The organism is Aeribacillus sp. FSL K6-1305 (assembly GCF_038050115.1).
In the GTDB taxonomy this organism is placed as follows: Bacteria; Bacillota; Bacilli; order Bacillales; family Aeribacillaceae; genus Aeribacillus; species Aeribacillus composti.
Map to the genome: position 1 here is coordinate 685,001 of NZ_JBBOQV010000002.1, position 57,671 is coordinate 742,671.

Sequence of the window (57,671 nt, forward strand, 5' to 3'; positions counted from 1 at the left end):
CGAAAGCCTAAGGTTTCCTGAGGAAGGCTCGTCCGCTCAGGGTTAGTCGGGACCTAAGCCGAGGCCGAAAGGCGTAGGTGATGGACAACAGGTTGATATTCCTGTACCACCTCCTCACCGTTTGAGCAATGGGGGGACGCAGGAGGATAGGGCAAGCGCGCGGCTGGATGTGCGCGTCCAAGCAGTTAGGGCTGGCAAGCAGGCAAATCCGCTTGCCGTGTGCTTGAGCTGTGATGGCGAGGGAAAGGAAGTACCGAAGTTCCCGATTCCACACTGCCAAGAAAAGCCTCTAGCGAGGTGAGAGGTGCCCGTACCGCAAACCGACACAGGTAGGCGAGGAGAGAATCCTAAGGTGAGCGAGAGAACTCTCGTTAAGGAACTCGGCAAAATGACCCCGTAACTTCGGGAGAAGGGGTGCTCATCAAGGTGATAAGCCATGATGAGCCGCAGTGAAAAGGCCCAGGCGACTGTTTAGCAAAAACACAGGTCTCTGCGAAACCGTAAGGTGAAGTATAGGGGCTGACGCCTGCCCGGTGCTGGAAGGTTAAGGGGAGCGCTTAAGCTGTAGCTGAAGGTGCGAACCGAAGCCCCAGTAAACGGCGGCCGTAACTATAACGGTCCTAAGGTAGCGAAATTCCTTGTCGGGTAAGTTCCGACCCGCACGAAAGGCGTAACGATCTGGGCACTGTCTCAACGAGAGACTCGGTGAAATTATAGTACCTGTGAAGATGCAGGTTACCCGCGACAGGACGGAAAGACCCCGTGGAGCTTTACTGCAGCCTGATATTGAATGTGGGTACAGCTTGTACAGGATAGGTAGGAGCCAGAGACGCGTGAGCGCCAGCTTGCGCTGAGGCGACGGTGGGATACTACCCTGGCTGTACTGACATTCTAACCCGCGCCCCTGATCGGGGCGGGAGACAGTGTCAGGTGGGCAGTTTGACTGGGGCGGTCGCCTCCTAAAAGGTAACGGAGGCGCCCAAAGGTTCCCTCAGAATGGTTGGAAATCATTCGGAGAGTGCAAAGGCAGAAGGGAGCTTGACTGCGAGACCTACAAGTCGAGCAGGGACGAAAGTCGGGCTTAGTGATCCGGTGGTTCCGCATGGAAGGGCCATCGCTCAACGGATAAAAGCTACCCCGGGGATAACAGGCTGATCTCCCCCAAGAGTCCACATCGACGGGGAGGTTTGGCACCTCGATGTCGGCTCATCGCATCCTGGGGCTGTAGTCGGTCCCAAGGGTTGGGCTGTTCGCCCATTAAAGCGGTACGCGAGCTGGGTTCAGAACGTCGTGAGACAGTTCGGTCCCTATCCGTCGCGGGCGCAGGAAATTTGAGAGGAGCTGTCCTTAGTACGAGAGGACCGGGATGGACGCACCGCTGGTGTACCAGTTGTCCCGCCAGGGGCACCGCTGGGTAGCTATGTGCGGAAGGGATAAGCGCTGAAAGCATCTAAGCGTGAAGCCCCCCTCAAGATGAGATTTCCCATCGCGAAAAGCGAGTAAGATCCCTTGAAGATGACGAGGTAGATAGGTCCGAGGTGGAAGCGTGGTGACACGTGGAGCTGACGGATACTAATCGATCGAGGACTTAACCAAGTAGGAGCATCTATTCGTGAAGGAACCGTTATCTAGTTTTGAAAGAATGATATTCAAAAAAGTGTTGACAACTGTGATCAAAAAGTTATAATAATAGTTGTCCATCGAACTGAATGGAACAAATGAATACAATAATTTGCTTGGTGGCAATGGCGAAGAGGTCACACCCGTTTCCATCCCGAACACGGAAGTTAAGCTCTTCAGCGCCGATGGTAGTGAGGGTTTGTCCCTTGCGAGAGTAGGACGCTGCCAGGCAAAAAGAAAAAGAGCGGCGATCGATGCTGCTCTTTTTTTATATGAAAATAAATAAAAAATTCCAAAAATTGCATAGATTATATTTATTTTGGACATAATGAAGGTGGAGGTGGAGAAGGAATGACTTACAGTCAACAGAGTGAAATAATTGGGGAAACGTGTGTGATCTGTGATAAGCAAAAAGAGAAAGGCATTCATTTATATTCAAGTTTTATTTGCACAGATTGTGAAAAGGACATGGTGCAGACTGATACGAGTGACCGGAAATATCAATATTTTGTTGAACAATTAAAAAAAGCGGCAGCTTCCAAAATTTATTCTTAACTTGGCTATAAACAGATGGTCAAGTTTTTCTTTGTGCGCCCGGCATGGGTGTAATCTATAGGGTGAAAGTCCCGAGCTGCGAAGGCAGAAGTAGCAGTTAGCTTAACGCAAGGGTGTCCGTGGTGACGCGGAATCTGAAGGAAGCGAGCGGCAAACTTTGGGTCTCTCGGAACACGAACTTCATATGAGGCTAGGTATCACTGGGTGAGTTTGCAAGACAAAACAAAGCCCTTTCTGCCGAAGGTGATACAGAGTAAATGAAGCAGATGGATGGAAGGAAAGATTACACTCTTACCCGGGGAGGTCTGGCTGGCACGCCAAGTAACCTTGGTAACCTATCTAGTGATAGATAGCTGAACAGTCAGAAGTCAGCAGAGGTCATAGTATTAGTTGGTCTAGAACAACTAAGAAGGACCGAACAATTAAGAGAGAATAGCCCTTGGCATTCAGTGAGTCATGATGAACACAGAAAACGTAGTACCTCACTTGAGGGAGGAAGCGGTGAATCCCGTGGGAGATCTCTTGGAGGGTGGAGTGACCACTGGCATAAAGAGAACAGCTATTCACGGAAGTTATAAAGACTTGCGTCAATTATCTTAATTGAACCGCCGTATACGGAACCGTACGTACGGTGGTGTGAGAGGACGCAGCCCTGAAGAGTAAAAATTCTTCGAGATAATTCCACCCAAACTTTGCCAAATATGTGATAATAAGGGTATATAAAAAACCTAATATATTGGCATTTGGGGGGATTTTTTTATGGTAACGAGGAAAGAAAAGCGTGAAATGGAAAAAGAGGTAAATTATTTATTCGAGTTGCTAAAAACGCAAAATCACTTTTTTAAAAATTTGAACAAATTACTTAAAGATGTTGATGATCCAAGGCACCAAAGCTATATCACCTATGACACGGAAGTCCTTTTGATGATGGTTATTTTGAAAAATGCATGCAACTTAAAAAGTATGCGCGAAATGACAAACGAATTTAATAAGGAAGAGTGCATTAAAAATTTGGGGAAATTGTTGGGGAATGAAGATTTGGAAGAACTGCCCCATTATGACACAATCAATGATTTTTTGGCACGAGTGAACCCGGCAGAACTTGAAAGGATCCGAATCGATATGATCAAGAAATTATTCAAAAAGAGGTGTTTTGAATCCTATCGTATCAACGGGAAATACTGGGGTATTGCCATAGATGGGACCGGTATTTTTACTTTTGACAAAAAACATTGTGAACACTGCCTGAAACGGGAGCGCAAATACATAGACAAGGAAACGGGTGAAGAAAAAATAAAGACCATCTACATGCATCATGTCTTGGAAGCCAAGTTAATTGTGGGAAATATGGTACTAAGTGTGGCCTCCGAGTTTATTGAAAATGAATCAGAGGACGTGGAAAAGCAAGATTGTGAGTTGAATGCTTTTTATCGACTGACTGCTAGACTGAAAGACACCTTTAAAAAACTGCCTATCTGTCTGATTGCCGATAGTCTTTATGCCTGCGAAAATGTATTTAAACAATGCAAGGCGAATAATTGGAACTACTTATTCCGTTTTAAGGAAGATCGTATTAAAAGCATCACCGATGAGTTTCAAGCGTTAAAAAATATGGAAGAGGAGGAAGGCAAGAAAGCCAATGTGGTAAAGATACGTGAAAGCGAACAGCGAGGGGAAATCACCTGGGTGAACGATATTGATTACAGAGGCTTTGGGGTGAATGTTTTCGAATGCGAATTAGAAGATGAAAAAAGAAAACAAAAATTTACCTTTATCACAGATATAAAAATCACAAAAAACAATGCAAAGAAACTGATGAACGCTGGCAGAAGCCGCTGGAGAATAGAGAATGAGGGGTTTAACAGACAAAAAAACCTGCGCTACCACATTGAACACGCAAGCAGCCAAGATTACAATGCCATGAAAAATCACTACCTATTAACCCAAATTACAGAGATTATCATGGTGTTACATGAGCATGGGTCAAAAATATTGAGAAGCATGAAGAAAACGATAAAAGAAATATCCTCGCGATTGTTAGAAGCCTTCCGTGGGCAAACACTAACAGACGAGGATATCGCACAACTGGGAAAACCTATGCAAATTAGGTTTACCTAGCGAATTAATTGTACCAAAGGATGTGATGTTTGGCAAAGAAAAAAAGTTATCCACAACAAACAAAAATAAGTTATCCACATTTTTTAAAAAAATAAGCAAAATTGGTTCTTTTTGACCCTTTTTGTAAATAAATTTAACTGGAAAATTTTACCAATTGTGAATAAGTCGTATTTCCACAATACTACCAGAAATTGATAAATTTACTCTTCATAGCTGGAGAGGACGGGAGTTAATCGCTCCCTCCTACTCGATTTGTTATAATGAAATTATGCAGCAAATAGAAAAGGGCGATGAAAGCAGATGGGAAAAATTCGTACTCCGTTGTATAATGCTTTAATTCAACATTGTCAGTTAAATCCTCTTTCGTTTCATGTACCTGGTCATAAAAACGGGATTCTTTATGATCCAAATCAGTTTCCGCATTTTCGCCAAACGCTTCAGCTGGATTTGACTGAGATTGCTAATTTAGATGATTTATATGCGCCAGAAGGGATCATTAAAGAGGCGCAGCAGCTTGCAGCAGAATTATATGGAGTATCGTCAACATATTTTTTAGTGAATGGTTCAACGGTCGGAAACTTGGCAATGATTCTTGCTAATTGCCAAAAGGGGGATGTCGTATTCGTTCAACGAAATAGTCATAAATCAGTGATGCATGGATTAGAGCTGGCCGGTGCAAAGCCTGTTTTTTTATCTCCCAAGTTCGATGAAGGTTTTCAAGTGCCTTCTTATGTACCAGTTGAAACGGTAAAGAAAGCTTTTCAAAAATATCCTCAAGTAAAAGCGATCATTTTGACAAGCCCTACCTATTACGGTTTAACATATACAAAATTAAATGAACTTATTCAATTTGCTCATTCCCGCCGTGTTCCGGTATTAGTCGATGAAGCTCATGGGGCTCATTTGATCGCAAGTTCTTCGTTTCCGAAATCAGCTGTTTCGGTTGGTGCAGATGTTGTCGTACAATCTGCCCATAAAACATTGCCTGCTATGACAATGGGAGCATTTTTGCATGTAAACAGCAAATTGGTGAATGAGGAAAAAATTAGCCATTATATACATATGCTGCAAACAAGCAGTCCGTCTTATTTGATTATGGCCTCACTTGATTTAGCAAGAGCGTATGTCGAGGATATGTTAACGAAGGAAGAGGAATTGAATCAAACTTTGCATAAATATGTGGAGATCTTTCAACAGCTTGACTATATCGATATAGTGTCTTCGAAGGATCCTTTTGTGGCTGTTGATCCTTTAAAGCTGACAATTCGTTCACAAAATGCCATGTCAGGTTATGATTTAATGGAGCTTTTTGAAAAAGCACGTATTTATCCTGAGCTTGCCGATCCTCTAAATGTTTTGTTTGTGCTTCCGTTTGCTAAAGAGTTTCAAGATACTGGACACTTTTCGAAAGTCAATGACATATTAAAAAATACCCAAACAAGCAAGATGGAATGGGGTCTTCAGAAGGAAGTACAAATAGACGAAATCAGCCAGCTATCTATTTCTTACGAGGCAATGGAAAACAGTACAAAAACATTTGTATCATTAGAAGAAGCGATAGGAGAGATCTCTGCTGAAATGATTATTCCTTATCCGCCGGGAATACCGCTTTTGATGAGAGGAGAAAAAATTACAAAAAATCAAATTGAAGCGTTGAAAAGGTTAATGGAGCTGCGTGCTAATTTTCAAGGAGGAAAGAAATTAGCAGAAGGCCTTATTTCTATTTTCAGGAAAAGGTGATCTTAATGAAAGGAATTTTTATTACGTTTGAAGGACCTGAAGGAGCGGGGAAAACGACAATTATTAAAAAGCTTGAAAAAAAGTTAGAAAAAGAAGGAAAAGACGTTGTCGTGACGCGCGAGCCAGGCGGTATTGTCATCAGCGAGAAAATTCGGGAAATTATTCTTCATAAAGAACATACAGAGATGGATGCAAGGACCGAGGCGCTTCTTTATGCTGCCGCGAGAAGACAGCATTTAGTCGAAAAAGTAATTCCCGCTCTTCATAAAGGAAAAATTGTACTTTGCGATCGATTCGTTGACAGTTCTTTAGCCTATCAAGGGTATGCAAGAGGTCTCGGGATTCAAGAGGTGCTTGAAATAAATCAATTTGCAATAACCGGCATGATGCCCAATCTTACGCTGTTTTTTGATATTTTGCCGGAAAAAGGATTAGCAAGAATAACTAGCAATCAAAATCGAGAAATCAATCGACTTGACTTGGAAAAATTGGATTTCCATCAAAAGGTTTATGAAGGATACAAGAAAATCATTGAAATGTTTCCGAATAGAATAAAAGTGATCAATGCAGATCAGCCTTTAGAAAAAGTTTTTTTTGAAGCGGAGAGTGCATTGGACTTATTTTGGAAGGAAACATTGTAGTCATATCGTTCTCAAGCTTGATATAATGAAGAAAAATTGATATTCGCTGCAAAATGTCCTGGCAAGATGTCCTGCTTTTCCGTTTTTATCAATAAGGAGGCTTTTCCGTATGAAATTGATTATGGCTGTTGTCCAGGATCAAGATAGCAACCGCTTATTAAAAGCCCTGACGGAACATAACTTTCGTGTGACAAAGCTTGCAAGCACCGGGGGATTTTTAAAGTCCGGCAACACTACTTTTATTATTGGGACAGAAGACATTCGTGTGCAAAAAGCGCTCGATATCATTAAAACGAACTGCCAGTCTCGCCAACAGCTTGTTGCTCCAGTTTCACCGATAGGCGGGAATACCGACTCTTACGTTCCCTATCCGCTTGAAATTGAGGTTGGCGGTGCAACTGTTTTTGTCCTTCCAGTTGAACAATTTCATCAATTTTAAAGGTGAGAGCAAATGAAAGTAAATGAAGATTTAAGAACAATACTGCCTAAACAAACAATTGAACAGAACGGAACACAAAACAGATCTAAAATATTTTCTCAAATGGTTGAAAAGCATGAATCCAAGCTCCATGAAGAACAATGGAAACAGCTTTTAAATGAACTGGAGGAAGCCGGAGAACGTCTAAGTAAATCGAGAAATATGCATGATTTGTCTAAGTTTAAAAGATTAGTAAAGCGGCTTATTCGTGAAACGATTGAATTCGGAATGGGTGTCAAAGAATCAAAGAGCTGGGATTTTTATGGGAACAGACGGAATTTAAAAATCGTTTCCCAAATTGACCAAAAGCTGGTGGAATTGACCGAAGAAATTTTAAATAAAGAAAAAGATGCCGTAAACATTTTAGGGAAAATAGGGGAAATAAAAGGGCTGATCGTGAATTTATATACGTAAGTGAGTGGTACAATAAATGAAAACATGGGAAGAACTCGAAAAACTTCAGCCAAAAGTATTGAAAATAATACAAAATTCTTTTAAGAAAAATAGATTGGCCCACGCCTATTTATTTCAAGGGAAAAAGGGCACAGGAAAAAAGGATGCTGCTTTTTTAACTGCAAAAAGTTATTTTTGCGAGCATTTGGAGAAAAATTATAAACCGTGCGGACAATGTTCAAACTGCAAGAGAGTTGAGAGCGGAAATCATCCTGATCTTCACTTTATAGAGCCTGATGGCTTATCAATCAAAAAAGAACAAATAGAAGCATTGCAGAAGGAATTTGCAAAAACGGGCGTTGAATCGAACCGGAAGCTTTATATCATATCTGGATGCGACCAGATGACTGTCAATGCGGCCAACAGTTTATTGAAATTTTTGGAGGAACCGACGGAAGGAACAATGGCAATATTAATAACAAATCAAGTTCATCGAGTGTTGCCGACAATTCTTTCTAGATGCCAAATATTAACCTTCCAACCCATTCCCCCAAAAATGATTCAGCAGGAACTTGAGAAAAAAGGAACTCCAAGTCATATAGCTGCCCTCGTCAGTCAAGTTACCAATAATATTGAAGAAGCATTTTCACTTAGCCGTGACGATTGGTTTGCGGAAGCAAGAACCAAAGTGATAAAATTATATGAAGTATTGGACTCCCGTCCCGACCATGCATTGCTTTTTATTCATAATCATTGGGTGCCTTTTTTTGCAGATAAAGAGCAAATGGAAATGGGACTGGATTTTCTCCTATTTTTATATAAAGATTTATTATCAATTCAAATCGGAAATGAAGATGACGTTGTTTATTTAGATATATTGCCAATGTTAAAACAGCAAGGGCTAAAGCTTGGCCAACGAACTGTTTTACACCAAATCGTCTCCATTTTGAATGCAAAAAAACGGTTAAATTTCAATGTTAATCCGCAGCTTCTTATGGAAGATTTGGTTTTAACATTGCAGGAGGGATAAGCTTGTATGATGTTGTAGGAGTTCGCTTTAAAAAGGCGGGAAAAATTTATTATTTTGATCCAAATGGTTTTGATATACAGCTTGATGATTATGTCATTGTTGAAACAATCAGAGGGATTGAATATGGAAAAGTAGTAGTCAGCAAAAAACAAGTGGAAGAGCATGATATTGTGCTTCCATTAAAGAAAGTCATTCGGAAAGCTGATGAAAAGGATCGGATGATTGTCCAAGAAAACAACAGGGCAGCAAAAGAAGCGATGGATATTTGTTTAAAAAAAGTAGAAGAACACGGTTTAGAGATGAAGCTTGTCGATGTAGAGTATACATTTGACCGCAACAAAGTCATTTTTTACTTTACTGCTGACGGGCGTATTGATTTTCGCGAGCTTGTAAAAGATTTGGCCTCTATTTTTAAAACGAGAATTGAACTTCGACAAATCGGGGTGCGAGACGAAGCGAAAATGCTTGGCGGAATCGGCCCCTGTGGAAGAATGCTATGCTGCTCCACATTTTTAGGGGATTTTGAGCCTGTTTCGATTAAGATGGCGAAAGATCAAAATTTGTCTTTGAATCCTACAAAGATTTCGGGGTTATGCGGAAGATTAATGTGCTGCTTAAAATATGAGAATGATGAATATGAAACAGCAAAAGAGCAACTTCCGGATATTGGAGATACTATAGAAACTCCGAATGGAACAGGAAAGGTTGTCGGACTAAATATTTTAGAACGTGTGCTGCAAGTCGAACTGATCAATCGCGATCGCGTCGTTGAATACACATGGGAAGAATTAATACAAGACGATGCTGTTTCTATGGAGTTCACAGATTAGAGGTGGAAAACCAGTGAACAAAAAAGAAATTTTTGATGCTGTGACATTGCTGGAGGAACAAATTGGTTATTTGTACCGCCAATTAGGAGAATTAAAGCAGCATATAGGAGAATTAATTGAAGAAAACCAACATTTAAAATTGGAAAACGACCACTTGCGCAAACGAATGTCTTCTTTTGATCAAATGAATTTGAAACAAGAAGAATTGAAAAGCGCTAAGAAGAAGGAAAAAAAGCTTGGACATATAGATATTGGCGAAGGGTATGATAACCTGGCAAGACTTTATCAGGAAGGATTTCATATTTGTAATCTGCATTATGGCAGTGTAAGGAAAGATGGAGATTGCCTGTTCTGCCTCTCATTTTTAAATAAAAAGTAAGTGCAGCTTCCTTTTCAGGAGGCTTTTCTTATGACTAGGACGAGTAAGTAATCTCAAGAAAGGGAAATTTACATGGTATATTTGCACGATGATGAAAGGCTGGATTATTTGTTAGCGGAAGATTTGCGCATCATTCAAAGTCCTTCAGTTTTTGCATTTTCTCTCGATGCAGTTCTTCTCGCAAAATTTGTGTATGTCCCGATCCAAAAAGGGAATTTGATTGACCTTTGTACAGGAAACGGGGTGATTCCACTTTTATTAAGCACAAGAACAAAAGGAACGATCACAGGAGTGGAAATACAAAAGCGGCTGTTTGATATGGCTGTCAGATCTGTCCAATATAATCACCTTGAACATCAAATAAAGATCATTCACGGCGACATTTTGGACATGCCGAAACAGCTTGGGTATGGGAAGTTCGATGTTGTAACATGCAATCCCCCTTATTTCAAAACGCCGGGACAAGAAGAGTTAAATAAAAACGAATATTTTGCGATTGCAAGGCATGAAATATTATGCACTCTTGAAGATGCTATACGTGTAAGCAGCCAATTGGTAAGGCCGGGGGGAAAAGTTGCCTTTGTCCATCGTCCAGGACGATTTTTAGAAATGATCGAACTCATGAAAAAATATCGAGTGGAACCGAAAAGAATTCGCTTTGTATATCCAAAGCTTGGAAAGGAAGCAAATACTTTATTAGTAGAAGGAATAAAAGATGGGAATCCTGATTTAAAAATTCTACCCCCATTGATCGTTTACGATGATCAAAACAATTATACGGATGAAGTTCAAAAAATATTGTACGGGTAAATAAAATGTGACTAAAGCGGAATGTATAAATTATGGTGGTGAATAGGGATGTGGCAGCAAAAAAGCTATGCGGAAGATGTAGAGAAGGGCGCACTATATTTAGTGCCGACGCCGATCGGAAATTTAGAAGATATGACGTTCCGTTCAATCCGTGTGTTAAAAGAGTGTGACGTTATTGCAGCGGAGGACACGAGACAAACGAAAAAATTATGTCATTATTATCATATTGATACAAACATCATCAGCTATCATGAACATAATAAAAATTCGAGTGGAAGACAGATCATGAAAATGATTGAAGAGGGGAAAAAAGTTGCACTTGTCAGCGATGCCGGCATGCCAACCATTTCTGATCCAGGAAGTGAGCTTGTTCAGCTAGTTTTAGACCATCATTATCCGGTTATACCGCTTCCGGGGGCTAATGCTGCATTAACGGCATTGATCGCTTCAGGAATTGCGCCTCAGCCTTTTTATTTTTTTGGATTTTTACATCACAAGAAAAAAGAAAAGAAAAAACAATTGGAGCAATTAAAAAATAAGAAAGAAACCATTATCCTTTATGAATCTCCTCATCGACTCGTTGAAACGTTAAAGGATATTCATGAATTTTTTGGCAATAGGAAAATAGCTGTTGCTCGAGAGTTAACAAAAATGTATGAGGAGTTTGTGAGGGGGACAGTTGATGAACTATTAGATTGGGCGGAAAATCATGAAATCAAAGGGGAGTTTTGTTTAATCATTGAAGGCAGTCAAGAAAATACTCCCGATGATAACAAAGAAACATGGTGGAGTAAATGGACGATTAAAGAACATGTTGAACATTATATAGAAAAAGGCTATCCATCAAAAGAAGCGATCAAATTGGCCGCATTGGATCGAAATTTGCCAAAACGGGAAGTGTATCAGGAGTATCATTTGAAATAAAAGTCCCTGAATAGTAGGGACTTTTAACTTTTTATTTAGAAGATTCCAAAATGGTTTGGATTTCTTTTAAAATTTGCTCTGCACCTTCGCGGCTAAGAACAATTTTTCCGCCTGCAAGCTGGAAGTTATCATCAGAAACTTCTCCAGTTACTTGACAAGTCATGCTAGGCTTATATTTTTTCAAAATGATGCGGTCGTCATCCACATAAATTTCTAAAGCATCTTTTTCAGCAATTCCTAATGTTCTGCGCAATTCAATCGGAATAACTACGCGTCCCAACTCATCAACTTTACGAACAATTCCAGTAGATTTCATAAAATTTGTCTCCTCCCATTTGTAAAATAAAGATTTATCGCCTATATACTCCCTTTTTCGCCATTATTCGACATTTGCGATTGTCAATTAATAGAATAACAGTTTTTCCAATAAACGTCAATCCTTTTGATTCGAAATACTGTTCAATTTAAATAACTGTGTAAATCTTATAAGATGATGAAAGATTATGTATATTTTCTTGATAAAACAGGCTATGATGGTATCATAGAATATGTAATCAATGCTTGGTTTTGTCGCTCTCGTCCAACTGACGAGAGCTTTTCTGTAATGTAGTGGCAAAGGAGGATTAATATTGTGGAAAACAGAAAAAAAACATTTTATTTAACGACGCCCATTTACTATCCGAGCGATAAATTACATATCGGTCATGCGTATACAACGGTAGCCGGCGATGCCATGTCGAGATATAAACGCCTTCGCGGTTATGATGTCATGTATTTAACGGGAACTGACGAGCATGGGCAAAAAATCCAGCGAAAAGCGGAGGAAAAAGGAGTATCTCCTAAAAAGTATGTTGATGATATTGTTTCAGGGATTAAAGAATTATGGAAAAAATTAGATATTTCCTATGATGATTTTATAAGAACGACTGAAGAGCGACATAAGAAGGTAGTAGAAAAAATTTTCGACCGTCTAGTAAAGCAGGGAGATATTTATTTAGATGAGTATGAAGGATGGTACTGTACGCCTTGTGAATCGTTTTTTACAGAAAGACAGCTAGTGGACGGAAATTGCCCTGATTGCGGCCGCCCTGTTGAGAAGGTAAAAGAAGAGTCTTATTTCTTTAAAATGAGCAAATATGTCGACAGGCTTCTGCAATTTTATGAAGAAAATCCAGAGTTTATTCAGCCGGAATCAAGAAAAAACGAAATGATCAATAACTTTATAAAGCCTGGGCTGGAAGATTTGGCGGTATCCCGGACGACTTTTGACTGGGGCATTAAAGTTCCTGGTAATCCAAAACATGTTATTTATGTTTGGATTGACGCATTGACAAACTATATTACGGCGCTCGGCTACGGAACCGAGAATGAAGAAAAATTTAAAAAATATTGGCCTGCAGATGTTCATTTAGTAGGGAAAGAGATTGTCCGCTTTCACACGATATACTGGCCGATTATGCTCATGGCGCTTGATCTGCCTCTTCCTAAAAAAGTGTTTGGACATGGATGGCTGTTAATGAAGGACGGAAAAATGTCTAAATCAAAAGGAAATGTTGTGGATCCAGTTACATTGATTGACCGTTATGGGCTTGATGCTTTGCGCTATTATTTGCTGCGTGAAGTTCCGTTTGGAGCGGACGGAGTATTTACTCCTGAAGGCTTTGTGGAGCGCATTAACTATGATTTAGCTAATGACTTAGGAAACTTACTAAACCGAACGGTGGCCATGATCGATAAATATTTTGACGGCATTGTAAAAAAAGAACAAGCGGATGAAACCCCTTACGATGAGGCTCTTCGCTCATTCAGAACCGAAACAGTTAAAAAGTACGAAGAAGCCATGGATAAAATGGAGTTTTCCGTTGCGCTGACAGCCCTATGGCAATTTATTGGCCGGACAAATAAATACATTGATGAGACGGAGCCTTGGGTACTGGCAAAAGACGAGTCAAAAAGAAATCAGCTTGCATCCGTCATGTATCATTTGGCTGAGTCGCTTCGACATATAGCCGTTTTATTAAAACCATTTTTAACAAAAACACCGGATAAAATTTTTGCGCAAATAGGTGTAGAGGACGATCATTTGAAAAATTGGGAATCCATTCATAAGTTTGGACAGCTGGAAGAGGTTCGGGTACAAAAAGGAGAGCCGCTGTTTCCGCGTTTAGATATCGAACAGGAAGTGAACTATATAAAAGAGCAGATGAAAGGATCGGCACCTGAGGCTAAAAAAGAAACAGCAGATGATGAGAATGAAATTACAATTGATGATTTTATGAAAGTGGATTTACGCGTGGCGGAGGTTATTCAAGCGGAGAGAGTAGAAAAAGCAGACAAGCTGTTAAAACTTCAGTTGGATTTAGGATCTGAAAAACGCCAAGTTGTTTCTGGAATTGCTAAATATTATCAGCCTGAACAATTAATCGGCAAAAAAGTTATTTGTGCAATAAATTTAAAACCGGTAAAATTGCGTGGAGAATTGTCGCAAGGAATGATTTTGGCAGGGGAAGAAAACGGAACCTTGTCGCTTGCTACCGTCGATTCAGATTTACCGAATGGAACGAAAATCAAATAAATTTGTCGAAGATTGTTTTTTTGGGGTGTTTCACGTGGAACACCTCTTTCCCTTTTATCGAAAAAGGGAAAAAATGATTGGAAAGGATGTCAAAATATGCTGTTTGATACTCATGCACATTTAAATGCGGTGCAATTTGAGGAGGATTTAAACGAAGTAATTGACCGGGCACTTCAAGAAAAAGTGGAAACTATCGTTGTTGTCGGCTTTGACCGCGAAACAATTCCAAAGGCTATAGAGCTTTCTGAAAGGTATGACTTTATATATGCAGCTGTCGGCTGGCATCCGGTTGATGCCATTGATATGACGGATCACGATTTAGATTGGTTAAGAGAGCTTTCCAGCCATCCGAAAGTTGTCGCACTAGGTGAAATGGGCCTGGATTATCATTGGGATAAATCACCTAAGGATGTGCAAAAAGAAGTGTTTCGCAAGCAAATTGCATTAGCAAAGGAAGTACAGCTGCCGATCATTATTCATAACAGAGAAGCAACTGCAGACATTGTTCAAATATTAAAAGAGGAAAATGCGAAGGAAGTAGGCGGAGTCATGCATTGCTTTTCCGGAAGCTTAGAGGTTGCCAAGCAATGTATGGACATGAATTTCTATATTTCGTTCGGCGGTCCTGTTACATTTAAAAATGCAAAAAAACCAAAAGAAGTAGCTGCGGAAATTCCATTGGACCGATTATTAATTGAAACCGATTGTCCTTATTTAACCCCTCATCCATTCCGTGGCAAACGGAATGAACCAAGCTATGTCAAATATATCGCAGAAAAAATTGCAGAGCTGAAAGGACTCACCTTTGAAGAAATAGCAAAAATTACAACCAGAAATGGAAAAAAATTATTCGGCATTTCATGATAAAGATTTCTGTCGAAGCTTGTTCAAGCTTGTCTGAAAAAAGAATGATTCAAAAAAGTTCTACACGTCTTCTTTTCCTCATAGGATAAACGTGTCGAGAAGTCTTTCTTCACTTTTTGTTCAAACTTCAAGATAATAGTTACAAAAAACGAGAAAAGTGCAGGAGGGTTGACAGGTTTAAAAATACTCTATATAATCTCACGGAGGAGAAGGAGGCGTTTTCGTGATTGAAAACATGAAAAATATGGTATCCAACCTTTCCAAGAGAAAAAAGTATGTCCTTTCTGCAGTCGGTGTATGTTTAATTGGCACAGGAGCAACGTATGGGGGCTATGAAGGAACAAAAGATACTGTTAGAGTCACTATTGATGGGAAAACAGAGGAAGTAAGGACCCATGCAGACCAAGTCAGTGATCTTTTGAAAGAATTAGATATAAAATTACAAGCTAATGATTATATTTCTCATGCGAAACATCGGGACATTCAAGACAACATGAATATAGTGATAAAATATGCCAAACCTGTCCAGCTGATTGTAGACAATGAGCGAAGGAAGATTTTCACAACTGCTGATACGGTAGAAGATGTTTTAAGGCAGCAAAAAATTTCCATTACCGAAAAAGATGAAGTTCTACCAGCATTAGATGCAAAAATTGAAAAAAACATGGAACTAAAGGTGAATAAAGCGCATCTTATCACTTTAAATATTGGTGGGAAAAACCAACAGATTTGGTCTACTTCGACTACTGTCGCTGACTTTTTAAAGGAACATAACGTAAAATTGAATCCAATGGATAAAGTAAAGCCTGGGCTAACAACAGTGTTAAATAAAAACACAAATGTAGAAATTACCAGAGTAGAAAAAGTCACCGATGTAGTGGAAGAACCAATTGTATTTAAAATCGTTCAACGTACAGATAAAAATTTAGCTGAAGGAACGAAAAAAGTGATTCAAGAAGGCGAAAAAGGAACACGCCAAAAACAGTTTGAAGTCATTTTGGAAAATGGAAAAGAAATTTCCCGTAAGCTTATAAAAACTGTAACAACGAAGGAAAGCAAAGATAAAATTGTTGTTGTCGGGACAAAAGCTTCTTCGCAGCCTGCACTAGCTTCAAGAGGAACTGGCAGCAAGTCTAAAGAATTTTATGTGACGGCTACTGCATATACAGCATCCTGCAATGGCTGTTCAGGCACAACAGCAACGGGGTACAATTTGCGCTCAAATCCAAATGCAAAGGTAATCGCAGTTGATCCGTCTGTCATTCCGCTCGGATCAAAGGTGTATGTTGAAGGATACGGATATGCAGTTGCCGCCGATACTGGTTCAGCAATTTCCGGGAATAAAATTGACGTATTTTTCCCAAATAAGTCTCAAGCATATCAATGGGGTCGAAAAAAGGTCAAAATAAGGGTTTTACGTTAATTTTATCGAGTGCTGTTTTGACAGAGGGTTTCGACCCTCTGTTTTTTTACGTTATAATTGGAAATCAGTAGCCTTTTATACAATTTGACGACAAATATTACAAAAAGGTTTCAAGTTTTGGAGGAAAAAATGAAAAAAAAAATAAAAGAAATTATTATCGTTGAAGGTAAAGATGATACGCTGGCAATAAAAAGAGCAGTGGATGCCGATACGATTGAAACGAACGGCTCTGCCATTAATCAATCGATTATTGAACAAATACGCCTTGCCCAAAACACGCGGGGAGTTATTATTTTTACTGATCCTGACGCTCCGGGAGAAAAAATTCGCAAAACAATAGCTGAACATGTTCCTGGATGCAAACATGCCTTTTTGCCACGTAATGAAGCCAGAGCAAAAAACGGGAGAGGAATTGGCGTTGAACATGCCAGCGCAGAATCTATTCGGAAAGCGCTGCGTTCGGTGAGAGAGGAAATGAACGAATGGAAAAGCAGCATTTCCATGTTAGATTTGATTTTTTATGGTTTAATTGGCGGTCCAACGGCAAAAAAGCGGAGGGAAAAGCTTGGAGAGCGGCTAAAAATCGGCTATGCTAACGGAAAACAGCTAATGAAACGCTTGGCAATGTTTCATATTACGAAAGAAGCGTTTTTGGAGGCAATTGAGGCGATCTTAAAGGAGGAAGAGGCAGATGGAAAAAGAAATAGCAACGTTAAGCCGAACGAAACAAATTCTTGAAAAATACAGCTTTTCTTTTAAAAAAAGCTTAGGGCAAAACTTTATTGTGGAACCGAACATATTGCATCGAATGATTGAGCGTGCAGGTGTAACAGAAGAAACAGGAGTCATCGAAATAGGCCCAGGGATCGGCGCATTAACAGAACAATTAGCAAAAAATGCTAAGAAAGTTATTGCCTTTGAAATCGATGGCAGACTGCTTCCGATTCTTGAAGAAAATTTAGCTCCATATTCAAATATCGAAATCATTTATCAAGATGTATTAAAGGCAAACCTCCACGAAATCATTGAAAAAAAATTGAACAATTGCCGTGAAGTCATGGTAGTCGCCAATTTGCCATACTATATCACCACGCCGATCATTATGAAGCTTTTGGAAAACCGTTTGCCACTAAAAGCGATCGTCGTCATGCTTCAAAAAGAGGTAGCAGAACGAATGACAGCCAAACCGTCAACAAAAGATTACGGCTCATTATCCATTGCCGTCCAATATTACACTGAAGCGAAAACGGTTATGTCGGTGCCGAAGACAGTATTCATTCCGCAGCCAAACGTGGATTCGTCTGTCATTCGCCTCGATTTGCGTCCAGAACCGCTTATTCATGTCAAAAATGAAGCATTTTTCTTTCAAGTAGTAAAAGCAAGTTTTGCTCAAAGAAGAAAAACGTTATTGAACAATTTACTCAACAACTTACCCAATGGGAAGGCGAATAAAAACATAATTGAAGAATGTTTGACATCAGCAGGAATCGATGGAAAGCGCAGGGGGGAATCATTGACCATTGAAGAATTTGCTTTATTGAGCGACAGACTTTACGAAATATTTAAATAGGGTAAATCACCATTTTGAAAAGCAAGACATACGTTAAAGAAGAAAAGAAAACTATTCCCGTTCGGAGTGAACATTATGCTAATAAAGCCGGGGATGATAGTGGCCAGAAAGTCTTATCAGTGCGATTTGCTTTTTCGGATTTTAGAAATAAAAAAGGATCATACTGGCCGTCTGATTGCCCTTATTTCAGGACAGGACGTCCGTTTAATTGCTGATGCCCCTTATGACGACTTAGTCATCATGAATAAAGAAGAACAAAAAATACGTGAAAAACAAGAAAGGGAAAAAATAGAAAATACGCTTTATCTCCTGAAGCAAGATTATGATCTATCTCGTGAAAAACAAGAATTTTACGCTTCGTCCGAATTTGAATATCAAAATGAATGTTTTCATATTCCAGGCAGAGTATTACATGTAGATGGCGACCCCAATTATTTGGAAAAATGCTTAAATTTATACGAAAAAATTGGTGTTCCTGTTCACGGCATACATTTAAAAGAAAACGAAATGGCTGATCATATTGATGAGCTTTTAGAAAAATATCGGCCGGATATACTAGTCATTACTGGACATGATTCTTATTCGAAGCATAAAGGGACAATATTGGATTTGAATGCTTACCGACACTCGAAGGATTTTATTAAAACGGTCAGGAAGGCACGGAAAAAAATTCCCGGGCTTGATCAGCTGATTATTTTTGCCGGTGCATGCCAATCTCATTTTGAGTCATTAATAAGAGCTGGGGCCAATTTTGCAAGTTCACCGTCAAGAGTGAACATTCATGCTTTAGATCCTGTGTATATTGTTTCTAAAATCAGCTTTACTCCTTTTGTAGAACGTATTAATGTTTGGGATGTACTTCGAAACACCTTGTCGCGGGAAAAAGGATTAGGAGGCATTGAAACAAAGGGCGTCATGCGGTCAGGTTTACCATTTAACCGATATATTGAGGAAGCAGGTCAAAACGAATAAACGTTTGGACTGCTTTTTTTTTGAATAAATCCATATAATTTTTGCAAAAACGGGAAAACTATGACAAGTATTAGAGAATTTTGTTGAAAAGAAAACGTTGACACAGATGTTTAAAGGCTGTTATAATAAAAAATTTATTTGACTTATTAGTCGATTCTGTGTATAATGAACTTTGTGAGGTGGTTCCAATGGCAAAAACGTTATCCGATATTAAACAAGCTCTCGATTCTAATCTAGGGCGTCGATTAACATTAAAAGCGAATGGCGGACGTAGAAAAACAATTGAACGTTCAGGCGTTTTAGCCGAGACGTATCCATCGGTTTTTGTGATTGAACTTGACCAGGAAGAAAATGCTTTTGAACGCGTTTCATACAGCTATGCAGATGTGTTAACGGAAACAGTCCAAATTACTTTTATAGATGAAAACAACAATGTTGCAATGGGCGGGCAGTAAACGAAATTTGTTTGCTGCTTTTATTTTTTTCTCTGGCATTTTTTTAAAAGCATAAATCAAGCTTTTCGCTTGAAACTAACAGTAAGCGGATAAAATCCGCGGGAATGTCTGTTTTTATTTAAGGGGGAGTCAAAGAATGGCTAGACGCCGAGGCATTATGTCAGAAAGCTTTAAGTATGAATTGGCTAAGGAATTGGGCTTTTATGAAACGGTCAAAAATGAAGGATGGGGAGCCATTCGGGCTCGTGATGCCGGAAACATGGTAAAACGGGCGATCGAGATTGCAGAAGAGCAATTGGCTAAGCAAAACGGCAAAACTTTTTAAAAGCAGACATTCGGGTGGCCGGCTCATAGTTTGGGCCGGCATTTTTTTATGTTTTCAATGGACGGATTTTGTCGAATTATGCTATTATATCCCTATTTATGGTACAATGTGAATACATTTTGTCAGAACGAAAAAGTAGGTGAATGTATTTGCGAGTATTGGAAAAAGCTCCGGCAAAAATTAATTTATCTTTAGATGTTTTACATAAAAGATCTGACGGATACCATGAAGTGAATATGGTCATGACGACCATAGATCTAGCTGATCGAATCGAGCTGAAGCTTCTTGATGAAAATAAAATACGTATCATATCGCATAATCGATTTGTGCCAGATGATGATCGGAATTTAGCTTACCAAGCGGCACAGCTTTTAAAGGACCGTTTCGGGATTCAAAAGGGTGTGGCAATCACGATTTCAAAGTGCATCCCTGTTGCTGCGGGCCTTGCAGGAGGGAGCAGTGATGCAGCAGCAACGTTAAGGGGATTAAATAAACTATGGAATTTGGATCTTTCCCTTGATGATCTTGCGAAACTTGGAGCAGAAATTGGTTCAGATGTTTCTTTTTGTGTTTACGGAGGCACAGCTGTGGCGACCGGAAGAGGCGAAAAAATTGAGCTGATTGATCCTCCTCCGCATTGCTGGGTCGTATTGGCGAAGCCTGATATCGGTGTGTCCACTGCTGAAATTTACCGACATTTGAAGATAAATGACATTGAGCATCCTGATGTTAGTGGAATGGTCAAAGCGATAAAGGATCAAAATTATCAAGAAATCTGTGCGAAGCTTGGAAATGTCCTTGAGTCGGTCACAATGAAGATGTATCCGGAAGTTGCTTTGATTAAAGAACAAATGAAACGTTTTGGAGCTGATGCTGTTTTAATGAGCGGAAGCGGACCGACAGTATATGGACTTGTTCAACACGAGTCGAGGCTTCATCGTGTTTATAACGGCTTGAGGGGATTTTGCGATCAAGTGTATGCAGTCAGAATGCTTGGGGATCGGATAGCCCTTGATTAAATGCGAATATTAAGTTATATTTACTTTAAAAACATTCGGAATTTGGAGGTTCGTCTATGAAATTTAGACGCAGTGGGAGACTTGTCGATATGACACACTATTTGCTTCATCATCCACATGCGCTCATCCCATTAACTTTTTTCTCTGAACGGTACGAATCAGCTAAATCCTCCATTAGCGAGGATTTAGTGATCATAAAGCAAACCTTTGAGCAACAAGGGATCGGAACTTTAATCACAACCCCAGGCGCAGCTGGCGGTGTCAAATTTATTCCGAAGGTGACGAGGGACGAAGCAAATGGAATTATTCAAAGACTGTGCGAGAAAGTCTCAGACCCCAGCCGGCTTTTACCTGGAGGTTATTTATATTTAACAGATTTACTGGGAAATCCAAAAATGATGAATCAAATCGGGCGTTTATTTGCTTCGGTTTTTGCGAATCGTACAATTGATGTCGTCATGACTGTAGCTACGAAAGGAATCCCAATTGCTTATGCAGTTGCCAGCTATTTGGATGTTCCCTTTGTCATCGTTCGCCGTGACAATAAAGTGACAGAAGGGCCGATGGTAAGCATTAATTATGTTTCAGGCTCTTCGAAAAGAATCCAAACTATGACGCTTGCAAAGAGGAGCTTAAAAGAAGGATCGAATGTGTTAATTGTTGACGACTTTATGAAGGCCGGAGGAACGATCAACGGCATGATCAGCATGCTGTCTGAATTTGGCGCAAACGTTTCAGGAATTGGGGTTCTTGTGGAATCAGAAAGCGTGGATGAACGGCTTGTAAATGAATATATTTCCATTTTAAAACTTTCCGATATGAATGAAAAGGAACGATCCATACAAGTTAGTAAAGGAAATTATTTCGATTTCCTCTAGCATAAAAATAATGAATCGTAAGGGAGTGTTTCAAAATGAAAGTCGTTTCAACAAAAAAGGCTCCGGCTGCAATCGGACCATACTCTCAAGGAATTATTGTGAATAACATGTTTTATAGCTCTGGACAAATTCCTTTAACCCCTGAAGGAAACTTGGTACAAGGAGATATTAAAGAACAGACTCACCAAGTTTTCGCGAATTTAAAGGGTGTATTGGAAGAAGCAGGCGCTTCGTTGGAAACTGTTGTCAAAGTAACCGCATTTTTAAAAGATATGAACGATTTCGCTGCTTTTAATGAAGTATATGGGGAATATTTTCAAACGCATAAGCCTGCTCGGTCATGTGTGGAAGTTGCAAGACTTCCGAAAGATGTCCTCGTTGAAATTGAAGTGATTGCTTTAGTTAAATAAAAGGTTGATTGTTCAGGATCCGTTTTGCGAATCGGATCCTTTTTTATTTTTTTATTTTTCCCAAAAATTTTTTGTGTGAAAAGAAGGAAAATTTAAAAATCCGTTGAATTGTTGAATTATGGTTACTAAAGTTTTTGCGAAGAAAAAGGTGGTGAACAGGATGGAAGTGACAGATGTAAGATTGCGCCGCGTCAATACAGAAGGTCGGATGAGAGCGATTGCGTCCATAACATTGGATAATGAATTTGTCGTCCACGATATACGTGTAATTGACGGAAATAACGGCCTTTTTGTAGCAATGCCTAGTAAACGTACACCGGATGGAGAGTTTCGAGACATTGCACATCCTATTAATTCAAATACTCGCGGTAAAATTCAAGACGCTGTTCTAGCTGAATATCACCGTTTAGGTGAGACGGAAGATTTTGAATATGAAGAAGCAGGGGCTTCATAAAAATATGATGTAAAAGAAGGGGCTTAAAGCATTCAGCTTAAGACCCTTTCTTTTTTAAAGGATCTGTTCACTAATACGATTTAGTAAACGTTTGCAAAAGAATAGATGGCCTCCTTTGTTTTTCTTACATACTCAATTGTTATGCAGCTATTGATCATCAAGTCTGATGGTTGTATAGGAAATGGTATTTGTTTCAAAAATTAATGTTCATACATCGGCATTTGAAAAAACGAAGAAATGCAGAGCTGTAAATCGTAAATCAACTTCGTTGAACAACAATGCATCCAAGTATAACCTTCTACGTTCAGCCACTGTCAGAAAATCTGGTTCATCGAAAGGAAGCAATCGAATAAATCAAAAAAACTTTAGGCAATATTGTTCTGCTGAAATTAATTTTTTTGTGTTAAGGCCTCCAATCAGGCGTTCTTTTCCTTCTTGTTTTTTCGTCAAAGTATCAAAACCGGCCTTTAGAGAAGAGGGAAGAAGCATAAAATTTAGGGCTTCCTCGTAGATTTTTAATAAAATTCCTATCCTATTTCTGTACCTTTTTCGAGAAAAATAGAGTGAAACGGAAATTTACGGAATCACACAAGATTTCTTGAAATAGAACATTATTTAAGATAAGATTTTTATGGATAAAAAGGGTATTGGAGGCCTATAAATGGAGAAATGTTTTGCAGTCATCTTAGCAGCCGGGCAAGGAACAAGAATGAAATCAAAGCTCTATAAAGTGCTGCATCCTGTTTGCGGTAAACCTATGGTACAGCATGTGATAGACAATGTTTCCAAGCTTCAAGTTGACGAAATCATTACCGTCGTCGGTCATGGTGCGGAAAAAGTAAAATCAGAGCTCGGCGAACAGACATTGTATGTTTTGCAGGAGCAGCAGCTTGGAACTGCTCACGCTGTTTTGCAGGCGGCTCAATATCTTGAGGGGAAAGAAGGAACGACAATTGTTGTTTGTGGCGATACGCCGCTGATCACCAGCGAGACGTTTGAAAAATTGTTAAAGCATCATCTGGAAACGAAAGCAAAAGCCACCATTCTGACAGCAGAAGCGGATGATCCGACTGGATATGGACGAGTGATCCGCAATGAAGAAGGGCTGGTTGAAAAAATAGTTGAGCATAAAGATGCTACAGAAAGTGAACGTCTTGTGACAGAAATTAATACGGGAACTTATTGCTTTGATAACGCTTCCTTATTTGAAGCTTTAAAGCATGTCAATAATGACAATGCGCAAGGCGAATATTATTTGCCGGATGTAATTGAGATTTTGAAGGAAAAAGGCGAAATCATTTCAGCGTTTCAAACAGATTCTTTTGAAGAAACGTTAGGGGTAAACGACCGCATAGCGCTTTCGCAAGCGGAGCTTATTATGAAAAGGCGAATCAATCAAAAGCATATGAAAAACGGAGTTACAATTGTCGATCCTGATAATACATATATATCAGCAGATGCAGAGATCGGACAAGATACTGTCATTTATCCGGGTACAGTCATTATCGGGAAAACGGTCATCGGAGAGGAATGTGAAATCGGTCCCAACTCCGAAATTAAAGATTGCCAAATTGGCCATAATACGAACATCCGTCATTCTGTTGTTCATGACAGTCAGATCGGAAATCAGGTTAACATCGGTCCGTTCGCACACATTCGCCCAGCCTCCGTTATTGACGATGGAGTAAAAATTGGGAATTTTGTCGAAGTCAAAAAATCTAAAATTGGAAAAGAATCGAAAGCATCCCATTTAAGCTATATTGGAGATGCAGAAGTTGGGAATGGGGTGAATCTTGGCTGCGGTTCGATAACAGTTAACTATGACGGGAAAAATAAATATTTAACGAAAATCGAAGACGGAGCCTTTATTGGATGTAATTCAAACCTTATTGCGCCGGTTACGATTGGCGAAGGAGCATATGTAGCAGCCGGATCAACTATTACAGATGACGTCCCTGGCAGCGCATTATCGATCGCAAGGGCTCGTCAAGTGAATAAAGAGAGATACGTCATCGAAAAAATGAATGGTAAAAAATCGTAATTTGGAGGGTCCCTTTACAATGACAAAAAATCGTTATAAAGACGAAAATTTAAAAATCTTTTCTTTAAACTCAAACGCAGCCCTTGCCAGGGAGATCGCGGATATAGTAGGAGTCGATTTGGGAAAAAGTTCGGTTACGAGATTTAGTGACGGGGAGATTCAAATTAATATTGAAGAAAGCATTCGCGGCTGCGATGTATACGTGATCCAATCGACAAGTGATCCAGTCAATGAGCATTTAATGGAATTGCTCATTATGATTGATGCGCTTAAACGTGCATCTGCCAAAACCATTAATATTGTTATGCCATACTATGGTTATGCGCGGCAGGATCGGAAAGCACGTGCAAGAGAACCTATTACTGCTAAGCTTGTTGCGAATTTATTGGAAACTGCAGGCGCGACAAGGATGATTACTCTTGATTTGCATGCGCCGCAAATCCAAGGTTTCTTTGACATTCCTATCGATCACTTAATGGGAGTGCCGATTTTAGCAGATTATTTCTTGGAAAAACGCTTTGATGATATTGTCATTGTTTCTCCTGATCATGGCGGTGTGACGAGAACACGAAAAATGGCAGATCGGCTGAAGGCGCCAATTGCCATAATCGATAAGCGCCGTCCTAAGCCAAATATGGTTGAAGTTATGAACATTGTTGGGAATGTCGAAGGCAAAACAGCCATTTTAATTGATGATATCATCGATACAGCAGGAACGATTACGCTTGCGGCAAATGCTCTAGTAGAGCATGGAGCAAGGGAAGTTTATGCCTGCTGTACACACCCGGTGTTGTCTGGACCTGCGATAGAACGAATTCAAAACTCGAAGATTAAAGAGTTAGTCGTAACGAATTCAATCGCTTTGCCGGAAGAGAAAAAAATTGAAAAGCTGATTCAGCTTTCTGTCGCTCCATTGCTAAGTGAAGCGATCATCCGTGTTCATGAAAAACAATCGGTCAGCGTGCTTTTTGACTAATATTTTGTCTTTGACTTTTAAACGATTTTAGCAGATTATAATATTATAGGGATCTTCTTTGCGAGTTGTGAGTTGATTATTTCTTTCATTAGCATGTTTAGACTTTGTGATGATGGGAAACCAATAGTAGTAAGAAGGCTTTTTTCGAATTGAGTTATTAGAAAAAAAGTCTGAAAGAAAGGGGATTACCATGACAGCAGTCATACATGCAAAAGAAAGAAAATCATTTACCAATTCGTCAAGAAGAAAAGCTAGAAAGCAAGGACAAATTCCTGCCGTAATTTACGGAAAAAAACAAGAGAACAAAGCGATTTTAGTGAGCGAATCGGAATTGTTAAAAATTTTGCGCGAACAAGGGCGCAATGCGATGTTGAACATTCAGCTTGACGGCGAAAACCATCAAGCCCTCCTGTACGAACTGCAGCATGACCCAATGAAAAACACGATTATACATGCGGATTTTTATGTTGTCGATATGGATGATGAAGTAGATATCGAAGTACCAATTGTCTTAATTGGAGAAGCAAAAGGAGTAAGAGGGGGCGGTGTGCTGCAGCAGACAACACATGAGGTGGAAGTGAGAGCGAAACCTGCTCATATTCCTTCGACGATTGAAGTCGATGTAACAAACTTAGAAATAGATGATACAATCCATGTACAAGATATTCAAACAGATGGACAGTTTAAAATTTTAGATGAGCCTGAAACGGTTGTGGCAACCATCCTGCCGCCGGAAAATGAAGACTTGGATACGGCTGATGAGCAAAAAAGTGAAGAGAAGGAAGACGGAGCTGTAGAAGAATAAATTAGGCGTAACCTATTTTGGTTACGTCTTTTATGCTATTAATTGTCATCTCACTATCATAAAAAATTGGGGGACATTTCATGAAAGTAATAGCAGGGCTTGGCAATCCTGGAAAAAAATATGAACAAACTAGACATAACGTTGGGTTTATGGTAATTGATGAATTATCAAAGCGTTTAAACATATCTTTAAATGAAAGCAAATTTAACGGGATATACGGTATCGGTCATTTTTCAAATGAAAAGATATTATTGATAAAACCGCTTACATTTATGAATTTATCGGGTGAATGCATTCGTCCTTTACTGAATTATTACAATGTCCCAACTGAACAGTTGGTTGTAATATATGACGATTTAGATTTGCCTGTAGGCAAGATTCGCCTTAGAATGAAAGGGAGTGCTGGTGGTCACAACGGAATGAAATCTATCATTCAGCATTTAGGTTCGGAAGATTTTAAACGGATTCGAATTGGGATTGGCCGTCCGAAACACGCGATGGATATCGTCGACTATGTATTAGGAAAATTTACAGAAGAAGAAATGCACCATATTCAACATTCCGTTGATCGATCGGCTAGTGCATGTGAAAAATGGATACACACGCCATTCTTAGAAGTCATGAACGAATACAATTAACAAACGTATAAAAATGGCTCCTGCCGTTCATAATAATCATAAAACCTTTCATTCCACAAGTGCAGGAGGTTGGAGGATGCCGCTTCATTATTATTGCCGCCATTGCGGCGTCAAAATTGGTAGCATTGAAAAATCTGTTTTTAGCGTCGATTTAGGATTTCATCATTTAACGAATGAAGAGCGGAAAGAAATGATCGAGTATCTTCCAAACGGTGATATTCATGTCAAAAGTATTTGTGAAGATTGTCAGGAGGCGCTAGAGCGAAATCCCGATTTTCATCAATATGAAAATTTTATACAGTAAAAGCTTTGGAAACTTGATTTCAAAATTTCCAAAGCATTTTTATATTTGTCGAGAGGAGGCTGGAGATTGGAAAGCCTGTATCAATTTTTTTATGCGCAAAACGACTTTCAAGCAGTTGTAGACGGTATAAAAGAAGGTTTGAAAGAGCAAATGGTAGCCGGACTTTCTGGCTCAGCAAGGTCTGTATTTATTTCCGCTTTTTACAAAGATATCAAACAACCGATGCTGGTTGTGACTCATAACCTTTATCAAGCTCAGATCATTTATGAAGATTTAAATAATTTACTAGGCGATTCCGTCTATTTGTATCCTGTAAATGAATTGATCGCATCTGAGATCGCAGTCGCAAGTCCAGAGCTAAAAGCACAAAGGATGGAAGTGTTGAATCGTTTATGTAAAGGTGAAAAAAGCATCGTTGTAGCCCCCGTTGCTGCATTAAGACGAATGCTCCCACCGAAAGAGTTATGGAAAAGCCATCAGCTTTCTATTTCTGTTGGAGGAACATTTGAATTAAACGAGAAGCTTCCGCATCTTCACTCAATGGGATATGAACGTGTTTCCATGGTGTCTGCTCCTGGGGAATTCAGCGTGCGCGGTGGAATTATTGATATTTATCCTTTAACGGAGGAACATCCTATTCGCATCGAACTATTTGATACGGAAGTAGATTCAATCCGAACGTTCAGTCTTGAAGACCAAAGATCGATTGAAATGATTCAAGAAGTGACAATCGGACCGGCAGAGGAAATCATTTTAACGGACAGCCATTATGAAAAAGGAATGAAGCAGTTAGAAACGGCTTTATCAAACAGCTTAAAGAAATTGAAAAAAGATGAGCACAAAAATTTATTTATAGAAAATATCCGCTATGATCTGGAAAAATTGCAAAATAGGCAGAAGGATCAGGAGTTCTTTAAATATTTTTCATTCTTTTATGACAAACCTGCTAGTTTGCTAGATTATTTCCCTGCGGATACAGTTATTGTCATTGATGAAGTAAGCCGTGTGCATGAAATGGTTGATCATCTTGAGAATGAAGAAGGAGAATGGTTTACTTCTTTACTGGAACAAGGGAAAATTGTCCATGATGCGAAAGTGTCCCATAAATACTACCAGCTTATACGTGACACATCTTATCCAATTGTTTATTTATCACTGTTTTTGCGGCACGTCCCCTATACAAACCCGCAAAATTTGATGAACGTGTCTTGCAAGCAGATGCAAAATTTCCATGGACAAATGCACTTGTTGAAATCAGAAGTTGATCGCTGGATCAAGGCAAATTACACCGTAGTTTTTCTCGGTGCAAATGATGAACGGGCCAAAAGACTTGAACGGGTGCTTGGAGACTATGAGATTGAAGCGGTCATTTCTGATTCAAACCACATTCTGTCAAAGGGGCTGCACATTTTAAAAGGAGATTTACAGACAGGCTTTGAACTTCCTTTAGGACGACTTGCGGTCATAACGGAAGAAGAACTTTTCAAAAAGAGGGTTAAACGAAGACAGCAAAGGCAGAAACTTTCAAATGCAGAAAGAATTAAAAGCTATTCTGAGCTTGAAGTGGGAGATTATGTCGTACATGTTAATCATGGGATTGGAAAATATCTTGGAATTGAAACTTTAGAAATTAACGGTATACACAAAGACTACCTGCACATTCGTTACCAAGGAAATGACAAACTGTATGTTCCAGTTGAACAAATTGATCAAGTTCAAAAATATGTGGGCACAGAAGGAAAAGAGCCGAAAATTTACAAATTAGGCGGAAACGAATGGAAAAGAGTCAAGAAAAAAGTGGAATCGTCTGTTCAAGATATTGCTGACGATTTAATTAAACTGTATGCTGAGCGGGAAGCAAGCAAAGGCTATGCGTTCAGCCCTGATTCGGAAATGCAAAGGGAGTTTGAAGCAACATTCCCTTATAAAGAAACAGAAGATCAGCTTCGTTCCATTCAAGAGGTGAAAAAGGATATGGAACGGGAGCGGCCGATGGATCGACTTCTTTGCGGAGATGTCGGATATGGGAAAACCGAGGTGGCGATTCGGGCTGCCTTCAAAGCGATTATGGATCAAAAACAAGTTGCCTTTCTTGTTCCGACAACCATTTTAGCGCAGCAGCATTACGAAACGATCAGGGATCGTTTTCAAGATTACCCAATTAACATTGGTGTATTAAGCCGCTTCCGGACGAGAAAAGAGCAGAATGAAACGATTAAAGGCTTGAAAAATGGAACGATCGATTTAGTCATTGGAACACATCGTTTGCTTTCCAAAGATGTTCAATTTAAAGATTTAGGCTTGTTGATTATTGATGAGGAGCAGCGATTTGGAGTTACACATAAAGAAAAAATAAAACAAATGAAAGCAAACATTGATGTGTTAACTTTGACGGCAACTCCGATTCCAAGAACACTCCACATGTCCATGATCGGCGTGCGTGATCTATCAATTATTGAAACTCCTCCAGAAAATCGCTTTCCTGTTCAAACATATGTAGCGGAATATAACCCAATGCTTGTGAAAGAAGCGATCGAACGTGAATTAGCGCGAGGAGGTCAAGTATACGTTTTATATAACCGGGTTGAGGATATCGACCGGAAAGCCAATGAAATCTCTATGCTTGTTCCAGATGCAAGAGTAACCTTTGCACATGGAAAAATGTCTGAAAATGAGCTTGAATCGGTAATATTAAACTTTTTGGATGGTCAATATGACGTGCTTGTCAGCACAACTATTATTGAAACAGGTGTGGACATTCCGAATGTAAATACATTGATTGTTTATGACGCCGATAAAATGGGGCTTTCTCAGCTCTATCAATTGCGCGGGCGTGTCGGTCGTTCCAATCGTGTCGCTTACGCATATTTTACCTACCGGAAGGACAAAGTTTTATCAGAAGTTGCTGAAAAACGATTGCAGGCCATTAAAGAATTTACTGAATTAGGTTCAGGTTTTAAAATTGCGATGCGTGATTTGGCCATTCGGGGAGCCGGTAATTTGTTAGGTCCTCAACAGCATGGCTTCATTGATTCGGTAGGTTTTGATTTATATTCCCAAATGCTGAAGGAAGCGATCGAACAACGGAAAGGTGAACGGCCAAAAGAGACAAAAAGGGAAGTTGAAATTGAGCTTGAATTAGATGCCTACATTCCGCAGTCTTACATTGATGATGGAAAACAAAAGATTGACATGTACAAAAGGTTTAGAGGCATCGAAACGTTTGATGATTTACAGGAACTGCATGAAGAATTATTGGACAGATTTGGCGAGTATCCAAAGGAAGTAGACTTTTTGTTTAAAGTAGCGAAGCTAAAGTTATATGCACGGCAAGAAAAAGTCGAAGTCATTAAACAAACGAAAGATCTTATCACGATTCTTATTTCAGAGGAAGCAAGCAGCTCCTTTGACGGACAAAAATTGTTCGAGCTAACGGATGAATTCGGTCGCATAGTCGGGTTTGGCATGGAAGGGAAAAGGCTGAAATTAACATTGCAAATTCATAATTTAGAAACTGAAAAATGGCTGTCTATTTTAATGAAGCTGTTGGCAGGCTTAAAAGACGCAAAGAAAGAAGAAGTTTCTGCCGGCTAATATTGAAACAGGGTTAAAATGGAAATGCTGGCAATGGGTTTTTAAGCGGTGTTTGGAAAAAATTCGCTTTCATCATGTATATTACGTGGTTAGTGAAGGATACTAATTTCAACGATGGTGATTGTTCCAAAAATGGAAAAAGGGCAATCACTACTTTACTAATCTTTAGATGAAAGTGAGGCAGCATAAGATGAAAGCAACTGGTATCGTTCGACGGATTGATGATTTAGGCCGTGTAGTCATTCCTAAAGAAATTCGAAGAACATTGCGTATCCGTGAAGGCGACCCATTAGAAATTTTCGTTGACCGAGATGGTGAAGTAATACTGAAAAAATACTCCCCAATCAGTGAATTGAGTGATTTTGCGAAAGAATATGCTGAAGCGTTATTCGATAGCTTAAACAGCCCCGTTCTCATATGTGATCGTGATGCTATTATTGCTGTTTCCGGAGTTTCGAAAAAAGAGTATTTGAATAAAAATATAAGCGAGCTGCTGGAACGGGTGATGGATGAACGGCAATCGGTTTTCATTTCAGAAGAAGAAGAAATTGAAATCGCTGATGGTGTAACAGAACAAGTAAAATCTTATTGCATTGGACCGATCATTGCAAACGGTGATCCTATCGGGGCTGTTGTCATATTTTCGAAAGAGCAGCCTTTAACAGAAGTAGAAAGTAAGGCAGTTGAGACAGCCGCTAGTTTTTTGGCAAGACAAATGGAACAATAAAGGGAATAATTACTTTTTTACTTCTTCCACAAGCAGACTGTCTCCAACACCACGTTAATAAAAGAGACCACAGAATTCACAACAGTTTCTGTGGTCTCTTCTTGTGCGCCCGGCATGGGTGTAATCTATAGGGTGAAAGTCCCGAGCTGCGAAGGCAGAAGTAGCAGTTAGCTTAACGCAAGGGTGTCCGTGGTGACGCGGAATCTGAAGGAAGCGAGCGGCAAACTTTGGGTCTCTCGGAACACGAACTTCATATGAGGCTAGGTATCACTGGGTGAGTTTGCAAGACAAAACAAAGCCCTTTCTGCCGAAGGTGATACAGAGTAAATGAAGCAGATGGATGGAAGGAAAGATTACACTCTTACCCGGGGAGGTCTGGCTGGCACGCCAAGTAACCTTGGTAACCTATCTAGTGATAGATAGCTGAACCGTCAGAAGTCAGCAGAGGTCATAGTATTAGTTGGTCTAGAACAACTAAGAAGGACCGAACAATTAAGAGAGAATAGCCCTTGGCATTCAGTGAGTCATGATGAACACAGAAAACGTAGTACCTCACTTGAGGGAGGAAGCGGTGAATCCCGTGGGAGATCTCTTGGAGGGTGGAGTGACCACTGGCATAAAGAGAACAGCTATTCACGGAAGTTATAAAGACTTGCGTCAATTATCTTAATTGAACCGCCGTATACGGAACCGTACGTACGGTGGTGTGAGAGGACGGGAGTTAATCGCTCCCTCCTACTCGATTATTTCCACTCTTCACGTATTTAACGAACGACGGCGCTACCTGTTTAAAACATCTTTCGGATGGAAAGCTACAACGTAAAACATGATTGTGTTGGATGGTTTTATTTCCATGATTTTCAAAGTTCATCTATATGATATTTCGACACGGTTTGTTGAAGTTCTGCTTTTCCTCTTTAGGAACAGACTAAAACCTTTTGTTCCTCTAATTCACCTTCTTATTTTGGGGAATTTTTCTAAAATCCTGCCGGTGAATTTGCCAAGAAAGCTCATCACTTCGAAGGGCGGACAGTCAATTCCCTTCACAATAGTCAACAGGATAGCAGGCATTTCATCGCTGTTAAATTTTATTGAGCGTGGCAAGGAGCAGAAAATAAACCTTTCAGGTAAGGTGTCTCTAGTATTGCGATACCACGAAGGTTAAATGGGGTATGTGTTAGGATTTTTTTATATGATGGGCGTAAAACCCCTATGCCTTTAGGCTAGGGGATGTAAGCCCTAATTTCGGAAACATATTTCATTCCTTATCCAAGCCTTTGCGTATTAGCTCATAAACAGCACCTGCAAAGGTTGGGATATTGCGTTTTTCCCTGTATTCTTCAATCCGCACTACTAAATCGACAGGAAATTTAATCAACTTTGCTATACGTTCCATTGGTTTCACTCCTTTTAAGTATATACTATTGACATATACTAATACTACATATATACTTATAGTATATATTAAAAGGAGGTGAAAATCAATGATGGTAAATAAGGCATATAAATTTAGAATCTATCCAAACAAAGAACAAGAAATATTAATTAATAAAACATTTGGTTGCTGTCGATTTGTATTTAATCATTTTTTAGCAAAATGGAATGATGCTTACAAAGAAACAGGTAAAGGATTGACTTATAACGCTTGTTCTTCTCAATTAACACAAATAAAAAAGGAATTAGTGTGGTTAAAAGAAGTCGACAGTATTGCAATTCAATCTTCACTCAAAAACCTTGCTGATGCTTATTCTCGCTTCTTTAAGAAGCAAAACGATGCACCTCGCTTCAAGTCCAAAAAGAATAAGGTTCAATCTTACACGACTAAATATACAAACGGAAACATTGCCATTATAGATAACAAAATTAAGCTACCTAAACTTGGTCTTGTTAAGTTTGCCAAAAGTCGAGAAGTAGAAGGTCGTATTCTTAGTGCGACTGTTAGACGTAATCCAACTGGTAAATATTTTGTTTCAATCCTTACTGAAACAGAAGTACAAGAGTTGCCTAAAACTGACTCGGCAGTTGGCATAGATGTTGGTTTAAAGGACTTTGCTATTCTTTCAGACGGAATAACATATACCAATCCCAAATGGTTTCGTAAATTAGAAGATAAGCTAGCGAAAGCACAACGTATTCTTTCAAGACGTAAGAAAGGTGGTTCAAATTGGAATAAGCAGCGTATTAAAGTGGCTCGTATTCATGAAAAAATCACAAACACTAGAAATGATTACTTGCATAAAATCTCTACCGAAATCATCAAAAACCACGATGCAATTGGTATTGAAGATTTGCAGGTATCTAATATGTTGAAAAACCATAAATTAGCCAAAGCGATTAGTGAAGTATCATGGTCACAATTTAGAACGATGTTAGAGTACAAAGCGAAATGGTACGGAAAGCAAGTTGTAACGGTGGCGAAAAATTTTCCATCTAGTCAGCTTTGTTCGTGTTGTGGCTACCAAAACAAAGACGTTAAAAATCTTGCGTTGCGTGAATGGGAGTGTCCTAATTGTCATACCCATCATGACCGAGATATTAACGCAAGTATCAATATCAAAAATGAAGCCATAAGGCTTCTAACCGTAGGGACTACGGGGATAGCTTAGTAAATTAAGGTTCATTAGAACCTTCTACCTAAGAATCCACTACGGCTTTAGCCTAGTGGTAGTTCAATTACGGAACTTATGCCGGAATTTGGACTTAAAAGCCGTGAAGTTTAGCCGAGCACTCTTTTTCTAAAGATTCTCTTTCAGCCGAATGTGGACGAGATTATGTTATAATATGCTGGAAAAAGATGAAACATGAATTTTGGAAGGAGTAAACGTGTGATTCAAAATGTGCCACAAGCAAGAACGAACAAATTTTTGCAAGGTGCGGTTTTATTGACGGCTGCTGGAATCATTACGAAAGGATTAAGTGCTATCTACCGAGTTCCTTATCAAAATATTGTAGGGGATATCGGTTTTTATATTTATCAGCAAATATATCCGTTTTTAGCAATTGTCATGGTTTTATCGACAACGGGATTTCCGGTTATTCTGTCAAAGCTGCTGAATGAGTATAGCGATGGCAGCAATTTTAAAAATTTCCGGAAAATATTGGTCGTCTGTTTTTCTTTTTTTGCTTTGATCAGTCTGTTTTCGTTCACGAGCTTGTTTTTAGGAGCTGACAAGCTTGCCCGTTGGATGGGTGATCCGAAACTGGCGCTTTTATTAAAAGCGGCTGCATGTTCGTTTCTGTTTTTTCCATTTATTTCAATGCTAAGAGGCGTTTTTCAAAGCTGCCATGAAATGCTGCCGGTATCTTTGTCGCAAATCGTTGAACAAGCTATACGGGTCGGTGCTTTTTTATCGATCACTTGCTTTTTCGTTTATAATGGATTCGATCTTTATGAAACAGCTGCCGGCGCCATTTTTAGCTCCCTCATTGGATATATCGGGGCGTTTATGCTTTTGCTTGTATATTGGAAAAAAAGAGTGCCGTTACCGCTTTCCCGATCATCGAAAGAAGCGGCTGTATCTGTGAAAAAGATCTTAACCAAATTGCTGATTTATACTGTGACCTTTTGTTTGACGAGCATGCTGATGATTTTTATGCAATTGGCAGATTCATTTCAGCTGTATAAACTGATGGTCAGCAGCGGTGCAGATCCTAAAGCAGCGAAAATAGCAAAAGGCATATATGATCGGGGACAACCGCTATTGCAGGTAGGAACGGTTGCAGCTACATCTCTCGCATTGTCTCTTGTTCCGCTTATTTCATCGTTTCGGCATAAAGCATTTCAATATATTCAGCAGCATGTCGCCTTATCTTTTAAAATTTGTTTGATTGTCGCCATCGGGGCTACGGTAGGTTTAATTTCCATCATCGAGCAAGTTGATTTCATGCTGTTTGCCGATACAAAAGGGGCGGGCGTATTATCGGTGTTCAGCATTTCGATTTTATTTAGCTCGGTTGCGATAACGTCTGCCGGCATTTTGCAAGGAGTCAATGAAACCGTCTGGCCGGCTTTATCTGTTTTAGCCGGAGTAGCCGTGAAAATCTTACTCAATGAATGCTTCATTCCGTTTTTCCATACATACGGGGCGGCATTGGCGACTGTTTGCGGATATGGAGTCGTGTGCTTGTTGAATCTAGCGGTTTTAAATCGGAAAAAATATAAGTTAGCTTCTTTCAAGGCTGTATGGAAAATGATTGGCTCTGCTGTTGTCATGTTTTTATCGATCAAGCTTTACTTTTTTCTATTTGATTTTTTTATATCAGACGAAACGCGTATGAGCGCTTCCATTCAATCATTGACAGCTGTCGTTTTCGGAGCGGCTGTGTATATGTTTTTCATCATCCAATCAGCCATTTTTACAGGGAAGGAAATAGAGAGCTTGCCTTTTAAAAATAAACTGGTTTGTTTGATCAGTGCATGGAAAGAGAGGAAGGAAAATGGATAAGCAAATTACGATTGTTGGCCTGGGCGCGGGGGATGTCGATCAGCTGCCGCTAGGGGTTTTTAAAATTTTGACCTCCAGTCTGCCGCTATTTGTAAGAACAGAGGATCATCCTGTTTTAAGTGAAATTAAAGACGAAATTGGCTCGTTTCAGTCTTTCGATTCCGTTTATGAAATGTTTGATCAATTTGAAGATGTTTATGCGGAAATTGCAAAAAAACTATTGGAGGAAGCAGAAAAATATCAGCATATCGTATATGCGGTACCTGGACATCCGCTTGTTGCAGAAAAAACCGTTCAGCTTTTGCTGAAGGAAATGGAGCAAGGAAAAGTAAATGTGTCGATACAGGGCGGACAATCGTTTTTGGATGCAATGTTTCAAGCTCTGCGCATCGATCCTGTCGAAGGCTTGCAATTCATTGATGCGCAGGATATGAAGCGGGAAGAGCTTTCCTTTCGGCAGCATTTGATTATTTGCCAAGTTTATGACAAGATGATTGCATCGGATGTGAAATTGACGTTAATGGAAGACTTGCCGTTCGATTATGAAGTTTACCTCGTAACGGCTGCAGGGAGCAAATACGAGGACATTAAAAAAGTTCGATTATATGAAATGGATAGATGTGTAGAACTGAGCAATTTAACATCGTTATACATCCCGCCGGTCAAGGATGAACAATTGCTGTATCATCGCTTTTCAGCGTTGCGAAACGTCATTCGAACACTTCGCGGGCCAAACGGCTGTCCGTGGGATCGAAAGCAAACCCATCAATCATTAAAGCGGTACTTAATTGAAGAATGCTACGAGCTGATTGAAGCTATTGATGAAAATGATATTGATCATATGATTGAAGAGCTCGGAGACGTTTTGCTTCAGGTGGTGCTTCATGCCCAAATTGGAGATGACGAAGGATTTTTTACCATTGATGATGTGATTCGCATGTTAACAGATAAAATGATCCGCCGCCATCCCCATGTTTTTGGCAATGTCGAGGCACAAAATGCAGAAGAAGCTGTAAAGAACTGGGAGGAAGCAAAAAAATCTGAAAACAGGAATGAGAGCGAATCACTTTTAGATTCTGTTTCAAAGGCGCTCCCAGCTCTGTCAAAAGCTTATCAATATCAAAGAAAGGCGGCGAAAATCGGTTTCGATTGGCCGGATGTACTGGATGCTTGGGAGAAGGTGTCAGAAGAACTGCAGGAGTTTAAAAAGGAAATCGATAATGGAGATGGCGGAACGGAAAAAGCAAAAGAAGAGTTCGGCGATATTCTGTTTGCTCTTATTAATGTTGGAAGATTTTACGAAATTGAGCCTGAAGAAGCATTAGTCATGACAAACGAAAAGTTTTCGCGGAGATTTCGGTTTATAGAACAAAAGGCCCGTGATGCTGGGAAAAATTTAAAAAGTATGTCTTTGGCAGAAATGGATCAATATTGGGAAGAGGCTAAAATGAAAGAGAGGGATCGGACATGAGATTAGATAAATTTTTAAAAGTATCGAGGCTGGTGAAAAGACGCACGCTTGCCAAGGAAGTGGCAGATCAAGGAAGAGTGACAATCAACGGGCATCCAGCAAAAGCGAGCTCCAATGTGAAGGTTGGCGACGAGCTGTCCATTCAATTTGGACATAAGGTAGTGACAATAAAAATCGAATCTATAAATGAAACAGTAAAGAAGGAAGAGGCAAAAAATCTTTATACCATTTTGAAGGAAGAACAAAGGACAGATTTATAAAACGCTCCCTGTATTGTACAAGGAAACAACAAGGCTTGTTCTAAACCCTGCACATCTTACATAAAAATGTAAAAGGAAAGCATCCATTAATTAGAGTGCGGGGGGATGATAATGAGCCAGTATTATGGCGGTAACCATTCACATAAAGAAACCGTGCAGGAGCATAATGTAGTCATGAAGGACCGGAAGCTGTTAGATATTTCTGGCGTGAAGCAGGTGGAAAGCTTTGATAATGAGGAATTTTTGCTTGAGACGGTAATGGGTCCGCTCGCGGTTCGGGGAGAACATTTACAAATGAAAAACTTGGATGTCGATAAAGGCGTCGTATCCATAAAAGGAAAAATTTATGAAGTTTCTTATTTAGATGATTTCAGCTCGGAGAAGGCTAAAGGCATTTTTAGCAAGTTGTTTAAATGACCCTTACCACTCAATTTTACACCATGATTGCGATGATCGGCATGGGCAGTTTTCTAGGCGCCGCACTTGATACTTACAATTTTTTTTTAAAAAGATGGGATCGAAAAAGGTGGGTTGTTTTTTTAAACGATTTAGTATTTTGGGCGGTTCAAGGACTTTTAACTTTTTATGTTCTATTGTATGTAAATCAAGGGGAATTAAGATTTTATGTATTTTTAGCACTTTTATGCGGTTTTGCCGCCTATCAAAGCCTCCTACGGAACGGATACATGGCATGTTTGCGGATTATGATAAAAATCGCTGTTTCTATATACCAATTTTTTGTAAAAATCGTTTTACTGCTTCTTATCAATCCTATTAAATGGATAGTTCATATGGCGATAGCATGTTCTATGTCTCTTTTACTATTTTTATGGAAGGTTATCAAATGGTCTTCACAACTCTTATTCAAGTTATGTAAAATATTATTAGCGCCATTACTATGGGGATTGAACATACTTTGGGGAAAAGCTCCTCAACCAATAAAGCAAAAGATGCTGCATTCGAAACAAATCATAGAAGGAATATTCATAAATATAAAGAATATGTTACGTAAGCTGTATCGTCGGTTCCGCTAAATTTAGGAGGGATTGCAGGAATGAGAGAGAAACGAGAGTTGAATGTAGCTATGCTGCAGCAAACAAATGAACCTGGACAAGAAGTTAAAGCTGAGATGAGACAAAGAAGAAAACGAGGGCTAATTCGACGGTTAGCTGCATTTGGTATAATGGCTGTTACTTGTATTGCGATTATGGCGTCAACGCTCGTTTCTCAATCAATTGCTATCAATAAGAAGCTTGAAGAAAAAAAACAGCTTGAAACAAAACTGGAGAATTTAAAAGAAGAGGAAAAAGATTTGAAGGCGGAAATCATCAAGCTGAAGGATGAAGAATATATCACAAAGCTTGCAAGAAAAGATTATTTTTTATCTGATGAAGGAGAAGTCATTTTTAATATTCCGGGGAATGAACAGTAATATTGACCCCGTTTTTTTATTTTTGTATAATTAAATAAATTATTTTTAATTTTTTTATGATTTAAGGAGGAGCATTTTTTTTATGTCAATTGAAGTTGGCAGCAAGTTACAAGGTAAAGTAACTGGCATTACGAATTTTGGAGCATTTGTGGAGCTGCCAGGAGGCTCAACAGGACTTGTTCATATTAGTGAAGTTGCTGACAATTACGTGAAAGACATTCATGATCATTTAAAAGTCGGCGATGAGGTTGAAGTCAAGGTTATTAATGTAGAAGAAGACGGAAAAATCGGATTGTCCATCAAAAAGGCAAAAGATCGTCCAAAAAAACATGATCATCGTTCCAAAGAAAGTTTTGAGCAAAAAATGAGCCGCTTTTTAAAAGAGAGCGAGGACCGTCTTGCTTCACTTCGGCGTCACACTGAATCAAGACGAGGAGGGAGAGGAGCAAGAAGGGGGTAACTTGCTGCTGTTAATGTTATAGATGATCGCAGACCGCCACCTGAAGATTCAGGTGGTGTATTTAAATTGTCCGAAAATTATTTTTTTATTTTATTGTTGACGGCTCTCATGTTCATATGTATTATAGAACATGTGCGTATTTTACATGAACATAAAGATGCAGTTGATTTGGCGGCGTAGCTCAGCTGGCTAGAGCGTACGGTTCATACCCGTGAGGTCGGGGGTTCGATTCCCTCCGCCGCTACCAATTGAATATTGGCCCGTTGGTCAAGTGGTTAAGACACCGCCCTTTCACGGCGGTAACACGGGTTCGAATCCCGTACGGGTCATGAGAAGAGGCTCTTTCTTTAAAAGAAAGAGTCTTTTTTTTATGGAAAAGTTTAAAATTTTGTATTTATATAGGATAGATAAATTTAATTTTTCACCGATTTCAACAAGTTCCGACTCATGTTTTTCGGCTTTCGCTTTTAAAACGGACCAACACGCTGTTACAATCATCTCTTTGAAATGACGCGACTCAATGTCTCAATGGGCTGCTCTGTTCCTTTTAAAAGATTTGTCGTCTATAACAGAAATCGTCGAAATATTCTTATAAACAATTTCCTCCTTTTGACAAATTCCTTTATGAAAAGCTTGTATAATGACTATCAATTACGGTAGTAGGAGGAGTGTCGCTATAATGGAAAAAGTTGAGAGAAGATTTCTGATACCTTTTGCCAATGTCCAATTGGAAAGAACACAATCACTTCTATGGAGATCTTGGAAAAGAGCGGGGCTGCATTTGCATTCTTTTCTGTTTCACAAAGGGTTTGTTTATGTATTGGTCGGGTTTTTGCTGGGGAGAGCTTTTATTTTATCTGAAATTATTCCGTTCGCCCTTCCTTTTTTTGGAGCTGTATGGCTTTTAAAAAGGGACAAGGCATTGCTTGCTGCACTATCACTAATTGCAGGGGCATTCACCATCTCATTGGAATTATGTTTGTTAGTGCTTTCTTCTATATGTATATTTCTTTTGCTTCATAAAATGACTAGTTTTTTCATTAAAACAGATGAAATAAAAATATTGCCTTTTACGATTTTTTCGGGACTTGCTGCCAGCCGCCTTTTATATTCAAAGTTAACTGCAGGATTTATCAGCACGTACGATCTTTTAATGACAGGGGTTGAGGCAGGTCTGTCGATCATCCTGACGTTGATTTTTTTGCAGAGCATCCCGCTTCTTTCAGTGCGGAAATATAAACAAACTTTACGAGTCGAAGAGATTATCTGCTTGATGATTTTGCTTGCGTCCGTCATGACGGGCTTAGTTGGAATCAGTTACCAAAATATACAGGCAGAACACGTTCTTTCACGATATATTATCCTATTGCTCGCTTTTACCGGAGGTGCAGGCATCGGATGTACAGTTGGTGCTGTAACAGGTTTGGTGCTTAGCCTGGCGAATGTTTCCAATTTGTATCATATGAGCCTACTTGCATTTTCAGGTTTATTGGGAGGTCTGCTAAAGGAAGGACAAAAAGCAGGAGCGTCAGTTGGCCTGATCATTGGCTCACTTTTAATCACGCTATATGGAGAAGGATCGGCTGATGTTTGGACAACCTTATGGGAATCGGGCGCCGCGGTTTTGCTGTTTTTACTGACCCCGAAAAGCTTTACAGAACAGCTGGCAAAGCATATTCCTGGAACAAACGAGCATGTTTTGGAGCAGCAGAAGTATGTTCGAAATATACGTGATATAACTGCTCGGCGGGTTGATCAATTTTCTAACGTTTTTCGGGCATTATCTGAGAGCTTTTCGACTTTTTACCCGGAGGATGGAGAGGATATAGAAAGAGAAACGGATTTATTTTTAAGCAAGATCACCGGACAGACATGCCAAACTTGTTTTAAGAAGGAGAAATGCTGGGTCAACAATTTTGACCAGACATATCAATTAATGAAGCAAGTGATGAATGAAACGAAAGAAAAGACGTATGCAAATAATCGCAGATTGCAGAAAAAGCTTCACAGGCATTGTTCGAAGGCTAATCTAGTGGTCGGGACGATTGAGCAGGAAATGCACTTTTTAGAAGCGAATCGGAAATTAAAAAAGCAAGTGCAAGAAAGCAGAAGATTGGTAGCTGAACAGCTGCTAGGAGTTGCTCAAGTAATGTCCGACTTTTCTCGGGAAATGAAAAAGGAACGGGAACATCATTTTCTGCAGGAAGAGCAAATTTTCTATGCTCTTCAAAACTTCGGTTTAGAAATTGGCCATATTGATATATACAGCCTTGAAAAAGGGAACGTCGATATAGAAATGAGCATTCCGTATTGCGGCGGCCATGGAGAATGTGAAAAAATTATTGCTCCGATGCTTTCCGATATATTAAACGAAATGATCATCGTGAAAAATGAAGAATGTGCAGGTTATCCAAATGGATTTTGCCACGTTGTGTTCGGTTCTGCAAAAGCATACAAAGTGGAAACGGGTGTTGCTCATGCTGCAAAAGGAGGAGGTCTTGTTTCAGGCGACAGCCATTCCATGATTGAATTGGGCGTCGGAAAATTTGCCATAGCCATTAGCGATGGAATGGGGAACGGGGAAAGGGCTCATTTTGAAAGCAATGAAACGATTAAATTGTTGGAAAAAATTCTTCAATCAGGCATTGATGAAAAAATTGCTATCAAAACCATCAACTCTATATTGTCGCTGAGAACGACAGATGAAATTTATGCAACATTAGATTTGTCTATCATTGATTTACAAAGCGCCAATTGCAAATTTATGAAAATCGGATCTACTCCGAGTTTTATTAAACGAGGAAATAAAATTATCAAAATCGAGTCTAGTAATTTGCCGATCGGCATTATCGATGATTTTGAGGTGGACATTGTAGACGAACAGCTAAAAGCAGGAGATTTATTAATTATGATGAGTGACGGAATATTTGAGGGACCAAGGCATGTAGAAAATTATGATTTATGGATGAAAAGAAAAATAAAAGAAATAGAGACTGATGATCCACAAGAAATAGCCGATTTAATTATGGAGGAGGTGATCCGCTCCAGATCGGGGGCAATCGATGACGATATGACGGTTGTGGTGGCTCGAATTAATCATAATACACCGAAATGGGCGGCGATCCCTGTTTCAAATTTTTATAAATCGAAAAAGATAAGCTGATTTTCTGCCATGCTTAGTATAAAACGTTTTCCTTCTGGTGAGGATGGTAATAAATCATTGACCAGGAGGAGGAAAAATGAGAAAAGGAACATTAAAACAAATTTTGTTGTTAACTGACGGATGCTCAAATCATGGTGAAGATCCAATTGCTATGGCGGCTTTAGCTAAGGAGCATGGGATTACTGTCAACGTAATTGGGATTTTAGAAGAGAATGTGATAGATCAAGATGCAATGCAGGAAATAGAAGGAATTGCTGAGGCAGGGGGAGGAGTGAGCCAGGTAGTTTATGCCCATCAGCTTTCACAAACAGTACAGATGGTCACTAGAAAAGCGATGACGCAAACATTGCAGGGAGTTGTTAATCGTGAATTAAAGCATATTTTAGGAAAATCAACTTCTATTGAAGAGCTGCCGCCTGAACAGCGTGGTGAAGTTATGGAGGTTGTGGAAGAGCTTGGTGAAACGGTCAATTTAGAAATTTTAATTCTCGTAGATACGAGTGCAAGCATGGGGCCAAAGCTTCCAACGGTAAAAGAAGCGCTTTTTGATTTATCCATTAGCCTAAATTCAAGAATAGGCAATAATCAATATTCGCTGTTTATATTTCCTGGGAAAAGATCAGAAACAGAAATTTTATTGGATTGGACTCCGAAACTGGATTCTTTATCAACCATTTTTCCGAAATTAACGACAGAAGGATTGACACCAACTGGTCCGGCGATAAAAGGAGCTATACAACATTTTAAACAAAAACGCTCATTGAGGGGAATGCTCGATGATGAATACCTCGATGAACAAAGCATGTAAAGTTCTTCCCGGTACCATTATTAAAGGAAAATGGCATGGAAACACGTATCGGATATTAAAAATGCTGGGGTGCGGAGCAACAGGGTCGGTTTACCTTATTGAATCCAGTAAAGGGTATGCAGCATTAAAAATAAGTGAAAATAGCATGGGAATCACTTCAGAAGTAAACGTGTTAAAGAGACTGGCCAAGGTCCAAGGTTCGTGCCTTGGGCCTTCTTTGATCGATGTGGACGATTGGTTTAACACAGCTAGCGGAAAGATGCTTCCGTTTTATGTTATGGAGTATGTTAAAGGTGAACATTTTATCCAGTTTATTAAAAATAATGGTGCGATTTGGATTGACGTGCTAATCTTGCAGCTTTTGTCCAATTTGGAGGAGCTTCATCAGTCAGGCTGGGTTTTTGGTGATTTAAAGCCTGACAATCTAATTGTTACAGGACCTCCTCCCAAAATTCGCTGTATTGATGTAGGTGGCACAACGATAAACGGAAGATCCATTAAAGAATTTACAGAGTTTTTTGACAGGGGATACTGGGAATTGGGGACGAGAAAAGCTGAACCGAAATATGATCTTTTTGCAGTCGGTATGATTATTATCAATGCTGTTTTTCAAAAACGCTTTTCAAAAAAAGGAAACAGTAAGGAGCAATTGATGCAAATCATTAACTCCCATCCTTTTTTAAACGAAAGAAAACAAGTGTTGACGAAAGCTTTATTTGGCTCCTATTCATCCGCTTTGGAAATGAAGCAGGATCTTTTGCATCATGTTTCAAACGCTAATTTGCAAAGAAAGAGAAATGTACAAGCACAATCTAAACCGAAAAGGACAGCTAACAATCGAAAAAGAAAGAAAAAGAAAAGCAAAGGGCTGATCGAAACATTGGTGATCATGGTTTGCCTGGCATTTCTATATTCTTTATATATTTTTGCGACACTTCTGTAAATGGCTGCTGCTTGTTTAAAGCGGCAGTGCTTTTCCCCCTTCTCATGCTTCCGCGAGTGCCCCGACTATTTCAAAAAATGTCCGATCTGAACTGCTTCCCTTTTAGGAAAATAACAGTAAAATGCAAAAGGCTTTGTCTTTGCAGAAGGCAGGCAAATAATGATAGGATAAAGATAACTAGAGAAATATTGGATGTGACGGTCTTTGATTCAAAATGTATGTGCGTTTATTGAAAAACATCAATTGCTCCAAAAAAATAGTACGGTCATAGTAGGTGTGTCCGGCGGCCCGGATTCACTGGCACTTCTACATTTTTTAAATACATTTAAAGATCAATATGGCATCACTGTTATAGCAGCACATGTTGATCATATGTTCCGAGGCATAGAATCACAAAAAGAGATGGAATTTGTCATCAATTTTTGCCGGGAATTAAACATACCTTGTTACGCTAAGCAAATCAATGCGGCCCGTTATGCTGAGAAACACCGGTTGAATGCCCAGCAGGCTGCTAGAGAATGCCGCTACCAATTTTTCTTAGAGTTGATGGATCAGCTTCAGGCGGATGCTTTGGCTCTAGCTCATCATGGAGATGACCAAATTGAAACGATTTTAATGAATCTTGTTCGCGGAACAATAGGGAAGGGACTAGCGGGAATTCCTGTCATACGGCCTTTCGGCAGAGGGAGAATCATACGCCCCTTTTTAGCCGCAACAAAGGATGAAATTTTAAAGTATTGTGAAGAATTTCAGCTGGCGCCCCGATTTGATCCAAGCAATGAAAAAGATACGTATACACGGAACAGGTTTCGCAAATATGTTTTGCCGTTTTTGAAAAAGGAGAACAAAAGGCTGCATGAACATTTTCAATATTTCAGTGAGGTCTTTTTGGATGATGAGCGATTTTTGGAGGAATTAACGAAGGAAAAATTAAATAAAGTAGTGATAAGAAAAACGAATTCTTCCGTTACTATTCATAAACAAGAATATAAAAAGCTTCCTGATCCGATCAAAAGGAGAGCGGTTTATCAAATATTGAATGATCTGATAAAAAGCGGCTCCTTCTCGGCTGTTCATATTGAAAATGTAAACGGATTTTTGATGAAAGCGCACCCTTCGGGGATGCTTCATTTGCCTATGGGGCTCAAAGTCATAAAATCTTATGATGAATGCACCTTTACGTTTCAATCTCCAAATAGTGAATCTTTCTGCTACACGGTACCGGTACCGGGAAAAATACATTTGCCGAACGGAAAAATATTTTTTACTGAAACCTTTTTTGGGATTCCTTCGTATAAAGGTGATGACGTTTTCTATCTTCCAAAAAAATGGTACGTTCCGCCTTTAATTATTCGGAGCAGAAAAAAAGGAGACAAAATGACAATTAAAGGCATGAACGGCACGAAAAAGGTAAAAGATATTTTTATTGATAAAAAAATACCGAGGGAAGAGCGCAACCTTCTCCCAATCGTTGAAAATGGCAACGGCCAAATCATATGGATTCCGCTTGTAAAAAAATCAAATTTAGAGGAAATTAGCATTACCAATGAATCTTATATTGTATTACAATATAAAGAGCAGTGATCTCATCAGGAGGAAAGAAAATGATCGAGGATATTGAAAAAGTCTTAATTTCAGAAGAAGAAATCAAAGAAAAAGTGAAAGAATTAGGGGCGATATTAACGGAGGAATATAAAAATAAGTTTCCCCTCGCTATCGGGGTTTTAAAAGGCGCTATGCCGTTTATGGCGGATTTAATAAAGCATATTAATACATATTTGGAAATTGATTTTATGGACGTTTCCAGTTATGGAAACAAAACCGTTTCATCGGGTGAGGTGAAAATAATTAAGGATTTAGACACTTCCGTCGAAGGCCGGGATCTTTTAATCATTGAAGATATAATCGATAGCGGATTGACATTAAGCTATTTAGTCGATCTTTTCCGGTACCGGAAAGCAGCATCCGTTAAAATTGTAACCCTATTGGACAAACCGAGCGGGCGAAAGGCAAATATTGAGGCAGATTATGTATGTTTTGAAGTTCCGGATGCGTTCGTTGTCGGTTATGGTCTGGACTATGCGGAAAAATACCGCAATCTTCCGTTTATAGGGATATTAAAGCCTGAAGTTTATCAAAATAAATAATGATCGTTGAAAGGATAGCGTATCAGTTGTGCTGGGATGATTTTCTATGATACTATTGAATATAGTTTGTTTCATTGTGGGAGGAGGTAAGGAATGAATCGGATTTTCCGAAACACCATATTTTATTTGCTGATTTTTTTAGTGGTTATCGGCGTTGTGAATTTTTTTCAGGGCGGTAACCAAAAAACTGAACAAATGACATATAGTACCTTCATCTCCAATTTGGAAAACGGAGATGTTGAAAATATAACGTTAAAACCAGTAAGAGGAGTATATGAAGTCAGAGGACAGCTGAAGGGATATGAAGAAAATCAATACTTTATCACCTATTTATCAGGCGATGACGCATTAAACCTCATCAATACTGCTGCTTCAAAAAATCAAACGGAAGTTAAATGGTCCCCAGCAGATGATACAAACGGATGGGTGCAATTTTTCACATCCCTCATCCCATTTATTATAATCTTTATTTTGTTCTTCTTTGTGCTCAATCAGGCTCAAGGCGGCGGAAGCCGAGTTATGAACTTCGGGAAGAGCAAGGCAAAGCTGTATAACGACGACAAGAAAAAAGTAAAATTTAAAGATGTTGCAGGAGCCGATGAGGAAAAGGCTGAACTAGTGGAAGTTGTTGAATTTTTAAAGGATCCCCGCAAGTTTTCTGAACTTGGAGCGCGCATACCGAAAGGAGTCCTTTTAGTAGGCCCTCCGGGAACTGGTAAAACATTGCTGGCCCGCGCGGTGGCTGGAGAAGCAGGTGTGCCGTTTTTCTCCATAAGCGGATCTGATTTTGTTGAGATGTTTGTCGGTGTAGGTGCTTCTCGTGTTCGGGATTTGTTTGAGACGGCTAAGAAAAATGCCCCATGTATCATTTTTATTGATGAAATTGATGCTGTTGGACGCCAAAGAGGAGCGGGATTAGGCGGCGGTCACGATGAACGTGAACAAACGTTAAATCAGCTTCTCGTTGAGATGGATGGATTTAGCTCCAACGAAGGAATCATTATTATTGCGGCGACAAACCGTCCGGATATTTTAGACCCAGCCCTTCTCCGTCCTGGTCGATTTGACCGTCAAATTACGGTTGATCGTCCGGATGTGAAGGGGCGCGAAGCAGTGCTCAAAGTACATGCACGCAATAAACCGTTGGATGAATCGGTGAATTTGCGGAACATTGCGATGAGAACGCCGGGCTTTTCTGGAGCTGACCTGGAAAACCTATTGAATGAGGCTGCTCTCGTTGCTGCTCGCCAAAATAAAAAGAAAATTGATATGACGGATATAGATGAGGCAACCGATCGTGTAATTGCAGGACCTGCGAAAAAAAGCAGGGTTATTTCGGAAAAGGAGCGCCGTATTGTTGCCTATCATGAAGGCGGACATACCGTTATCGGTCTCGTTTTAGATGAGGCGGAAATGGTGCATAAAGTAACGATTGTTCCTCGGGGTCAAGCTGGAGGATATGCTGTCATGCTGCCAAAAGAAGACCGCTATTTCATGACAAAACCTGAGCTCCTTGACAAAATAACAGGATTGCTTGGCGGTCGGGTTGCGGAAGAAATTGTTTTCGGTGAAGTTAGCACCGGTGCCCACAACGACTTCCAGCGTGCGACAAATATTGCGCGCAGAATGGTTACAGAATTTGGAATGTCAGAAAAATTGGGTCCATTGCAATTTGGAAGCTCTCAAGGCCAGGTCTTTTTAGGGCGTGACATCCAAAGTGAGCAAAATTATAGTGATGCGATTGCCTATGAAATCGACTTAGAAATTCAGCGCATCATTAAAGAATGTTATGAAAAAGCAAAACGAATTTTGACAGAAAATCGCGATAAACTTGAACTAATTGCAAAAACGTTATTAGAAGTGGAAACACTTGATGCAGAACAAATTAAACATCTGGTGGAACACGGTTCATTGCCTGATAAGTCTGAACAAAAAGCAGCTTCAGAAAATGTGAAAAAAGAAGAGAACACCCAAAAAGATGAAGCTGTAAAAGTCAATATTCAGACAAAGAAAGATGAGGCTCCCTCTATCAAACCGGAGCTTAAAGAAGAATAAGTAATAAAGGGGGCTGTCCGATAAGTCCCTAAAATGAAGCAAGTGGAGAAAAACAATTCGTTTCTCTCCACTTGCTTTTATATTTTTTCGATTTTTATCTGAAAGTAGCTGGCGGATACCGGCTACTTTCAGTATGTTGTGGGCTAATGCCACAATCCCAAACTCAACATGTACCTTGTCGAGGCCCCGCAAAGAAAATCTGCGGAACGACCGATTGCCCTTGATGTGACCGAACACACTTTCTGCCTCGACTTTGCGTCGAGCGTAGATGGCGGCTTTCTCTTCACATTCAAGGGCTGTTTTGGCCTTTGCTTTCATTTCTTCGAAGATGGGATTCCAGTGAACTTGACGATTTCCCTTCGCTTTTGTGCATTTCGCTTTCAATGGGCAATCGGTACAATCTTCACATTCGTATATTTTGAAGCTTTGTTCATAGCCAGATGGATTCTTTTTGTTTTGGTATTTTTTAAACGTTACTCTCCTTCCATTCGGGCAAATAAAACAATCATCCTCTTCACAATAGGTCCAGTTTTTGGCATTTTTAATGTCTTTTTTGTATGTACGTGTTTGTTCTTTTACATAGCTCCCATAAGGAATTAGAAACTCAAAACGGGGCTCTTTCTCATCACCAACTGCATATACATAGTTTTCTTCACTACCATAGCCTGCATCCGCAATAACTGTTTGGGGCATCGGTAATGAACTGGAGGCTAGCTTCTCCATATGTGGGATAAAGCAACGTGTATCGGAAGATAAACTGATTCTCTGTCCCCATTTGCACGTTGTATCCGGGCTTGAGCTGACCGTTTTTCATATGGTCTTCTTTCATGCGCATGAAGGTTGCGTCTTTGTCTGTTTTCGAGTAGCTGTTACGGTCACCGAACATTTCCTTTTGTTCTTTGTATCTTGCCATTCGGGGCAGGAAATCTTCCCGAATTTGTTTCACCGATTTCTTTAATTGACTGCGTTTTTTTCGCTTCTCTTTCCGAATGGATGTATCGGTCTCCTTTTCGATTTCTTCCGTTAGCGTTTCAACTTTTTCTTCTATTTCTTTTGCGGTTTCCTCCATGTTTTGTTCGGTGATCTCTGTATGTTGATCGCTTTCCTTTTGCCCTGTTCCGGCTTCTAATTGGGTTAATTCATGAATGTGCTTTAGTGTTTCTTGGATTTTTTCTTTTAATTTCTCTTCGAATTTCAAAGTGGATTTTTTCCACACAAAAGAATACTTATTGGCATTGGCTTCGATCTTAGTGCCATCCAAAAAGTAGTTTTCCATCGTGATGTAATGTTCTTTTATCAATTTGAGAATCATGACTTCAAAGAGCTCATCCATGAAAGCTTTCATCCGTTCCCCTCGGAACTCATTAATGGTGCGAAAATCTGGTTGTTGCATCGCTGAAAGCCACATGGCAGGAATATTTTCTTTAACGAGTTTTTCGATTCCTCGGCAGGAATAAACCTTTTGAGAATAAGCATACAGAATGATTTTCAGCATCATTTTGGGATGATAGGAACTTCTGCCGCCGCCTTTATAATGAGAAAACAATTGTTTATCTGGTATCGCCTCCACCATTTCGTCCACGACACGTGCCACGTGATGTTCGGGTATGAGAGATTCAATATCATAAATCATTTGAACTTGACGGTTGTTATATGGTTTGAAAGTAGGGGCTAAATTTCTTTTGGCAGGAGTTTTTTCTTCTTTTCCATCTAGAGGAAGTGTCATTTGTGTGTTATAATTTTCACGAGTAATCATTTGATTGCTCATAAAAAATCGTCCTTTCTGTAATGTTGTGTGGTAACTTCATTTTACTAGAAAGGACGATTTTTTTGTGCATTTTTTTTAAAAAGTGAAAAAATGAGGGGCTCCAAAAAGTCAGTTACCCTGACTTTTTGGACAGCCCCTTTTCTATTGCCTTCGTGCCCGATAGCAGCCTACTGCGATCAATATGTGATATGATGATGAGGGAATGTTTGAACGAAGGGAAAAGGTGATGGACATGATTTTAGCTTTAGATGTTGGGAATACAAACACCGTGATTGGAGTATACGAAAAAGAACAATTGCTTTACCATTGGCGAATTGAAACCAATCGACATAAAACCGAAGATGAATACGGAATGATGTTTAAATCATTGTTTGAATACGTAGGATTAAAATTTTCAGACATAACGGGAATCATTATTTCTTCTGTCGTTCCACCGATTATGTATGCCATGGAAAAAATGTGCGAGAAATATTTTCATGTAGATCCGCTTATTGTCGGCCCAGGAATTAAAACAGGCCTTAATATAAAGTATGATAATCCGCGTGAAGTTGGGGCGGACAGGATCGTCAATGCAGTTGCCGGTGTTCATTTATATGGCTGTCCGCTTATTATTGTTGATTTCGGCACAGCAACAACTTATTGCTACATTAATGAAAAAGGACAATATGAAGGCGGTGCCATTGCACCAGGGATTAACATTTCCACCGAAGCTTTATACTCAAAAGCCGCGAAGCTTCCTAGAATCGAAATCGCCAAACCCGATCATATTATTGGGAAAAATACAGTAGCCGCCATGCAATCAGGAATTTTATTCGGCTATGTTGGCCAAGTAGAAGGAATTGTCAGAAGGATGAAAGCGCAAGCTAAAAAAGAACCGAAAGTTATTGCAACAGGCGGTCTAGCTGGGTTAATCGCCAATGAATCTGACATGATCGAAATCGTTGATCCATTGTTAACATTAACAGGCTTGCGGTTAATTTACGAACGAAATCTCGGAAGGGAGTAGGAAACAAATGAACGATTATTTAGTCAAATCTTTGGCCTATGACGGAGGAGTGCGTGCATATGCAGTGAAGACGACTGATACAGTGAGTGAAGCTCAACGCCGCCACCAAACATGGCCGACTGCTACCGCTGCTCTTGGAAGAGCAATGACAGCCGGCGTGATGATGAGTTCGATGCTGAAAGGTGATGAGAAGCTGACGATAAAAATAGAAGGCGGCGGTCCAATAGGAGCCATTGTTATTGACAGTAATTCAAAAGGTCAAGTGAGAGGTTATGTATCCAATCCTAAGACCCATTTTGAATTAAATAAACATGGAAAACTGGATGTAGCCCGCGCAGTCGGGAAAAACGGTACATTGTCGATTGTTAAGGATTTAGGATTAAGGGAGCATTTTTCCGGTAAAGTCCCTATTATTTCCGGGGAGCTGGGAGAAGATTTTGCCTATTATTTAGTGACGTCAGAGCAAGTCCCGTCTTCAGTAGGAGTGGGAGTTTTAGTCAATCCTGATAACTCTGTTCTGGCTGCTGGCGGATTTATTATTCAGCTTATGCCGGGAACTGAAGAATCAATCATTACGGAAATTGAGACGCGGTTACAAACAATAGAGCCGATCTCTAAGCAAATTCAAAAAGGGCTGACTCCTGAAGAAATATTGGAAGGTGTCCTAGGCGAAGGGAATATGAAAGTGATCGATTGCATGCCTGTCAGCTTCCACTGCAGCTGTTCTAAAGATAGGTTTGCAAATGCCATTATTAGCCTGGGAGAAGAGGAAATTCAACAAATCATCGATGAGGATGAAAAAGCTGAAGCTCAATGCCATTTCTGTAATGAGGTATATGTGTTTTCAAAAGAAGAGTTGCAGGAATTAAAAGAAGCGGCATCTAGAAAATAGATTATGGCAGGGAGCTGGAGGAATGAGTAAAAAAGCGCTTTTGGTCATAATTTGCAGTCTTGTATTAACAAACTGCGTGACGATTGCCTTTTTGGTAAGTGCTTATACAAGAGAAGCGCAAAAAGAGAAAAATGATGAAATTGTTGCCAAAATCGGCGATAGCCGCATTACGAGGCAGGAATGGTTAAATGAACTGGAAAAACGATTTGGGAAAACAACACTTGAGGAAATGATCAATATTCAAGTTGTGGACGAGCTTGCAAAAAAGAATCATATTGATGTAGATGAAAAAACAGTTGAACGTGAAATACAAATGTATAAAATATCGTCTCAATCATACGGCGATAGCGTGCTTAACGACAAAGAACTGAGAAAACAAATTCGCTATAGTATTTTATTAGAAGAGCTTTTAACGAAAGATGTCAACATTAATGAGAATGAATTGAAGAAATTTTATGAAGAAAATAAACATCAATATATTATGAATGACACGTATCATCTTTCCCATATCGTGGTTGATTCAAAAAAAGAAGTCCAACAAATTATAAATGAATTAAAAGGCGGATCAAGCTTTGAAGGGATTGCAGCTGAACGGTCCAAGGATCAGTTGACGGCGAAGGAAGGCGGAGACCTCGGTTATGTTTCCGAAGGTTCCAGCGATGTACCGCCGGAATATATTGAACAAGCTAAAACAATGAAGGTCAATGAGTGGTCGGACCCAATACCGCTGGAAAGAGGATATGCGATTATATTTTTGCATGAGAAAATAAAAGGAGAACAGCTGGAGTTTGACGAAGTAAAGGATCAGATTCGCAGGCAAATCGCTTTGGAACAGATGGAAGGAAATGTATCAGCAAAGCAGTTGTGGGATGACATCGGCGTAACATGGTTTTATGAAAAATGAAGAAAAAGATTGACAATTCATAAATTTATTGGTATATTATTTTCAATAAAACCAATATAATTACTCGGAAATAGAGGTGTATAAGATGGCAGTTGTTGCAAACTCTATATTAGATCTAATTGGAAAGACTCCTGTTGTAAAATTAGGAAAAATTGTAGAAGAGGACAGTGCAGACGTTTATTTAAAGCTTGAATTTTTTAACCCTGGATCAAGTGTAAAGGACCGTATTGCATTAGCAATGATTGAAGCGGCAGAAAAAGAAGGCAAACTAAAACCAGGAGACACAATTATCGAACCGACAAGCGGAAACACAGGGATCGGTTTAGCAATGGTGGCAGCTGCAAAAGGTTTACATGCTATTTTAGTTATGCCAGAAACAATGAGTTTAGAGCGCCGCAATTTATTGCGTGCATATGGAGCAGAGCTTGTTTTAACTCCTGGTCCAGAAGGCATGAAAGGGGCTATTAAAAAAGCAGAAGAGCTTGCGGAAAAACACGGCTATTTCATGCCGCAGCAATTTAAAAACCGTGCAAATGTAGAAATTCACCGTTTAACAACTGGTCCGGAAATCGTTGAGCAAATGGGCGATCAATTGGATGCATTTGTCGCCGGAATCGGTACTGGGGGTACGATTACTGGTGCTGGTCAAGTATTAAGAGAAAAATATCCAAACATAAAAATTTATGCTGTTGAGCCGGCTGATTCACCTGTATTATCGGGCGGAAAACCAGGTCCGCATAAAATTCAAGGTATTGGAGCAGGATTTGTTCCGGATATTTTAAATACAGAGATTTATGATGAAGTCATTACTGTTACAACTGAGCAAGCTTTTGAAACCGCTAGAAAAGCTGCGAGAGAAGAAGGAGTATTAGGCGGAATTTCTTCAGGTGCTGCCATTTTCTCCGCATTGAAAGTGGCGAAAGAGCTAGGAAAAGGCAAAAAGGTACTAGCAGTCATCCCAAGTAATGGAGAAAGATATTTAAGTACTCCATTATATAAGTTTGACGAAGAATAATAGAATGAATAATAGTTTAAAGGCTGTCGACGAAATTTGTCGGCAGCCTTTTGGATTTTATGTGAAGGGGAAAAATAATACTGTTGATGCCAAGCTCTCTTTCTTGTTGTAAAATAAGTTTATGGGTGAAGGAGAGTGAACGATGGAATCTGTGAGAAAACTGCTGGCAGTCCAAATACCTTTTGAAAAAGAACGATTTTTCAATCGCTTTGAAACGCTGGCAAAACAACAACAACATTACGCTCTTCTCGAAAGCGGAAGAGGCGGCCGCTACAGCATAGCTGGTTTAAACCCTTTCGCCGTCATACAAGGAAAAAACGGGGCAATTACGATCTATAGCGGAAACAAAAAAGAAGTAAAGGAAGGAAATCCGCTCTTGCTCTTTGAAGGATGGATGAAACAGTTTAAATGTGAAAGCGATCCTTCCCTTCCCGACTTTCAAGGAGGCGCTATCGGCTTTATTAGCTATGATGCAGTTCGTTATTTCGAAAAATTACCCAATATAGCTGTGGACGATTTACACGTGCCCGACATTTATTTTATCGTTTTTCAAGATATCGCCGTTTTTGATCATACTGAAAAAACACTTTGGCTGATAACGTATCATAAACATGGGGAAAAAGATGCTGCACAAAAGCGGCTGGAAGAAATGAAAGCTTTATGGTGTAAGCAAAGTGAGGAAACGATTTTCAGCTATACGAATTCAGCTGATCTCAGCCATGAGCCGATAATGTTTATGGAACAGCCGTTTAAAAAAGCTGTTGAAAGAGTAAAGGATTATATTGCAAGCGGTGATGTATTTCAAGTCAACTTATCCGTCAGACAAGCAAAACCGCTTTCGACGCATCCGTTTGAAATTTATAAAGCATTACGGAAAATTAACCCATCCCCATATATGGCCTATATTCATACTCCTGAGTTTCAAATTGCCAGCGGATCTCCAGAGCTGCTCATAAAAAAGAGGGGAAATGTACTGAATACCCGTCCGATTGCTGGAACGAGATCAAGAGGAAGAAGCGATGAAGAAGACCGCCAGCTTTCTGAGGAATTAATCACCAATGAAAAAGAACGTGCAGAACATATCATGCTTGTAGATTTAGAACGAAATGATCTAGGGCGGGTATGTAAATATGGCAGTGTTGAAGTTAACGAACTGATGGCTATTGAGAAATATTCACATGTCATTCATATCGTGTCAAATGTTCGCGGCGAGCTGCAAGAAGGAAAAGGATTTTACGACATTATGCGTGCTGTATTTCCGGGCGGCACAATCACGGGAGCGCCGAAGGTTCGAACAATGGAAATAATTGAAGAGCTGGAGCCGACTAGAAGAGGGTTATATACTGGTTCGATCGGCTGGCTCGGCTTTAATGGAGATTTAGAATTTAATATTGTAATACGGACGCTACTGGCTAAAAACGGTTGGGGTTATGTGCAAGCAGGTGCTGGAATCGTCATTGATTCTGTTGCAGAATATGAATATAAAGAGTGTTTGAAAAAAGCAAAAGCGTTATGGAAAGCAAAAGATTTGAGCGAAGATGAGAATAAGTTAGTTAGAGGTGAGAAGAGATGATTTTAATGATTGATAACTATGATTCTTTTACGTACAATTTAGTCCAATACCTTGGTGAGCTCGGCGAAGAGCTTGTTGTCAGACGAAATGATGAAATTACGATTGAGGAAATTGAACGGCTCAATCCAGCCTATTTGATGATTTCTCCCGGTCCGTGTACGCCGAATGAGGCGGGGATCAGCATGGAGGCAATTAAGTATTTCGCAGGGAAAATTCCGATTTTTGGCGTATGCTTAGGTCATCAATCAATAGCTCAAGTGTTCGGTGGGGATGTTGTTCGCGCAGACAAATTAATGCACGGGAAAACATCGCAAATTTATCATGACGGAAAAACTATTTTCGACGGCTTAGACAACCCGTTCACCGCTACAAGGTACCACTCTTTAATTGTCAAAAAAGAAACGCTTCCGGATTGCTTTGAAATTTCAGCATGGACGAAAGACGGAGAGATTATGGGAATCCGCCATAAATCTTTGCCGGTTGAAGGCGTTCAGTTTCATCCGGAATCAATTATGACTGAACATGGAAAACTGATGTTAAAGCATTTCCTTTCCTATTATCGTACGGAAGAAAAGAGTGTATAAAAGTGTACTTATATGTAAATGGTGAATATAAAAAGCAGGATGAGCTGCATATTTCTCCGTTCGATCATGGATTTTTATACGGAATCGGCGCTTTTGAAACATTAAGGACTTATAACGGTCATCCATTTTTACTGTATGATCATATCGATCGCTTGAATGCAGCGGTTCGCGAGCTTGGCATAGATTTTTCTCTTTCTTACTCGGAAGCAGAACAAATTATTAGAAGACTGCTTGAATTAAATCATTTAAATAATGCATATATCCGGATAAATGTTTCAGCGGGTGCAGAGGAGCTGGGGTTGTCGGCGGCTCCTTATAAAAATCCGGTGTTAATCTTTTTTATAAAAGAGTTAAATTTGCCGGAAAGATTGACAAAACAGGGGGTCATTCTTTCGGTTCGGCGAAACACGCCGGAAGGATCATTTCGCATAAAATCGCACCATTTTTTAAATAATGTGCTGGCAAAGAGAGAAATTGGAGATAATCCGAAAACGGAAGGTATATTTTTAACACATTCAGGATATGTCGCAGAAGGGATTGTTTCCAACATTTTTTGGGTAAAAAACAACACCGTCTATACACCGGCTGTCAGCACAGGAATATTAAACGGAATTACTAGACAGTTCGTGTTAACCATCCTTGAAAAACATCGCATTCCTTATGAAGAAGGATTGTATCCATTGGATCATCTGTTATCTGCACAAGAAGCTTTTATCACAAATTCCTTGCAGGAGATTGTCCCAATTACACATATTGGTCAGACTGCATTTGCAGGTGAACAGGGAATTTTGACCAATCGATTAATCACCATTTATAAGAAGGTGCGGCAGCATATTTTGACAAGATCTGAATTCGAAGTGGGTGATGAACAATGGGTGTAATAGAGAAAGAAAAAATATTACAGTGCGGACCGTATCAATTACACTACGAAGATAAAACCCAAGTAATGGGAATATTAAACGTTACGCCTGATTCTTTTTCGGACGGCGGAAAATTTAATGATATCGAGAAAGCTTTAAAGCATGCAAAAGAAATGGTGGAAAATGGCGCCGATATCATTGATGTCGGGGGTGAATCAACCCGTCCGGGCCATGAACCCGTTTCAGAAGAGGAGGAGCTGGCCAGAGTTCTTCCAGTCATTGAAAAATTATCAAAAGAAATTCATGTTCCTATTTCCATTGATACGTACAAAGCGAA

The 57,671-nt window shown here is 39.6% G+C and carries 56 protein-coding genes, 2 tRNA genes and 2 rRNA genes (2 of these 60 running past the window's edge); 56 read left to right on the forward strand and 4 right to left on the reverse strand.

The genetic code is table 11. The features are described 5' to 3' along the window. The 13 genes from NST97_RS13045 to rsmI all read left to right on the forward strand — a co-directional run. Positions 1-1,596: ribosomal RNA gene (locus NST97_RS13045) — 23S ribosomal RNA — on the forward strand; it begins 1,338 nt to the left of the window's first position. A gap of 139 nt (positions 1,597-1,735) precedes the next feature. Continuing rightward, positions 1,736-1,851, forward strand: a 5S ribosomal RNA gene (gene rrf / locus NST97_RS13050). 120 nt (positions 1,852-1,971) lie between these two features. After that, on the forward strand, positions 1,972-2,175 hold the full coding sequence (locus NST97_RS13055) for a sigma factor G inhibitor Gin (RefSeq protein WP_063387602.1): 204 nt from the start codon (positions 1,972-1,974) through the stop codon (positions 2,173-2,175). Between the two features lie 759 nt (positions 2,176-2,934). Then, positions 2,935-4,293, forward strand: coding sequence for a transposase family protein (locus NST97_RS13060; RefSeq protein WP_341343141.1), 1,359 nt, complete (start codon positions 2,935-2,937; stop codon positions 4,291-4,293). A 300-nt stretch (positions 4,294-4,593) separates the two neighbouring features. Beyond that, positions 4,594-6,033, forward strand: a complete 1,440-nt coding sequence (locus NST97_RS13065; protein WP_340789313.1) for an aminotransferase class I/II-fold pyridoxal phosphate-dependent enzyme — start codon at positions 4,594-4,596, stop codon at positions 6,031-6,033. Positions 6,034-6,038: 5 nt separating this feature from the next. After that, complete coding sequence (gene tmk, locus NST97_RS13070; RefSeq protein WP_063387600.1) at positions 6,039-6,674, forward strand: dTMP kinase; 636 nt, start codon at positions 6,039-6,041, stop codon at positions 6,672-6,674. Positions 6,675-6,783: 109 nt separating this feature from the next. Further along, the gene (locus NST97_RS13075) at positions 6,784-7,113 is read left to right on the forward strand and encodes a cyclic-di-AMP receptor (RefSeq protein WP_063387599.1); all 330 of its coding nucleotides are present in this window, start codon (positions 6,784-6,786) and stop codon (positions 7,111-7,113) included. A gap of 12 nt (positions 7,114-7,125) precedes the next feature. Continuing rightward, the gene (locus NST97_RS13080; protein ID WP_063387598.1) at positions 7,126-7,566 is read left to right on the forward strand and encodes a YaaR family protein; all 441 of its coding nucleotides are present in this window, start codon (positions 7,126-7,128) and stop codon (positions 7,564-7,566) included. A gap of 16 nt (positions 7,567-7,582) precedes the next feature. After that, a complete protein-coding gene (holB, locus tag NST97_RS13085; protein ID WP_063387597.1) occupies positions 7,583-8,575 on the forward strand; it encodes a DNA polymerase III subunit delta' in 993 nt (330 codons plus the stop codon). A gap of 2 nt (positions 8,576-8,577) precedes the next feature. Then, complete coding sequence (locus NST97_RS13090) at positions 8,578-9,405, forward strand: PSP1 domain-containing protein (protein ID WP_063387596.1); 828 nt, start codon at positions 8,578-8,580, stop codon at positions 9,403-9,405. Positions 9,406-9,418: 13 nt separating this feature from the next. Then, entirely contained in the window at positions 9,419-9,784 is a 366-nt protein-coding gene (gene yabA / locus NST97_RS13095) for a DNA replication initiation control protein YabA (RefSeq protein WP_063387595.1), read from the forward strand. A 72-nt stretch (positions 9,785-9,856) separates the two neighbouring features. Beyond that, the gene (locus NST97_RS13100) at positions 9,857-10,594 is read left to right on the forward strand and encodes a tRNA1(Val) (adenine(37)-N6)-methyltransferase (RefSeq protein WP_066247199.1); all 738 of its coding nucleotides are present in this window, start codon (positions 9,857-9,859) and stop codon (positions 10,592-10,594) included. A gap of 48 nt (positions 10,595-10,642) precedes the next feature. Next, positions 10,643-11,518, forward strand: a complete 876-nt coding sequence (gene rsmI / locus NST97_RS13105) for a 16S rRNA (cytidine(1402)-2'-O)-methyltransferase (RefSeq protein WP_066247202.1) — start codon at positions 10,643-10,645, stop codon at positions 11,516-11,518. 31 nt (positions 11,519-11,549) lie between these two features. On the opposite strand, the gene NST97_RS13110 is transcribed toward rsmI, so the two are convergent. After that, on the reverse strand, positions 11,550-11,834 hold the full coding sequence (locus tag NST97_RS13110; protein ID WP_063387592.1) for an AbrB/MazE/SpoVT family DNA-binding domain-containing protein: 285 nt from the start codon (positions 11,832-11,834) through the stop codon (positions 11,550-11,552). A 315-nt stretch (positions 11,835-12,149) separates the two neighbouring features. Between NST97_RS13110 and metG the strand changes: the two genes are divergently transcribed. The 19 genes from metG to spoVT all read left to right on the forward strand — a co-directional run bounded on the left by metG (position 12,150) and on the right by spoVT (position 31,548). Continuing rightward, on the forward strand, positions 12,150-14,093 hold the full coding sequence (metG, locus tag NST97_RS13115) for a methionine--tRNA ligase (protein WP_063387591.1): 1,944 nt from the start codon (positions 12,150-12,152) through the stop codon (positions 14,091-14,093). Positions 14,094-14,189: 96 nt separating this feature from the next. Beyond that, positions 14,190-14,957: a TatD family hydrolase gene (locus NST97_RS13120; RefSeq protein ID WP_063387590.1), complete on the forward strand. Its 768-nt coding sequence runs from the start codon at positions 14,190-14,192 to the stop codon at positions 14,955-14,957. Between the two features lie 235 nt (positions 14,958-15,192). Continuing rightward, on the forward strand, positions 15,193-16,380 hold the full coding sequence (locus NST97_RS13125) for a G5 and 3D domain-containing protein (RefSeq protein ID WP_066247264.1): 1,188 nt from the start codon (positions 15,193-15,195) through the stop codon (positions 16,378-16,380). Between the two features lie 129 nt (positions 16,381-16,509). Then, positions 16,510-17,118, forward strand: a complete 609-nt coding sequence (gene rnmV / locus NST97_RS13130) for a ribonuclease M5 (RefSeq protein WP_186439261.1) — start codon at positions 16,510-16,512, stop codon at positions 17,116-17,118. Beyond that, a complete protein-coding gene (gene rsmA / locus NST97_RS13135) occupies positions 17,072-17,950 on the forward strand; it encodes a 16S rRNA (adenine(1518)-N(6)/adenine(1519)-N(6))-dimethyltransferase RsmA (protein ID WP_341343336.1) in 879 nt (292 codons plus the stop codon). Before rnmV ends, rsmA begins: the two co-directional genes overlap by 47 nt. A gap of 75 nt (positions 17,951-18,025) precedes the next feature. Then, the gene (gene yabG, locus NST97_RS13140; RefSeq protein WP_063387588.1) at positions 18,026-18,922 is read left to right on the forward strand and encodes a sporulation peptidase YabG; all 897 of its coding nucleotides are present in this window, start codon (positions 18,026-18,028) and stop codon (positions 18,920-18,922) included. A 188-nt stretch (positions 18,923-19,110) separates the two neighbouring features. Further along, positions 19,111-19,377: a biofilm formation stimulator Veg gene (gene veg, locus NST97_RS13145; RefSeq protein ID WP_063387587.1), complete on the forward strand. Its 267-nt coding sequence runs from the start codon at positions 19,111-19,113 to the stop codon at positions 19,375-19,377. A 136-nt stretch (positions 19,378-19,513) separates the two neighbouring features. After that, complete coding sequence (locus NST97_RS13150; protein WP_063387586.1) at positions 19,514-19,702, forward strand: small, acid-soluble spore protein, alpha/beta type; 189 nt, start codon at positions 19,514-19,516, stop codon at positions 19,700-19,702. 149 nt (positions 19,703-19,851) lie between these two features. Next, positions 19,852-20,721 (forward strand): 4-(cytidine 5'-diphospho)-2-C-methyl-D-erythritol kinase, encoded by an 870-nt coding sequence (ispE, locus tag NST97_RS13155; RefSeq protein ID WP_063387585.1) that lies wholly within the window; start codon positions 19,852-19,854, stop codon positions 20,719-20,721. A 56-nt stretch (positions 20,722-20,777) separates the two neighbouring features. Further along, entirely contained in the window at positions 20,778-21,599 is an 822-nt protein-coding gene (gene purR, locus NST97_RS13160) for a pur operon repressor (RefSeq protein WP_063387584.1), read from the forward strand. Between the two features lie 35 nt (positions 21,600-21,634). After that, on the forward strand, positions 21,635-22,009 hold the full coding sequence (ridA, locus tag NST97_RS13165) for a 2-iminobutanoate/2-iminopropanoate deaminase (RefSeq protein WP_063387583.1): 375 nt from the start codon (positions 21,635-21,637) through the stop codon (positions 22,007-22,009). A gap of 160 nt (positions 22,010-22,169) precedes the next feature. After that, positions 22,170-22,463 carry a septation regulator SpoVG gene (gene spoVG, locus NST97_RS13170; RefSeq protein ID WP_063387582.1) on the forward strand — a complete coding sequence of 98 codons (294 nt, stop codon included), beginning with the start codon at positions 22,170-22,172 and terminating at the stop codon, positions 22,461-22,463. Positions 22,464-23,124: 661 nt separating this feature from the next. Next, on the forward strand, positions 23,125-24,504 hold the full coding sequence (gene glmU / locus NST97_RS13175) for a bifunctional UDP-N-acetylglucosamine diphosphorylase/glucosamine-1-phosphate N-acetyltransferase GlmU (protein ID WP_066247215.1): 1,380 nt from the start codon (positions 23,125-23,127) through the stop codon (positions 24,502-24,504). 19 nt (positions 24,505-24,523) lie between these two features. Beyond that, complete coding sequence (locus NST97_RS13180) at positions 24,524-25,480, forward strand: ribose-phosphate diphosphokinase (protein ID WP_063387580.1); 957 nt, start codon at positions 24,524-24,526, stop codon at positions 25,478-25,480. Between the two features lie 190 nt (positions 25,481-25,670). Next, positions 25,671-26,285 (forward strand): 50S ribosomal protein L25/general stress protein Ctc, encoded by a 615-nt coding sequence (locus NST97_RS13185; RefSeq protein WP_340880739.1) that lies wholly within the window; start codon positions 25,671-25,673, stop codon positions 26,283-26,285. Positions 26,286-26,365: 80 nt separating this feature from the next. Further along, positions 26,366-26,923, forward strand: a complete 558-nt coding sequence (pth, locus tag NST97_RS13190) for an aminoacyl-tRNA hydrolase (RefSeq protein ID WP_063387578.1) — start codon at positions 26,366-26,368, stop codon at positions 26,921-26,923. Between the two features lie 76 nt (positions 26,924-26,999). Next, entirely contained in the window at positions 27,000-27,227 is a 228-nt protein-coding gene (locus NST97_RS13195; RefSeq protein WP_063387577.1) for an anti-sigma-F factor Fin family protein, read from the forward strand. 66 nt (positions 27,228-27,293) lie between these two features. After that, the gene (gene mfd, locus NST97_RS13200; protein WP_063387576.1) at positions 27,294-30,821 is read left to right on the forward strand and encodes a transcription-repair coupling factor; all 3,528 of its coding nucleotides are present in this window, start codon (positions 27,294-27,296) and stop codon (positions 30,819-30,821) included. Positions 30,822-31,011: 190 nt separating this feature from the next. Next, a complete protein-coding gene (gene spoVT / locus NST97_RS13205) occupies positions 31,012-31,548 on the forward strand; it encodes a stage V sporulation protein T (protein WP_063387575.1) in 537 nt (178 codons plus the stop codon). A gap of 1,258 nt (positions 31,549-32,806) precedes the next feature. Here spoVT and NST97_RS13210 read toward each other — a convergent pair. Continuing rightward, positions 32,807-32,944, reverse strand: a complete 138-nt coding sequence (locus NST97_RS13210; protein WP_198318550.1) for a hypothetical protein — start codon at positions 32,942-32,944, stop codon at positions 32,807-32,809. Between the two features lie 88 nt (positions 32,945-33,032). Between NST97_RS13210 and tnpB the strand changes: the two genes are divergently transcribed. The 16 genes from tnpB (at position 33,033) to ftsH (ending at position 48,732) form a co-directional block, all read left to right on the forward strand. Further along, complete coding sequence (gene tnpB, locus NST97_RS13215; protein WP_327864142.1) at positions 33,033-34,154, forward strand: IS200/IS605 family element RNA-guided endonuclease TnpB; 1,122 nt, start codon at positions 33,033-33,035, stop codon at positions 34,152-34,154. A 219-nt stretch (positions 34,155-34,373) separates the two neighbouring features. Further along, the gene (locus NST97_RS13220) at positions 34,374-35,993 is read left to right on the forward strand and encodes a putative polysaccharide biosynthesis protein (RefSeq protein ID WP_339198219.1); all 1,620 of its coding nucleotides are present in this window, start codon (positions 34,374-34,376) and stop codon (positions 35,991-35,993) included. Next, positions 35,986-37,464, forward strand: coding sequence for a nucleoside triphosphate pyrophosphohydrolase (gene mazG, locus NST97_RS13225; RefSeq protein WP_339198222.1), 1,479 nt, complete (start codon positions 35,986-35,988; stop codon positions 37,462-37,464). The genes NST97_RS13220 and mazG overlap by 8 nt, the downstream gene beginning before the upstream one ends. After that, positions 37,461-37,724 carry an RNA-binding S4 domain-containing protein gene (locus tag NST97_RS13230; protein ID WP_063387573.1) on the forward strand — a complete coding sequence of 88 codons (264 nt, stop codon included), beginning with the start codon at positions 37,461-37,463 and terminating at the stop codon, positions 37,722-37,724. The genes mazG and NST97_RS13230 overlap by 4 nt, the downstream gene beginning before the upstream one ends. Before the next feature lie 111 nt (positions 37,725-37,835). Then, positions 37,836-38,141 carry a sporulation protein YabP gene (gene yabP, locus NST97_RS13235; RefSeq protein ID WP_063387572.1) on the forward strand — a complete coding sequence of 102 codons (306 nt, stop codon included), beginning with the start codon at positions 37,836-37,838 and terminating at the stop codon, positions 38,139-38,141. Next, positions 38,138-38,758, forward strand: coding sequence for a spore cortex biosynthesis protein YabQ (gene yabQ / locus NST97_RS13240; protein ID WP_117017229.1), 621 nt, complete (start codon positions 38,138-38,140; stop codon positions 38,756-38,758). The genes yabP and yabQ overlap by 4 nt, the downstream gene beginning before the upstream one ends. Positions 38,759-38,778: 20 nt before the next feature. Continuing rightward, positions 38,779-39,156 carry an FtsB family cell division protein gene (locus NST97_RS13245; RefSeq protein ID WP_063387570.1) on the forward strand — a complete coding sequence of 126 codons (378 nt, stop codon included), beginning with the start codon at positions 38,779-38,781 and terminating at the stop codon, positions 39,154-39,156. Positions 39,157-39,238: 82 nt separating this feature from the next. Beyond that, positions 39,239-39,616, forward strand: a complete 378-nt coding sequence (locus tag NST97_RS13250) for a S1 domain-containing RNA-binding protein (protein WP_063387569.1) — start codon at positions 39,239-39,241, stop codon at positions 39,614-39,616. Positions 39,617-39,786: 170 nt separating this feature from the next. Next, a tRNA-Met gene (locus NST97_RS13255) sits at positions 39,787-39,863 on the forward strand. 10 nt (positions 39,864-39,873) lie between these two features. After that, positions 39,874-39,945 (forward strand) — tRNA-Glu (locus tag NST97_RS13260). A 350-nt stretch (positions 39,946-40,295) separates the two neighbouring features. Further along, complete coding sequence (gene spoIIE / locus NST97_RS13265; RefSeq protein WP_339198226.1) at positions 40,296-42,779, forward strand: stage II sporulation protein E; 2,484 nt, start codon at positions 40,296-40,298, stop codon at positions 42,777-42,779. Between the two features lie 76 nt (positions 42,780-42,855). Further along, a complete protein-coding gene (locus NST97_RS13270) occupies positions 42,856-43,587 on the forward strand; it encodes a vWA domain-containing protein (RefSeq protein ID WP_066247229.1) in 732 nt (243 codons plus the stop codon). Continuing rightward, positions 43,556-44,530, forward strand: a complete 975-nt coding sequence (locus tag NST97_RS13275) for a protein kinase domain-containing protein (protein ID WP_063387566.1) — start codon at positions 43,556-43,558, stop codon at positions 44,528-44,530. Before NST97_RS13270 ends, NST97_RS13275 begins: the two co-directional genes overlap by 32 nt. Before the next feature lie 207 nt (positions 44,531-44,737). Continuing rightward, on the forward strand, positions 44,738-46,114 hold the full coding sequence (gene tilS / locus NST97_RS13280) for a tRNA lysidine(34) synthetase TilS (protein WP_340882442.1): 1,377 nt from the start codon (positions 44,738-44,740) through the stop codon (positions 46,112-46,114). A 20-nt stretch (positions 46,115-46,134) separates the two neighbouring features. Further along, a complete protein-coding gene (hpt, locus tag NST97_RS13285) occupies positions 46,135-46,677 on the forward strand; it encodes a hypoxanthine phosphoribosyltransferase (RefSeq protein WP_066247237.1) in 543 nt (180 codons plus the stop codon). A 93-nt stretch (positions 46,678-46,770) separates the two neighbouring features. Then, complete coding sequence (ftsH, locus tag NST97_RS13290) at positions 46,771-48,732, forward strand: ATP-dependent zinc metalloprotease FtsH (protein WP_341343337.1); 1,962 nt, start codon at positions 46,771-46,773, stop codon at positions 48,730-48,732. On the opposite strand, the gene NST97_RS13295 is transcribed toward ftsH, so the two are convergent. Further along, positions 48,619-49,425 carry a transposase gene (locus NST97_RS13295; RefSeq protein WP_341343338.1) on the reverse strand — a complete coding sequence of 269 codons (807 nt, stop codon included), beginning with the start codon at positions 49,423-49,425 and terminating at the stop codon, positions 48,619-48,621. The two genes, ftsH and NST97_RS13295, sit on opposite strands and share 114 nt — an antisense overlap. Next, positions 49,388-50,500, reverse strand: coding sequence for a transposase (locus tag NST97_RS13300; RefSeq protein WP_341343339.1), 1,113 nt, complete (start codon positions 50,498-50,500; stop codon positions 49,388-49,390). Before NST97_RS13300 ends, NST97_RS13295 begins: the two co-directional genes overlap by 38 nt. A gap of 232 nt (positions 50,501-50,732) precedes the next feature. On the opposite strand from NST97_RS13300, the gene NST97_RS13305 reads away from it, so the two are divergent. The 8 genes from NST97_RS13305 to folP form a co-directional block, all read left to right on the forward strand. After that, a complete protein-coding gene (locus tag NST97_RS13305; protein ID WP_063387562.1) occupies positions 50,733-51,506 on the forward strand; it encodes a type III pantothenate kinase in 774 nt (257 codons plus the stop codon). A gap of 7 nt (positions 51,507-51,513) precedes the next feature. After that, positions 51,514-52,398, forward strand: coding sequence for an Hsp33 family molecular chaperone HslO (hslO, locus tag NST97_RS13310; protein ID WP_339193764.1), 885 nt, complete (start codon positions 51,514-51,516; stop codon positions 52,396-52,398). A gap of 22 nt (positions 52,399-52,420) precedes the next feature. After that, positions 52,421-53,302, forward strand: a complete 882-nt coding sequence (locus NST97_RS13315; protein WP_339193766.1) for a peptidylprolyl isomerase — start codon at positions 52,421-52,423, stop codon at positions 53,300-53,302. Positions 53,303-53,387: 85 nt separating this feature from the next. Further along, positions 53,388-54,317, forward strand: a complete 930-nt coding sequence (gene cysK, locus NST97_RS13320) for a cysteine synthase A (RefSeq protein ID WP_066247248.1) — start codon at positions 53,388-53,390, stop codon at positions 54,315-54,317. Between the two features lie 142 nt (positions 54,318-54,459). Then, positions 54,460-55,890, forward strand: coding sequence for an aminodeoxychorismate synthase component I (gene pabB, locus NST97_RS13325; RefSeq protein WP_341343340.1), 1,431 nt, complete (start codon positions 54,460-54,462; stop codon positions 55,888-55,890). Further along, a complete protein-coding gene (gene pabA, locus NST97_RS13330; RefSeq protein ID WP_341343341.1) occupies positions 55,887-56,474 on the forward strand; it encodes an aminodeoxychorismate/anthranilate synthase component II in 588 nt (195 codons plus the stop codon). The genes pabB and pabA overlap by 4 nt, the downstream gene beginning before the upstream one ends. A 2-nt stretch (positions 56,475-56,476) precedes the next feature. After that, entirely contained in the window at positions 56,477-57,355 is an 879-nt protein-coding gene (gene pabC, locus NST97_RS13335; protein WP_341343342.1) for an aminodeoxychorismate lyase, read from the forward strand. Beyond that, a protein-coding gene (gene folP, locus NST97_RS13340) for a dihydropteroate synthase (RefSeq protein ID WP_063387555.1) crosses the window boundary here: on the forward strand, positions 57,346-57,671 show its start. 523 nt of this gene lie beyond the right edge of the window; 326 of the gene's 849 nt are visible here — the first part of the coding sequence; its start codon is at positions 57,346-57,348; its stop codon lies off the right edge, out of view. Before pabC ends, folP begins: the two co-directional genes overlap by 10 nt.

What these genes read in the sequence shown, in the direction of transcription:
- NST97_RS13110 (WP_063387592.1), bottom strand. Translation starts at nt 11,834, where the DNA reads ATGAAATCTACTGGAATTGTTCGTAAAGTTGATGAGTTGGGACGCGTA.
- NST97_RS13305 (WP_063387562.1), top strand. Translation starts at nt 50,733, where the DNA reads ATGATTTTAGCTTTAGATGTTGGGAATACAAACACCGTGATTGGAGTA.
- NST97_RS13195 (WP_063387577.1), top strand. Translation starts at nt 27,000, where the DNA reads ATGCCGCTTCATTATTATTGCCGCCATTGCGGCGTCAAAATTGGTAGC.
- NST97_RS13270 (WP_066247229.1), top strand. Translation starts at nt 42,856, where the DNA reads ATGAGAAAAGGAACATTAAAACAAATTTTGTTGTTAACTGACGGATGC.
- NST97_RS13245 (WP_063387570.1), top strand. Translation starts at nt 38,779, where the DNA reads ATGAGAGAGAAACGAGAGTTGAATGTAGCTATGCTGCAGCAAACAAAT.
- NST97_RS13275 (WP_063387566.1), top strand. Translation starts at nt 43,556, where the DNA reads ATGATGAATACCTCGATGAACAAAGCATGTAAAGTTCTTCCCGGTACC.
- spoIIE (WP_339198226.1), top strand. Translation starts at nt 40,296, where the DNA reads ATGGAAAAAGTTGAGAGAAGATTTCTGATACCTTTTGCCAATGTCCAA.
- NST97_RS13180 (WP_063387580.1), top strand. Translation starts at nt 24,524, where the DNA reads ATGACAAAAAATCGTTATAAAGACGAAAATTTAAAAATCTTTTCTTTA.
- ftsH (WP_341343337.1), top strand. Translation starts at nt 46,771, where the DNA reads ATGAATCGGATTTTCCGAAACACCATATTTTATTTGCTGATTTTTTTA.
- hpt (WP_066247237.1), top strand. Translation starts at nt 46,135, where the DNA reads ATGATCGAGGATATTGAAAAAGTCTTAATTTCAGAAGAAGAAATCAAA.
- ridA (WP_063387583.1), top strand. Translation starts at nt 21,635, where the DNA reads ATGAAAGTCGTTTCAACAAAAAAGGCTCCGGCTGCAATCGGACCATAC.
- pabA (WP_341343341.1), top strand. Translation starts at nt 55,887, where the DNA reads ATGATTTTAATGATTGATAACTATGATTCTTTTACGTACAATTTAGTC.
- NST97_RS13230 (WP_063387573.1), top strand. Translation starts at nt 37,461, where the DNA reads ATGAGATTAGATAAATTTTTAAAAGTATCGAGGCTGGTGAAAAGACGC.
- mazG (WP_339198222.1), top strand. Translation starts at nt 35,986, where the DNA reads ATGGATAAGCAAATTACGATTGTTGGCCTGGGCGCGGGGGATGTCGAT.
- NST97_RS13080 (WP_063387598.1), top strand. Translation starts at nt 7,126, where the DNA reads ATGAAAGTAAATGAAGATTTAAGAACAATACTGCCTAAACAAACAATT.
- tnpB (WP_327864142.1), top strand. Translation starts at nt 33,033, where the DNA reads ATGATGGTAAATAAGGCATATAAATTTAGAATCTATCCAAACAAAGAA.
- pth (WP_063387578.1), top strand. Translation starts at nt 26,366, where the DNA reads ATGAAAGTAATAGCAGGGCTTGGCAATCCTGGAAAAAAATATGAACAA.
- NST97_RS13295 (WP_341343338.1), bottom strand. Translation starts at nt 49,425, where the DNA reads ATGCCCCAAACAGTTATTGCGGATGCAGGCTATGGTAGTGAAGAAAAC.
- yabG (WP_063387588.1), top strand. Translation starts at nt 18,026, where the DNA reads ATGCTAATAAAGCCGGGGATGATAGTGGCCAGAAAGTCTTATCAGTGC.
- veg (WP_063387587.1), top strand. Translation starts at nt 19,111, where the DNA reads ATGGCAAAAACGTTATCCGATATTAAACAAGCTCTCGATTCTAATCTA.
- NST97_RS13055 (WP_063387602.1), top strand. Translation starts at nt 1,972, where the DNA reads ATGACTTACAGTCAACAGAGTGAAATAATTGGGGAAACGTGTGTGATC.
- NST97_RS13300 (WP_341343339.1), bottom strand. Translation starts at nt 50,500, where the DNA reads ATGAGCAATCAAATGATTACTCGTGAAAATTATAACACACAAATGACA.
- NST97_RS13125 (WP_066247264.1), top strand. Translation starts at nt 15,193, where the DNA reads ATGAAAAATATGGTATCCAACCTTTCCAAGAGAAAAAAGTATGTCCTT.
- NST97_RS13065 (WP_340789313.1), top strand. Translation starts at nt 4,594, where the DNA reads ATGGGAAAAATTCGTACTCCGTTGTATAATGCTTTAATTCAACATTGT.
- tmk (WP_063387600.1), top strand. Translation starts at nt 6,039, where the DNA reads ATGAAAGGAATTTTTATTACGTTTGAAGGACCTGAAGGAGCGGGGAAA.
- NST97_RS13075 (WP_063387599.1), top strand. Translation starts at nt 6,784, where the DNA reads ATGAAATTGATTATGGCTGTTGTCCAGGATCAAGATAGCAACCGCTTA.
- NST97_RS13315 (WP_339193766.1), top strand. Translation starts at nt 52,421, where the DNA reads ATGAGTAAAAAAGCGCTTTTGGTCATAATTTGCAGTCTTGTATTAACA.
- NST97_RS13250 (WP_063387569.1), top strand. Translation starts at nt 39,239, where the DNA reads ATGTCAATTGAAGTTGGCAGCAAGTTACAAGGTAAAGTAACTGGCATT.
- rnmV (WP_186439261.1), top strand. Translation starts at nt 16,510, where the DNA reads ATGAAAAAAAAAATAAAAGAAATTATTATCGTTGAAGGTAAAGATGAT.
- NST97_RS13185 (WP_340880739.1), top strand. Translation starts at nt 25,671, where the DNA reads ATGACAGCAGTCATACATGCAAAAGAAAGAAAATCATTTACCAATTCG.
- hslO (WP_339193764.1), top strand. Translation starts at nt 51,514, where the DNA reads ATGAACGATTATTTAGTCAAATCTTTGGCCTATGACGGAGGAGTGCGT.
- holB (WP_063387597.1), top strand. Translation starts at nt 7,583, where the DNA reads ATGAAAACATGGGAAGAACTCGAAAAACTTCAGCCAAAAGTATTGAAA.
- pabB (WP_341343340.1), top strand. Translation starts at nt 54,460, where the DNA reads ATGGAATCTGTGAGAAAACTGCTGGCAGTCCAAATACCTTTTGAAAAA.
- NST97_RS13060 (WP_341343141.1), top strand. Translation starts at nt 2,935, where the DNA reads ATGGTAACGAGGAAAGAAAAGCGTGAAATGGAAAAAGAGGTAAATTAT.
- spoVG (WP_063387582.1), top strand. Translation starts at nt 22,170, where the DNA reads ATGGAAGTGACAGATGTAAGATTGCGCCGCGTCAATACAGAAGGTCGG.
- NST97_RS13210 (WP_198318550.1), bottom strand. Translation starts at nt 32,944, where the DNA reads ATGGAACGTATAGCAAAGTTGATTAAATTTCCTGTCGATTTAGTAGTG.
- rsmA (WP_341343336.1), top strand. Translation starts at nt 17,072, where the DNA reads ATGGAAAAAGAAATAGCAACGTTAAGCCGAACGAAACAAATTCTTGAA.
- NST97_RS13150 (WP_063387586.1), top strand. Translation starts at nt 19,514, where the DNA reads ATGGCTAGACGCCGAGGCATTATGTCAGAAAGCTTTAAGTATGAATTG.
- purR (WP_063387584.1), top strand. Translation starts at nt 20,778, where the DNA reads ATGAAATTTAGACGCAGTGGGAGACTTGTCGATATGACACACTATTTG.
- cysK (WP_066247248.1), top strand. Translation starts at nt 53,388, where the DNA reads ATGGCAGTTGTTGCAAACTCTATATTAGATCTAATTGGAAAGACTCCT.
- yabP (WP_063387572.1), top strand. Translation starts at nt 37,836, where the DNA reads ATGAGCCAGTATTATGGCGGTAACCATTCACATAAAGAAACCGTGCAG.
- glmU (WP_066247215.1), top strand. Translation starts at nt 23,125, where the DNA reads ATGGAGAAATGTTTTGCAGTCATCTTAGCAGCCGGGCAAGGAACAAGA.
- NST97_RS13120 (WP_063387590.1), top strand. Translation starts at nt 14,190, where the DNA reads ATGCTGTTTGATACTCATGCACATTTAAATGCGGTGCAATTTGAGGAG.
- rsmI (WP_066247202.1), top strand. Translation starts at nt 10,643, where the DNA reads ATGTGGCAGCAAAAAAGCTATGCGGAAGATGTAGAGAAGGGCGCACTA.
- yabQ (WP_117017229.1), top strand. Translation starts at nt 38,138, where the DNA reads ATGACCCTTACCACTCAATTTTACACCATGATTGCGATGATCGGCATG.
- spoVT (WP_063387575.1), top strand. Translation starts at nt 31,012, where the DNA reads ATGAAAGCAACTGGTATCGTTCGACGGATTGATGATTTAGGCCGTGTA.
- NST97_RS13100 (WP_066247199.1), top strand. Translation starts at nt 9,857, where the DNA reads ATGGTATATTTGCACGATGATGAAAGGCTGGATTATTTGTTAGCGGAA.